Here is a 54,948-nt window from a genome sequence, read left to right as displayed (position 1 = left end):
CACGGCGTACATGTCCGAAATCGTCGGCAGCCCGCAGGCCGGCCCCGGTCCGGTACTGGCGCTCTTCGGTCACCTGACCCTGCAGTTTTTGGCGGTCGTTGTGGTCATCGCGGCGGCGATCGGGACCATTGATTTCGTCTGGCAGCGGCACGAGCACCTGCGCAAGAACCGCATGTCCCACAAGGAACTGCGCGACGAGTTCAAGAACACCGAAGGCGATCCGGAGATGAAGCACGAACGCCGGCAACGCGGACAGGAAATCGCGATGAACCGCATGATGGCGGATGTACCCAAGGCCAGCGTGATCATCGTCAATCCGACACACTACGCCGTCGCCCTGAAATGGGATCGCGGACAGGGCGGGGCGCCGGTTTGTCTGGCCAAGGGCGTCGATGCGGTGGCCGTGCGCATTCGCGAAGCGGCGCAGGAGGCCGGCATTCCGATCCACGAGGATCCGCCGACGGCGCGGTCGCTCTACGCGTCGGTCGACATCGGCCAGCAGATCGCGCCGGACCTCTACCGCCCCGTTGCCGCGGCCATCCGGTTTGCCGAGGACATGCGCCAGAAGGCCAAGCGGGGCGTCTGGAGGTGAGCCGGGCATTCTGCCAGTTGACTCAGGTCACCGAGATGCTCGAGGAGCGCGCCTTGCAGCACTACCGCGACGTCCTGGCCGAGGAAGGGCGCCTTCACCGCGAACTCGACGCTCTGGCCGACCTGCAGCGCGGCGCGGTGCAGGATGACGTCGGTATTCACGCGCGACGGATCTCCGGTGCAGAGGATCAGTGGAGCGCCTGGCTAGCGCAACGTCGGCTGAGCCTGAATCAGGCGTTGGTCAGCCTGCGGCTCCGCAAGGAACAGCTTCGGGACGCGGCGCGGCTCGCCCATGCGCGGCAGACTGTTACCCGGGAGTTGTCGGACAAGGCTGCAGCGAAAGAGGCCGCGCACCGTCGCGCCCGGACCGAAGAGGCGCTGCGCGCGCTGACACTGCTTCAGCGGGCAGACCGCTAGGTCTTCAAGCGTCCTGCCGCGCGATTTCGGTGATCAGCACGTCGCTCACGTCGTTTCCCAACGTCTTGCGGGCGGTTTCCAGAAGCGCCCGGCGCAGGATCGCCATTGTGTTGGCATCGGTGAAAGCGCCCTTGAAACCGCCGATATTGGCGTGATCGAACAACACCTGAAGGAACCCGTCCCGCAGCTTCGGCTCGTGGCGATAGGCAATCTCTGTCTGACCCGCAGACACTTCGAGACTGAGAGACAGCACGACAAGGCTGGATATCCGTTCGTCGCCCACGATCGGCACCACGAACTGGTTGCTCATCTTGACGTATTCTTTCGTGCTGTCTTCGGCATCGTGGGCGTCATCGGCGTGGTTGGGCAGGTCGTGCTCTGCCGCATTTTCGGGCGGGACGCAGCCTTCGGCCAGATCCGCCGGCGGCTCCGGCTCCGCGGGCTTGAGAAGAAATCCAGCGCCGACGCCGCCGCCGATGCCGACCAGAGCCAATAGAACGGGAAGAAGCTTGCGCATGGCGGGGTCCTTCAGAAAGGCAGAACGACGTCGAGGATCTGCTGACCGTATCGCGGCTGCTGCACATCGGTGATCTGCCCGCGCCCGCCGTAGGATATCCGGGCCGAGGCGATCTTGTCATAGGTGATCTCGTTCTGGCGCGAGATGTCGGCGGGCCGCACGAAGCCGCTGACCAGCAGCTCGCGCAGCTCGAAATTCACCCGCACCTCTTGGCTGCCCTGGATGGCGAGTACCCCGTTGGGCAGGACGTCCGTCACGGTCGCAGCCACGCGCAGGGTCAGTTTCTCGTTTCGGCGGACCGATCCGTTGCCGCCCGAAGAACTGGAGCTGTCCAGCGACACCGCTTCGTCCATGCTGGCGCCGGGCGGCAAATCCTCGTTGATCTGCTGCGGCAAACCGAAGAGCTGCGGCATCCCCAGTGCTTCGGAGCCGTTGCGCGATCGCGATGTGGCGTTGGAAATCTCCGCCCGCTCGTCGATCTCGATCACCACGGTCATGATGTCGCCCCGGGTCAACGCGCGGCGATCCCCCAGCAATGACTGCCGGCCGCCGTCCCAAAGCGACGCCCGGTCGACGTCGCCTTCGGACGGCAGCACCGTCGGCAGGCTGGCATAGACCATGGCATCGTGTTCACGGGTCTCTTCTTTCGGGGTAAAGGTCGGCGGCCGCCCAAGGTGGTCGAGCCGCGAACAGGCCGGGAGCGTCAGGCACAGGCAGGCGGCGGCGGTCAGGGGAAATCGGATCATGGCAGTCTCACTGTGACACGCGGATCGACCCGTCCGGCTGGACGGTGCCGAACAGGGTTGTTCGGGACGACAGGTTCATCACGCGCAGACGCTCGCCAACGGCGGCGCGCCCGAGCGCGCGACCTTCGGATGTGATGCGCAGCCCGGCTTGTTCGAAGACCAGTTCGACGACCTGGTTGCGTTCGACGGCGGCGGGGGGGCCGACATGCCCGAAGAGGATGGGCCGCCCCGGATAAAGCGCAACGCGCGCTTCCTGGCCGATGACCTCCGTCACGTCGGCATAGGCACCCTCGACTTGGCCGGGATCGAGCGACAGGGCGTCGGCGCCGATCACTTCGTGCGCGCGGATGGTTCGGAGCGCGACGACCGTGTCGGCCGGGCTTGCGCCCGGCAGCAGGATCACCGCGCAGAGCAGCCATAGGCGCATCAGCGTACCTGCGTCGTCGCGCCAAGCATCTGGTCGGCGGCGGAAATCACCTTGGAATTCAGTTCGTAGCCGCGCTGTGCCTCGATCAGTTCGGTGATCTCGCGCACCGGATCGACGGAACTGTCTTCGAGATATCCCTGCCGCAGGGTGCCCAGACCGTTCTGACCCGGTGTCGTGACCAGCGCCGGGCCGGAGGCTTCGGTCTCTGTGAAGAGGTTGCCGCCGATCGCCTCCAGCCCCTTGGCATTGCTGAAGCCGGTGAGCGAGAATTGCCCCAGAAGCTGCGCCTCGGTTGCCAGCGCGAAATAGGCGTAGACCTCGCCGTCGGCATTGATGGAAATGCTGCGCGCATCTTCGGGAATGACGATTTCCGGCGATACCGGAAATCCGTCCGAGGTGACGATCAGCCCTTCGCCGGTGCGTTTCAGCCCGCCGTCGCGGGTATAGGCGGTCTGGCCCGACGGCAGCGTGACCTCCAGATATCCCGACCCCTCGATCGCGAGGTCGAGATCGCCGCCAGTGGCCGAGAGCGAGCCCTGCTGTGGCTGCATCGACACCGCGGCGGGTCGGGCACCGAGGCCCAGCTGGATACCGGTCGGCAGCACCGTGCCGTCTGCGGCGTTGACCGTGCCGGCGCGTGCTAGCTGCTGGTAGTGCAGATCGGCGAATTCGGCCCGGCGGGCGTTGTAGCCGGTGGTGCTCATGTTGGCGAGGTTGTTGGAAATGACCTCCACCCGCATCTGCTGGGCGCTCATGCCGGTGGCGGCGATTTTCAGGGCACGCATGGGCGGCCTCCTTGGTTAGCGTATGAAAGTCTTGAGTGCATTGCGCACCCGGTCGTTCTCGGCATCGAGAAAGCTTTGGCCCATCTCGTAGGCGCGCTGGACCTCGATCATTCGGGCGATCTGGCCCACCGGATCGACGTTGGAGCCTTCGAGGAAACCCTGCCGCACGCGCGGCGCCTCGACCGGGTCGAACCCGGCGGGCGCCTGGAACATCACGCCGGCCTGCCGTTCAAGGTCGAGCGGGTCGAGCGGCTGCACCACGGCAATCTGTGCCAGCGGGCGGCCTTCGGTGCTGAGAGTGCCGTCCTGCGACACGGCAAGGTCGCTGGCGTCCGGCGGGATGAAGATCGGTGCGCCGCCCTGGTCCAGCACCGGGTAGCCGTCCAGGGTCACCAGATCGCCGTTGGCGGAGGGGCTGAAGGCGCCGTTGCGGGTCAGGGCTGGACCCTCCGGCGACTGCACGAGGAAAAACCCGCCGCCTTCGATGGCTAGGTCGAACTGGCCGCGAGTCTGCGTCATCGCGCCCTGCAGTTGCGACGTGTTCTGGATTCGCGCCGTGGCCATGGAGATGCTTTCGCCTTGGTCGACCGGCATGACGAATTCCGAGAAGATCAGAGCCTCTTGCCGGTATCCTGTGGTGGCGGCATTGGCGATGTTGTTGGCGATCACGCGCATCTCGCGCATCAGGCCGGACTGGCGGGTCAACGTGGTATATCCCGTGCTTTCCATCTCAGCCCCCCTGGATCATCGGAATCAGCCGGTCCTGAAAAAACGCCACCAGCGTCTGCGTCATGAAATTCATCGACATCCAGAAGGCGACGACGATGCATCCCAGCTTCGGCACGAAGGTCAGGGTCATTTCCTGGATCGAGGTCAGCGCCTGGAACAGCCCCACGGCGACACCCGCCACCAGCGCCGCCGCAAGAATCGGCACCGAGGTGATCGTGGCGACCCAAAGGCCCTGCCGCAGCGTGTCGAAAAAAATCGTCTCGGTGAGCATGATCAGACCGGCATCCGCAGGATTTCCTGGTAGGCCTCGACCACCTTGTTGCGCACGGCGACGACCGCTTCGACAGCCAGTTCGGACTGCGCCAGCGCCTGCACGAGAGCGTGCGGATCGGCGTCGCCCGTCATTGCGGCGCCGGACAGATCTTCGGCCTCCTGCAAGGTCTGGGCAAAGTCCCGGGTCGCCTTCACAGCCGGGTTGGCGGCCGTTCCCGTGCCCGGGGCGGGTTCCATGCCGGGCAGGGAGGCGGCGTATTTCTGCGCGGCGAAAAGCGAACGGACATCCATTCTGAATTCCTTTCCGTAGGGGTTAGCGGCGCAGCAGGTCCATCAGGCTCGATGACATCTGCCGGGTCTGGTCGAACATCTTGAGGTTGGCCTCGTAGCTGCGCTGGGCTTCGCGGGCGTCGGCAATCTCGACGATCAGGTTGACGTTTGAGCCTTCGTAAGTGCCGGCCTCGTCGGCCAGCGGATGCGAAGGATCGAAAATCCGGTCGAGATCGGCTTTGTCCAGGTTCACCCGCCCGGTTTCGACCAGGGGCGCCTCTGCGGCGCGGGGGCGCGCGACCTCGAACGGGATGGTCTTGCGGCGATAGCCGGGCGTATCGGCATTGGCGATGTTCTCGGACAGGATGCGAAGGCGCATCGACTGCGCCTTGAGCCCGCTTGCGGTGACGGAGAGCGCCTGGGAAAAATCGGTCATCTGGTCCTCTTCGATCGGTGGTCTTGGCTCGGCGGTTTTCAGCTGCGCCCGATACTGGCGCGCAGAATCGTCAGGCCCGACCGGTAGATGGCCAGCGCCCGGTCGCTTTGCCGCTTGGCCGCGACCGCCTCGACCATCTCGGTCTCGAGGGACACGGAATTGCCATTGGGCTCCGACAGGCTGCGGTCGTTGCGCAAGTCCACGCCCGCGGGCCCTTCGCGACCGTGCAGATGCCGCGCCCGGGTGGCGCGCTGGGTGCAGAAGCCGTCGGTGCCGCGCATCAGTTCTGCGAAATCGACGACCCGACGGGCCCGGTATCCCGGCGTGTCGGCATTGGCGATGTTCTGGGCCACTGCGGCCTGTTTGACCCCGGCGTGCCGGGCCATGGCCATGGCGGATTTGAAGATGGTCAGGTTCTGGAACATCGGGGCTTCTCCCTCGGACGACTTCAACAAGGCTTAACCCTGATTCCTTTAGAAACGGTTTGCATGGATCTGAGGGAGCATCGGATGGAGCATTCGGAACTGGACGGATTGCGCGCGCGGATCGCGGGGTTGCATCCGGTGCGCGCCGTGGGCCGCGTAAGGTCCGTCGACGGTGCGGTGATCTGGGTCGGCGGGCTGACGCACGGGGCCTGTATCGGCGATCGCCTGCGGCTCTTGCGTCAGCGACGCGGCCCGCTCGACGGGGAGGTCTTGCGCCTGACCGAGGACGCAGTGGCGATGTTGCCCGACGACGGTTTCGACGGCGTGTCGCGCGGCGACCGGGTGATGGTCCTTGGCCCGCCGACCCTCGCACCCTGGGACGGCTGGATCGGTCGGGTGATCGACCCCTATGGCCAGCCGCTGGACGGTGAGCCGCTGACCCAGGGCAGCCAGTCCCGCGCCTTTTCGGCGCCGCCGCCCCCGGCCGCGCGGCGGCACGGGTTGGGGCCGCGCCTGGAAACGGGGGTGGCAGCTTTCAACACGTTGCTGCCAATCGTGCAGGGCCAGCGGATCGGCCTGTTCGCGGGTTCCGGGATCGGCAAATCGCGTCTTCTGGCCCGGTTGGCGCGCGGGGTGCAGGCGGATGTGGTTGTCCTGGCTTTGATCGGGGAACGCGGCCGGGAAGTGCGCGACTTCGTCGCCAATGTCCTGGGACCCGAAGGGATGAAGCGGTCGGTGGTCGTCGCGGCGACCTCTGACCGCTCACCGGTGGAACGGCGCCGCTGCCCGCTGGCCGCCATGACCATTGCCGAGCATTTCCGCGACCGGGGGGCGCATGTGCTCTTTCTCGCCGATTCCATTACCCGCTTTGCCGAAGCGCATCGCGAGGTCGCCATCGCCAGCGGCGAATTGCCGGCGCTGCGCGGGTTCCCGGCTTCGATGGCGCACCAGATCATGCAACTGGCCGAACGCGCCGGGCCGGGGGTGGGCGACAGCGGCGATATCACCGGAATCTTCAGCGTGCTTGTCGCCGCCTCCGACATGGACGAACCCGTGGCCGACGTGCTGCGGGGCGTTCTGGACGGTCATGTGGTTCTCGACCGCCAGATTGCAGAGCGGGGGAGGTTCCCCGCGATCGACATTCTGCGGTCTGTATCCCGCAGCCTGCCCGAAGCGGCCAGTACCGACGAAAATGCCCTCATCAGCCAGACCAGGCAGCTTCTGGGCGCGTATTCCGGCGCGGAAACGATGATCCGCGCCGGGCTGTATCGCGAAGGCAGCGATCCTCTGATCGACCAGGCCATCCGGGCGTGGCCAGAGATCGAAGGCTTTATCGGTGAGGACGCCCATGCCGACATTGCCACGTGTTTTTCGCGGTTGCGGCTGATCCTGCGACGGGTCAGCGCCAGTCCGGGACGCGCCGCCGGACCCCGATCAAACGGTCAAAGCAGCCAGGTCGCCACACGGGCCCGGTCGTAATCGCAGATATTCCGGGCGAGGCCGGGCGTCCGATGCGGGAAACAGGTGCTCGCGGCGGATCCGGTCAGGACGCCGAAGCTGTCCGGCAGTGACACTGCCACGGCGCCGCGCGAAACGGGTCGGGTGGTTGTTCGAGAAATCGAGACGAGGAAAGTCGACCTGATCGCGGACGTCTACTTTTGCGCTGCGGCGAACAGGCGGTCTTCTCGGGGTATGAGACTGCGCAAGGCTTTGAGACATTGATAGAACTGGTCCTGCAAAAGCGCTTGGGTCGCGGTTGCCAGGAGCGCGCGGCTGTCGGGGTCGGTGAGGATGCGGCTCAGCTCCTCTATCCGCGTCAAGAGGTGTTGGCGTGTCTCTTCGGCGGCGGCGTCGCCGGTCAGCACGAGCTGCGCGGCATAGCAGACCCGGCGGACCGGGGTGACCGCTTCTTCGGGGTGGATCGCATCCTTGAGCCGCAGGATGTTTGCGTTCGGCGAGACGATCGAGAGCTTGCTGCGGCGGTCGCCGTTTTCGATGACCGCGCCGTTGATCAGCACGCGTTCCTTGGGGCTGAGCTTGAGAACCAGGCCGCTCATGTCGCCGCTCCTTGCGGGTTCAATCCCTTGAGAATCGCCATATTGACTTCGATGATGGGCTTGACGCCGGCCTTGCCGGCCAGAATCCGGCTTGTATGCGCCTGCGTGAACTCGGCCAGGTAGAAAATCTGCGCGCGCAATCCATCGGGAAGCCGGTTCTGCGAATCGCTGATATCGACCGCGAAGGCGGTCCAGAGACGCCGGTTGTCGTAGAGCGCCTCGACAAGCTGCGGGAAGCCCGGCTTGCCCTTCACCGCCGCCTTGCGCAAACGGTGCGTCACGCGGGCGATCATCTCGTATTCCTTCCGACGGTCCGTTTTGGTCGTCGTCGCGGTTTGTGAATAGGCGCGGTGCGCCATGGTGTGCGCGTTCACGTCACATCCTTCCAGGGTCTGAACTTCGTTTCAAAAGCTGCCGGTGGGTTCGGGGGGCCGCCCGCGGACGGCCCCCCGAGATCCGGTCTTAGCGGAAGAGCGACAGCAGGGACTGCGGCGCCTGGTTGGCAATCGACAGCGCCTGGACACCCAGCTGCTGCTGCACCTGGAGCGCCTGCAGACGGGCCGAAGCCTCTTCCATGTCGGCATCGACCAGCGTTCCGATCCCGGACTTCAGCGAATCGCTGAGGCTGGTGATGAAATCGGATTGCGTTTCGATCCGGCCCTGGGCGGAACCGAAGGCCGCGGCCGAGTCGATTGAGGTCTGGATCAGGGATTCGATCCCCGCCAGCGCCGCAGCCGCACCGTTGTCGGTGGTCACGTCAATGCCTTCGACCAGTTCGAGCCCGCCGCCCACAACGCCGTCCGCTTCATCGATGAACGCAGTGGAATCCGACTGGTTCACCTGGGCGGAATCGAGGTCGATCGCGCTGCTGGTGTTGTTGGTGATGTCGATCTGGCCTTCGGTATCCTCGTTGGCGGAGAAGGTCAGATCCAGTCCGGCATCGGCCGCGGCCACGTTGAGGCGGGCCACCACCTGCGCGGTCACATCCGACAGGGTGTCGCCGTCGCGCGCAACGTAGCCTCCGGCCGAGTCGAAATCGAGCGCATTGCCGTCGGCATCAAGCATACCAGCCGCCGCAAAGGCAAAGGAGTTGCCGGCCAGGATCGTGTTGCCGCCGTCGGTGAAGGTCGCGAAGGTTGCGGTCGCACCGATGGCGATGCCGGTTGCGGCGCCACCGACCTCTTCGCCGGTCGTGCCGACCGTCGATGCGCCATAGCCGAGGTCCTGTTTGGCGACGCTGATGCTGCTGGCCGCAACACCCGTCCCGGACCGGTCGAGCGACGACAGGATGTCCACGTTTCTCGAACCGGCGCTGGCCACCGCCGTCGCAGCGTTGGAGTCGGATTCGGTGTTGGACAGCAGATTCAGGCCATTGAACTGAGCGGCGCCAACCACGGATCCGATCTGGTCCTTGAGCGCATCGATATCGGTCTGGATCTTGTCGCGATCGACGTTCGATTCCTGCGCCGCGACGATCTTGCCCTTCATCTGGGTCAAAAGGTCGGCCACGGTTTCGGACGCCGAACGGGCAACCGCCACGGTCGATTCGCCCAGGTTGAGGCTGTCGGAGATGCCCTTGAAGCCTTTCACGTCCGATTCCATCACCTTGGAAATCGCCCAGACGGCGGCATTGTCCTTGGCGTTTGCCACGTTCTTGCCGGTCGAGATCTGGGTCTGGATCGTTCCGAGGTTCTTGTTGATGGATTTCAGGGTTTGCAGCGCCACCATGGCGCCGTTGTTTGTCAGAATGCTTGACATGTCTTGGTGATCCTTAAGGTCTTCTGGCGCTTTGCGCCGGGTTTCAAGATCGCCGCGTTGCAGCGGCAAAGGGTCATTCTGACATTTGCAGGTACGGGCCTTCCGCCACCGCGCCGCCCTTATCGGACGCACCGTCACCTTGAACCAACCGGTCCTAACGGAATGCTAATTTCGCCCGGTCCCGTACGTGGCATTTGACATAAATCGCATCAGGCGCGGCGCTCCAGCCGTTGCGCGGGCGGTTCCGCGATATCGGTCTTGCGGCCCATGCTGTCGTAGGTTTCCAGCGTCTTGCGCAACCGCCGCAGCGCGCTGAGCCGGGTCGAGACGCTGCGGATTCCCTCGAGCGCCCGGTCGTAAAGCTGCTGGTTTCGGCTCAGGCTGGCGTGCAATTGTTCAAGCGCGGGGCGGTCGTGCAGATCCTGCGCCGCCAGCGCGTCGATCAGCCGTTCCTTGCGCTCCAGGATGTCTGCGACGTCCTCGAGCGCGCCGGAAAGCAGCGCGTTGCGTTCCTCCTCCAGGAGGCTGGAAAGGGAATCGAGAAGGTTTTGCGGGTCGGTATCAGTCATTTTCGCGTTCCTTCAGCGAGTTAAACAGCGATTCGGCCAGCCCGATGCCGCCACGGTCGACCAGCGCGCGGGCGTGCTGGTCGACGAGAAAGGACGCAAATTGCTCTTCCCCGATACCGCCGCCGAAACTGCCCGACGGCTTGCCGAGCCCGGAAGCCTTCAGCATTTCCGACAGGAAACTGGCTTCAAGCTCCTTGGCAGCATCGAAAAGCGCGTGATCGCGCGGCGTCGCCGGAGTGCCGGGTTGGACCGGCAGGGAAATGGTCATCGAGTCGCTCCAATTCGAGTCACTTTCCGAAAGGTGCCATTCAGACGGTAAAGAACCGGTAAGGATCGGCGGGTTAGACAAGGCCAACGGAAGAATTCCCGGAGGCACCATGATCGAACAGCTTGGATCCGTCGTTCGCACACCACAGGCCCCCCGCCTGACGGTCGGCACCACGGACGCCCCGCGCACGGATTTTTCGGCGGTGATTGCATCGCTCGAGCCGAAGCGTGGGGCCGATTCAGACGGAACCGGCACGCATGACGCGGAGTCCGAGGCATCCCAAACCGAGACGTCGGGCCGTTCCACGAACACGGAAGCACACCCGCACCGCACCGAAGAGTCCGATCTGCCTGACGAAAAAACACCGTTCACGCACCGACCCGATGGCCCGTCTCCGAACATCGACGGATCGTCGGAGGACGCGATCGCTGTGATCTCTCGGCGTATACCGGAGCGCTCCGGCAATCAAAGCATGATACCGCCGGTTGCGGACGAAGCGGCCGGTCGGGCCGACACGTCTTTCGCCCCGTCGGCAGGGCAAGGCGAGCGGATATCGGCGGCGTTTGCCGAACCGGACCATGCATCGAAAACGCGCCGACCGGCGTCACCCGATGCCAAGCCACCTCTGCCAAGTGCGAGGACGCGCCAGGACGTGCCGAACAGGGCGGAGGCGTCAAGCCGCTCGCGTCCGCCCTCCATCCGGACGGACGATGATGCCGCTCTCCCGGTGCGACCGGAAACACCGGACTTTGCTGGCGGTGTCGCGCCTGTCGCGGAACGGTCGCACGGTCTGGATACAAAAGCCGAAGACGACAGGGCGGCCGGATCGTCGCGCACTGCGTCGGGTGCGACCGAAACGCCGCCGCTTGCCGCGCCTCCTGGACAGGCGACACGGCATGGCACTTCGGCTTTGCAGGAGTCGGCCGTCGTTGTCCGAAACCACCCGGCACCCAAGCCGCGCTTGGACGCAGCTACTGCCGCGCGTCTCGGCTCCGCAGCCGATCTGGAACCGCAGCGTGCTGTGCCCGGTACCCCCGGCGTTTCGGAGCCAATACCGGAATCCGGGCACCGCGAGGAAACGCCCGTTGAACTGCGTGTGGGCGCGGAATTCGTCGCGCCAACGGGCGAAACAGAGGCAAGATATCCCGAACCTACTGTCACCCGTAAAAACGGCACGTTCGGCGTTGAGGTCCAGGCGGGTAAGGCGTTCGAGACCTCCTTGCATGCAAAAGTTTCGGATTTTCCCGGGCAGCAGGAGCGGCAAAGCCGCAAAGTCACCGGTAACCACGATCCATCCGGCGACAGCGTCACAGACCCTGTCGTCGGTTCAAGGACCGCCCACACGATGGCGGCCGCGTACCCTGCGCGCGTGAGCAACCCGGACGTTCGTGACACATCCATCGGAAAACAGAGTGCGGTGTTTTTTTCAGTCGCGCGGCACGCATCAATCGCCCCTGCAACAGGCCCGGTGCATCCATCGCACGTTCAATCATCCGTTCCGGCACTGGCGGATCAACACTCCGGAGCGACCTTGAGCGCCGAAGGTGCGACGCGCGCTCCACGTAAGATCGCCGGCGACCGCGCGCCGGCAGGGCCCGGAGCGCAACAAATGTCCGCGATGCGGAGGGTGGAAAAGCGCAGCGACCCGCCGGAGATGCCGTTGCCCGCCGGACGGTCGTTGGTCACCGAAACGGTGACGACCGCACCAGTGCCTGACCTTCCGAAAGCGCAAGGACCGGCCGCCGGTTCGGGTCCGTCCGCCGGTGCGGAAATGCACCGCTGGCCCCCCTTGCCCCAAGCGCAACCGGCCAAGCCATCCGCAACGGCAAGCGATGCGCGTCCCGTGGCCGAACCGTCTCCTTCGACGACGCCCGGTGTGGTGAGTCGAGCGGAAGACTCGCGGATGCTTGTCCCGTCCGGTCGGCTTTTTGCACAGTCCGAAAATGGTAGAGCCGCACAGTCACTTCGGCCGCGTCCGGATCGGTCTGCCTCGGCGCCGCCTGTGCCCGGTGCCGCGCCGACACACGGTATAGACCCCCCGGATGCAGGGCCGGCGCGGCGGCGGGAGTCCGGTGTATACCCCTCGGCCCGGCGGGACGGTCCAACATCGCCAACAACACCCAGCGACCCGATGCGCGCTGTGCATCCGGGCGGTACAGAGAAGTTTCAACCTGGCTCCGCATCGGCCAAGGCGATCTCCGCGCCGTTGACCGTCTCCGGCCTGCCGGGCTCGGGTCATTCCGCCGCTCCGCCGGCCGAGGCGTTTTCCACCCCGCACACCCTGCGCGATCTGATCGAGCCGCGTCGTCCCGAGGCCGCGGATGCGGCACGCGCCACCGGTTTTCAAGGCCCAAAGATGTCGAGCCCGGTGCCGACACTCGGTGCCAAGAGGTTCGCCTCGGCCCAAACCGTGCCGGTTTCCTCGGACGTTCGCACATCGGAATCTGACCTCGATCCCGGGCCTTTTGCCGTCGCCGAATCGCGCAGCGCCGCCGCGCCGCCGATGCCGGTCCAGCAGGCCAGCGCGGCAGGCCCCCATGCCGGGGCAGTGATCCGGCAAGTGATGGACGTGATCGTGCAGGCTCGCGACGGGCAGATGGAGCTGCGTCTCAACCCCGAAGAGCTGGGCCGCGTGCGCCTGCATTTTCAACCGTCAGAGCAGGGGGCGATGATCCTCACCATTTCGGCAGAGCGGCCGGAAACGCTCGATCTGCTCCGCCGCAACATCGATCAGCTTGGCCGCGAGCTTGCGGCGATGGGCTACGAAAACACCAGCTTCAACTTCGGTGAAAACCGGCGTGGCACCGGACAATCGGTCGCCGACAGTCATGCCGACACCGTGGAAACCTCACCGGGCCCGGCCGCCGACATGCCGGCCGGCGATACACCGATATCCAGGCCGCAGGACGGCCTGGACCTGCGACTGTAAAGGACGCCGATGGACATCACCCAAGCCCCCCCGCCCGCCTTTGGCGCCGAGACAACCGTCGCCGCCGGCAAGCAAGCCGATCCGCTCAGTTCCGACTTCGAAACCTTCTTGCGGATGCTGACAGTACAGATGCAGAATCAGGATCCGTTGAACCCTGTGGACTCCGCCGATTACGCGGTCCAACTGGCGACCTTTTCTTCGGTCGAGCAGCAGGTCACGACAAATGACCTGCTGCGGGCTCTGACCGAACAGATCGGCGGCGGCTCCGTGCAGCAGCTGGCGGGATGGATCGGGATGGACGCGCTGGTGCGTGCCCCGGTGGCTTTCGACGGAACGCCCGTGGAACTGCGGCCTGAATTCGCCCCGACCTCCGATGCCGGCGTGCTGGTGGTCAGGGACGCCTCCGGTGCCGTGGTCCGCAAGGACACGCTAACGCCCGACGCCGACGCGGTGTCCTGGGCCGGTGTCGATGCAAACGGGTCGCCCCTGCCGACCGGCGCCTACCGGTTCGAGTTGGAAAGCTACCGGAACGGCACGCTGATCGATACGAAACTGGCACCCGCCTATAGCCGCATCTCTGAAGCGCGCATCGATGACGGTTCGATTCTCTTGCGTCTTTCGGATGGCAGCGAAATCGTTTCGACCCTGGTGACAGGCCTGCGTGCCCCGGATTGATTGCTGTCGATGGGGACGCAACCGGATCGACATCAGTCGGGCCGGCCAGTGTGATCGGCCTTTGCGCGGATATTGCGCGAAAATGGGGCGCTGGTCGTTTCGCGGCCTGTCAAAAATGACAGGTACTTGAAGTTATTTAATTAAAACAACAATATAAGGCCTCACGAAAGCATGCCTGCGACTGGCGCCCCAGGCTGAAAAGATAGGCGAAACGCGAATTTGTTGCCATTATGCCGCGCCTGCAAACAGGATATGCCGACGTCCCGGGCTTTGCCGAAATTGCCGTTTGATGGCCAGTGCCGGCTTCTATATGATGCCGTTGCAGAGGCACATTTGTGCCCGAGCCTGTACAGTCTGGAGAATATTATGAAAAAGCTTTCGATCATTGTTGCAGCAGCAGCAGTCGCAGCGTCGGCAGCCCTTCCTGTCGCAGCCGAAAAGGCAAGCAACGATCCGTTCGTGTCCACCCAGGGCGCAACGATCCCGCCGCTTGTCATCATCGGTGGCGCAGCGCTCGTGGTCGGTATCGCGGCAGCTTCTGAGGGCGATTCGTCCTCGGGCACCGATTGATTTCCGCCTGACGGCAAGAAATAGGAAAGCGGCGGCCTTCGGGTCGCCGTTTTTCATTTTAGGGGCCCCGCGTGGAACGGGGTGGCGTTTGACCGAGCTTTGAGCATTTGTCCCGGTCGGCAACCCCGGGAGGATGCAAGGATGAAAGAGCGCAGGCCCGATGCCGCGGTGGCCCGCATTGCCGGAACGGCCTCGGACACCGACTGAACAGAACAGCCCGAAACCGGCAGTCTGCGTGACCGCCAAATGGCCTGAAATCAGTTCAGAAGAAACGGCAACAATCCGGCCAGCACACCGATGGCCAGACCTCCGGCCATCCATGACAGGCGACCGATCCAAGGGTTGCGGCTGTCGCTTGGTGGCGGCTCTGCCTGCCGGATCAGCGCCGCCTCCACCAGTTGCGGCAGACGCGGACCGAAGCGGGACACCACCAGCGCGGTCTTGCTCAGATCGCGGAGCACGGCGCGGGGGCCGATGCTCTTCTTGATGTAGTCCTCGACCACCGGCTGCGCGACTTTCCAGATGTTCATGCGCGGGTTCAGCGACCGCGCCACGCCTTCAACGACGACCATCGTGCGTTGCAGCAGGATCAGCTCGGTCCGCGTTTCCATGCCGAAGCGTTCGGTGACTTCAAAGAGATAGGCCAGCAGGCGCCCCATCGAGATGCGCGTGGCATCCATGCCGAAAATCGGCTCGCCGACGGCGCGTAAAGCACGGGCGAACTCGTCCACATCGCGGTCCGAGGGCACGTAGCCCGCTTCGAAATGCACCTCCGCCACGCGCTTGTAGTCACGGCGGATGAAGCCGAATAGGATCTCGGCATAGACCCGCCGGGTGTATTCGTCGATGTGCCCCATGATGCCGAAATCGAAAGCGATGATATCGCCGTTGGGCGCAACCTTGAGGTTGCCCTGATGCATATCGGCGTGAAAGAACCCATCGCGCAGCGCATGGTTCAGGAACAGCTGCAGCACCCGTTCGCTCAGCGCGACGCGGTCATGGCCCGCCGCATCCAGCGCCGCGTTGTCGCCCAGCGCCGTACCCTCGGCCCAGCCCAGTGTCATGACACGGCGGCCGGAATGCATCCACTTGACCTCGGGCAGCTGGAACCCGGCATCGTCCTTTGTGTTGGCGGCGAATTCCGATGCGGAGGCGGATTCGAGCCGCAGGTCCAGTTCACCCGACACCACCCCTTCGAAATGGGTGATGACATCCATCGGCCGCAGGCGGCGGGACGACGGCGACAGCAATTCCGCCATGCGTGCAGCGAGATAGAAGGCGTCGATATCCTTGCGGAAGGCTTTTTCGACCCCGGGGCGCAGCACCTTGACCGCGACGACCTCGCCGGTGTCGCGCAGCCGGGCCTTGTGCACCTGCGCGATCGAGGCGGCAGCCACCGGTTCGCTGAACTCGCTGAAGAGATCGTCGGCGGGCACGTCCAACTCGCGCTCCACCGTTTCTTTCGCCAGCTCGATCGAGAACGGCGGCAGCTTGTCCTGCAGGATGCGCAGCTGCGCGGCCATCTCCTCGCCCACCACGTCGGGACGGGTGGACAGGACCTGACCGAACTTGATGTAGGCCGGGCCCAGCGCCGTCAGCGCCCGCGTCGCCGGCGGCACGTTCGGATCGCCCTCGTAGCCCAGCCACTTGAACGGCCAGCCCAGCACCCGCGCCGCCACGCGCAAGGGCGCCGGCGCGTCGAAGGCGTCAAGCACCGCGGCCATGGCGCCGGTCCGCTCCAGCGTCGCCCCGGTGCGCACCAGCCGCCAGATGTTGTGCGGTCCGCGCATGTCAGAGCTTCCAACCGGAATGCAGGCAGGCAATCCCCATGCTCAGGTTGCGGTACTTGGCGTTGCCGAATCCGGCGGCGCGCACCATGCCCAGGAACGTCTCCTGATCGGGGAACCTGCGAATCGATTCCACCAGATACTGATAGCTGTCGCGGTCGTTGGCGATCATCTGCCCCATGGTCGGAATGACCTTGAAGGAATACTGGTCATAGGCCCATTGCATCGCGGGGTTGGGGATCTGGCTGAACTCCAGCACCATCAGCCGCCCGCCGGGGCGCAGAACGCGATAGGCCTCGTTCAGCGCCTCTTGCGGGCGCGTCACGTTCCGGATGCCGAAGCTGATCGTATAGACGTCAAAGCTGTTGTCGGGGAACGGCAGCGCCATGGCGTCACCCACCACCCAGTCGAGGCTGTCCGCCATCGCTTCGGCCTCGGCACGTTTGCGGCCTTCGATCAGCATGGGCTCGGTCAAATCCAGCACCGTGGCGTGGCCCTGTCCGGCGCGCTTGAGGAACCGGAAGGCGATATCGCCGGTGCCGCCCGCCACATCGAGCAGCCGTTGCCCGGGCCGCGGCGCCAGCCAGTCCATCATCGCGTCTTTCCAGATGCGGTGGATCCCGAGGCTCATGGCGTCGTTCATCACGTCGTATTTCGACGCGACCGACCCGAAGACCCCGCGCACGCGACCTGCCTTTTCGCTTTCCGGGACGTCCTGAAAGCCGAAATGCGTTGTTTTTTCGTTGTCTTCCGTCATGGGTCTTGCCGTTCCTTGCGCTTGATCCTTCTTATAGGGTCCCGCCCCGCCGATACAATGCGCCCGCGCAAGAGGATAGCGCCCGATGCCCGAATTGCCCGAAGTCGAGACAGTCCGTCGCGGGCTTGCCCCGGTGATGGAGGGGCAGGTGATCGCCCGCGCCGACGTCAACCGCCCCGATCTGCGCTGGCCGTTTCCTCCGGACATGGCGGCGCGGCTGTCAGGACAACGCGTCGAACGGCTGCGACGACGGTCGAAATACATCCTCTGCGACCTGGGCAGCGGAGAGACCCTTCTGATCCACCTCGGCATGTCGGGCCGGATGCTGATCTCGGGCGATCCGCTGGGGCGGTTCGTGCACGATCACCCCGCGCCCGAGAAACACGACCATGTCGTGCTGCACATGGCCTCGGGCGCGCGGGTCACCTTCAACGATCCGCGCCGGTTCGGGGCGATGGACCTGTTGCCGACCGACGAGGCCGAGGCGCACCCGCTGCTGGCGGCCATCGGGCCGGAACCGCTGGGCAACGATTTCCATGAACAGCACCTCGTCTCCGCGTTGCGCGGGCGGGCCATGCCGATCAAGTCGGCGCTGCTCGACCAAAGGATCGTCGCTGGATTGGGCAATATCTACGTCTGCGAGTCGCTTTTCCGGGCAGGAATTCATCCCGCACGCAAGGCGGACCGTATCTCTGCCGTGCGCATCGCGTCGCTGGTGCCGATTATCCGCCAGGTGCTCCGAGACGCCATCGAGGCGGGCGGATCGTCCCTGCGCGACTTCCGCCAAGCCGATGGAGAGCTTGGATATTTCCAGCATGCCTTCGACGTCTACGGCCGCGAAGGCGCGCCCTGCCGCACCCCCGGCTGCAGCGGGAAAGTGCGCCGGATCGTGCAATCAGGACGGTCATCCTTCTACTGCCGACTATGTCAAAGATAACTTGAACCAAGCGCCGCAAATGGTAAGGCTCAGGCTCTGAGCGAAACAACCGAAGGCATGTTACATGGCCTATGAGACGATCATCGTCGAAGTAGAAGACCACGTCGCCACCATCAAACTCAACCGCCCCGACGCCCTGAACGCCCTGAACTCCCAGTTGATGAGAGAGCTGAGCGATGCGCTGCGCGATGCGGACGGGAACGAAAAGGTGCGCTGCATCATCCTGACCGGTTCGGCCAAGGCCTTTGCCGCGGGCGCCGACATCAAGGAAATGTCGGACAAGAGCTTTGTCGACATGTTCCTGTCGGATTACTTCGGCAAGGAGCATGACGCGGTGACCCGTGTGCGCAAGCCGATCATCGCCGCGGTCGCGGGCTACGCGCTGGGCGGGGGATGCGAACTGGCGATGATGTGCGATTTCATCATCGCCGCCGACAATGCCAAGTTCGGCCAGCCCGAGATCAACCTCGGCGTCGTGGCCGGCATCGGTGGCACGCAGCGGCTGACGCGGTTCGTCGGCAAGTCCAAGGCGATGGACATGCACCTGACCGGGCGCTTCATGGATGCCGAAGAGGCCGAGCGCTCCGGGCTGGTAAGCCGCGTCGTACCGGCGAAACAGCTCATGGCCGAGGCCGAGGCGGCGGCCAACAAGATCGCCGAGAAATCCCGCATGACCGCGATGGCGGTCAAGGAATCGGTCAATCGCGCCTTCGAGACGACGATGAGCGAAGGCATCCTGTTCGAACGACGGATGTTCCACGCCATGTTCGCCACCGAGGACCAGAACGAAGGCATGGAGGCCTTTCTGGAAAAGCGGACGGCGCAATTCCGCGACAAGTAGCGCATCCGGCGTTTTGGGTTTGCATCCGCACGTCAGTTTGCCTAAGAGGACTCCCTACATGCGCGTGATGCCCGCTCTGGCAAGAATCGATCCGGCCGTTTGGCTCCGGTCGTGTGGACGTTACGCTGCGCACAATTTGGAACCGAAGAACCGGGATAGATCACATGGCAAACACGCCGCAGTCCAAGAAACGCGCCCGTCAGAACGAGACGCGTTTCACCATCAACAAGGCGCGTCGGTCGCGAATCCGCACCTTCCTGCGCAAGGTCGAAGAGGCGATCGCCTCGGGCGACAAGGACGCCGCCACGACGGCCCTGCGCGCGGCTCAGCCCGAGCTGATGCGCGGTGTCTCCAAGGGTGTTTTCCACAAGAACACCGCATCGCGGAAGATTTCCCGCCTGGCCTCGCGGGTCAAGGCTCTGGGTTAAGTCTTCGTAATATATGGTATAAATCTAAAAAGGCACCACAATGTGTGGTGCCTTTTTTTGTGCGCTCGAATCCTCAATGTGGATTTTGTGGCACTTCCGTAGCGGAAACAGATTCTTTTCCACAGAATGCGAGTCAAGCTTTAAGAGTAGTTGATGCCGTTCGCGCGGGGCTGGTAACTTTAGCCTGCGAGTCACTCGCTGGGGGGACAGGCTGGAAGACGGCACACATCTTGGGACCGTGCCGAATTCCGACTCTCTGATACGGGGTCAACCCGAGCAGGAAACAAAGGCTCTGCCTTTGGCCAGTCCGTATATATGCGCGGTTGCGTAACAGTATCATGACCGGACTTGGGTAGCCGGGCATAACGTCTGTGTGCGCAAGCCGCCGGAATACCGCAAGGGTTCCGCACTCGTCCGGCTTTGCCGGGCCGAGAACGGTACATTTGTGTCTTGGCGTCGATGATTCCCACGGTGCGTTTCGGCAGGTGCGCACCGATGACAGGCTGCTAATTATGGGAATGGATCAGGGACCGATGACACAGGAACAATGGGGCGCGTTGCAGGATGGATTGTGCAAGACAGTGGGTCGCAACAACTATACGACTTGGATCAAACCCTTGAAGTACAAGGGATCGGACGACGGCGTCGCCGTGTTCAACGTTCCCAGCCACTTCATGGGCACCTATGTGTCGCAGAACTTTGGGGAGTTGCTGCTGTCCCAGGTGTCCTCGGTCAATTCCAACGTCCGCCGCATTCAGTTCAAGGTCGACGAAACCCCTGCCAAGGCGCCCGCCGCGCCCAAGGCGCAACCGGCGGCGTCCAACACCGATCTGCTGTCGAGCGCGCCGCTGGACAGCCGGTTCACCTTTGATAACTTCGTCGTCGGCAAACCAAACGAACTGGCCCACGCCGCGGCGCGCCGCGTGTCCGAAGGCGGGCCGGTGATCTTCAACCCGCTGTTCCTGCATGGCGGCGTCGGCCTCGGCAAGACCCACCTCATGCACGCGATTTCCTGGGAGCTGCGCCAGCGCAATCCCGAGATGAACGTGCTCTACCTCTCGGCCGAGCAATTCATGTACCGCTTCGTGCAGGCTCTGCGCGAGCGCAAGATGATGGACTTCAAAGAGATGTTCCGCTCGGTCGACGTGCTGATGGTCGATGACGTGCAGTTCATCGCTGGCAAGGACAGCACGCAGGAAGAGTTCTTTCACACCTTCAACGCGCTGGTGGACCAGAACAAGCAGATCATCATTTCCGCGGACCGCGCACCCGACGAGATCAAGGATCTCGAGAACCGCATCCGGTCGCGCCTTCAGTCCGGCCTTGTCGTCGACCTGCATCCGACCGACTACGAGCTGCGACTCGGCATCCTGCAGGCCAAGCTCGAACTGCATTCGGTGCATTACCCGGGTCTCGAGATCGACCATGGCATCCTGGAATTCCTCGCGCACCGCATCTCGACCAACGTCCGCGTGCTCGAAGGCGCGCTGACCCGGCTTTTTGCCTTCGCCTCCCTGATCGGAAAGCCGATCACCATGGAGTTGACGCAGGATTGTCTATCCGACGTGCTGCGCGCCTCCGAGCGCAAGGTCAGCATCGAGGAGATTCAGCGCAAGGTGGCGGATCACTACAACATCCGGCTGTCGGACCTGATCGGTCCGAAGCGCGTCCGGAATTTCGCGCGGCCCCGGCAGGTCGCGATGTACCTCTGCAAGCAGCTGACCAGCCGCTCGCTGCCCGAGATCGGGCGCCGCTTCGGCGGGCGCGACCACACCACGGTGATGCACGGCGTGAAGCGCATCGAGGAACTTCAGGTGCAGGACGGCCAGATCGCCGAGGACATCGAAATGCTGCGCCGGATGCTCGAAGCCTGAGGCATTTGCGGCACCTTTCTTGCAGCAGGGGCGCACGGGCGGGGTCGCGCCCTTGACGCCCCACGAAAACCGTCCGACAAAACGCATAAAACAGGTTGGAGGTGCGCGTGGCAAAGGCTACCGTGCCCCTCCGGCGTCGGAGGGATAGGCGATGAAATTCAGTATAGAACGCGGCGCGCTGCTCAAGGCCGTCAGCCAGGCACAATCCGTGGTCGAGCGCCGCAACACCATCCCGATCCTGGCGAACGTGCTGATCGAAGCCGAAGGCGACAGCGTCCAGTTCCGCGCCACCGACCTCGACATCGAGGTGCTCGACAAGGCCCCGGCCCAGGTCGAGCGCGCCGGTGCGACGACCGTATCCGCTGTGACCCTGCACGAGATCGTGAGAAAACTTCCCGACGGCGCTCTGGTCGCACTGTCCGAAGACGGTGCGTCGGGCCGGCTGACCGTGGCCGCGGGCCGGTCGAACTTTTCGCTGGCGACCCTGCCAAAGGAAGATTTCCCGGTCATGGCATCGTCGGAATATTCCGCCAATTTCTCGGCGCCCGCCCACGTGCTGCGCCGCCTGTTCGACAAGTCGAAATTCGCCATCTCGACCGAAGAGACGCGCTATTACCTCAATGGCGTCTACATGCATGTCTCCGAAGCCGACGGCGGCAAGGTCCTGCGCTGTGTCGCGACCGACGGCCACCGACTGGCGCGCATCGATGCCGATCTGCCGTCAGGCGCCGAGGACATGCCGGGCGTGATCGTCCCGCGCAAGACCGTGGGTGAGCTGCGCAAGCTGCTGGACGACGACGACATGTCCATCGCCGTGTCGGTGTCGGAAACCAAAGTGCGCTTCGCCACGCCCGACATCACCCTCATCTCCAAGGTGATCGACGGCACCTTCCCCGACTACACCCGCGTCATTCCGCAGGGCAACACCCGCCGGCTCGAGGTCGATGCCTCGGAATTCGCCAAGGCCGTGGACCGCGTGGCCACCGTGAGCTCCGAACGCTCGCGCGCGGTGAAACTGTCGCTCGACGAAGACCGCCTGGTGCTGAGCGTCAACGCGCCCGACTCAGGTGCCGCAGAGGAAGAGCTGGCCGTCGCCTACAACGACGAACGGCTCGATATCGGCTTCAACGCCAAGTACCTGCTTGAAATCGCGAGCCAGGTGGATCGCGAGAATGCGGTCTTCATGTTCAATTCCAGCGGCGATCCGACCCTGATGCGCGAAGGCAACGATACGACCGCGGTCTACGTGGTCATGCCGATGCGCGTGTGATCGGCGGCAGGAGCCTCCGGCGGGAGTTTACAGGGCAAGATGAAGCGGGGCGCGCGGCGGCATGTATCTGACGCAGCTGAGCCTTTCGCATTTCCGGTCGCATAAGCGCGCGCGTCTTGGCGTCGATGCGCGGCCCGTGGCGATCTACGGTCCCAATGGCGCGGGCAAGACCAACTTGATCGAGGCGGTGTCGCTGTTTTCGCCGGGGCGGGGGATGCGCCGTGCCTCGGCGCAGGACATGACCCGGCGGCCCGAGGCGCTGGGCTGGAAGGTCGGCGGCGCGCTGGTGTCGCCCGACGGCGCGCACGAGATCAGCTTCCTGTCCGAGGCGGGCGGCCCGCGGCAGGTGCGCATCGACGACAAGGCGGCGGCGCAGACGGCGCTGGGGCGGATCGCGCGGGTGCTCTGGCTTGTGCCCAGCATGGACCGGCTCTGGATCGAAGGCGCCGAGGGGCGGCGGCGGTTTCTGGACCGCATGACGCTGAGCTTTTTTCCCGGCCATGGCGACCTGTCGCTGGACTACGAAAAGGCCATGCGCGACCGCAACCGTCTGCTGAAGGACCAGGTGCGCGACGCGCATTGGTACGCGGCGCTGGAGGCGCAGATGGCCCGCGCCGGTGCAGCGATCCATGCGTCGCGGCAAAAGGCTCTGGAGTTGCTTGCCGCGGCGCAAGAGGGCGCGGAAACCGCCTTTCCTGCGGCCCGTCTGACGCTCGAGACGGCCGAGGGCGAGATGCCCGAGACAGAGGCCGACCTGCGCGCCGCGCTGGCCGAAAGCCGATCCCGCGACCTGATGGCGGGGCGCAGTCTGATCGGGCCGCACCGCGCCGACCTCGGCGCGATCTATGCCGCCAAGGACGTGCCGGCGCGCGATTGTTCCACCGGGGAACAGAAGGCGTTGCTGATTTCGCTGATCCTCGCCAACGCCCGGGCGCTCGCACCGCAGTTCGGCGCGCCGCCGCTCTTGCTGCTGGACGAGGTCGCGGCGCATCTGGATGCGGGCCGGCGGGCTGCGCTCTATGACGAGATCTGTGCGCTGGGGGCGCAGGCCTGGATGACCGGCACCGGGCCCGAGCTCTTTTCGGATCTGGGGAAGCGCGCGCAATATGTCGAAGTCACTGAAACCGACGCTGTGTCCGAGGTCCGACGAATCTAGAGTGCGTTACGCGTTTCACTGGAAACGAGACGCTTCACTTGCCGTGAAACGCTTCAGCTGTAGGCGTAGATCAGCAGGATCACGCCCAGGATCACCCGGTAGATCACGTAGGGCGTAAAGCTGACCGACCGCAGCAGCCGCATCATCAGGGAGAGCGCCAGCAGGGCAGAGACAAACGCCAGCGCGGCCGCGATTGCGCCGTCGCGCGCCGCTTGCAGGTCTGCGCTGCCCACCACTTCGGCGCCCAGCAGGACGCCGGAGGCCGCGATCGTCGGGATCGACATCAGCATCGCAAGCTTCGCCGCATCCGTCCGCTTGTAGCCCAGCTGCCGGGCGGCGGTGATGGTGATGCCGGACCGAGAGGTGCCCGGGATCAGCGCCACCGCCTGCCACAGCCCCATCACCAGCGCGTTGCGCAGCGTCCAGTCGGACGCCTCGCGGACCTCGGCCCCGGTGCGGTCGGCCCAGTACAGCACGAGCCCGAAGATCAGCATCGTCCATCCGATCACCGCAACCGAGCGCAGCATGTCATCAAGGCCGCTTAATTTCAGGGCAAGTCCCGCAAGAATGACTGGAAGCGTCGCGATGGCGAGGCAGAGCGCAAGGAACGCCCCTTGCGTATCGACGCGGCCCTGCATCAACCTGAGTGTCCCGGCGGCGGCAATCCGCACGTCGGTCCAGAAGTAGAGGATCACCGCCAGCAGCGTTCCGACATGCACGGCGACGTCGATGACCTGTCCCTGATCCTGCATGCCGGTCAGAGTCGGCAGAAGGATCAGGTGGCCGGAGGACGACACCGGCAGGAATTCGGTGAGACCCTGAACGAGTGCGAGAATAAAGAGGTGGAAGAGACTCATGCCGGGTGCATCTGGCTGTTACGTGACGCCGGTATAAGCCTTTGTATTCAAATAGACAGGGAAAATTTAGGTCCGCTTTGATGCCTAAAAATGCTGTGATGCAGCAAAGTTCGCGGCCGCGACCTCCAAAATAACACATTAAAGGTCAGTACTTTTGACTTTTCTTTGATCCTGTCTTTGCGTAAAGAGACGCAACCACGGAATATGCGGAGTTGAGCGCGCTATGGCGAACCAGCCGATGTTGAAGTTTGTGAAGGTCATGCGGGACATGCCCGAAAAGCGGGATGCCAATGTCCGTGCGAAGGACTTTCAGGAAATCTACGCCGAATATGCCGACGCCAAGGCCAAGGAGCAGTCGAGCCGCTGTTCGCAATGCGGCGTGCCCTATTGCCAGAGCCATTGCCCGCTCCACAACAACATTCCCGACTGGCTGCGACTGACCGCCGAAGGCCGTCTGCAAGAGGCCTACGAGGTCAGCCAGGCCACCAACACCTTCCCTGAGATCTGCGGCCGCATCTGTCCGCAGGACCGCCTGTGCGAGGGAAACTGCGTGATCGAACAGTCGGGCCACGGCACCGTGACAATCGGCGCGGTCGAGAAATACATCACCGACACCGCCTGGGACGAAGGCTGGGTGCAGCCGATCAAGCCGCATGCGGAACGCACCGAATCCGTCGGTATCATCGGTGCCGGCCCCGGCGGGCTCGCCGCGGCGGACGTGCTGCGCCGTCAGGGAATCCAGGTCACGATCTATGACCGGTACGACCGCGCGGGCGGGCTGCTGACCTATGGCATTCCGGGATTCAAGCTGGAAAAACCGGTGGTCATGCGCCGCAACGACCAACTCGAAGCGGGCGGCGTGCGGTTCAAGCTGAACTGCGATGTGGGCGGCGACATGTCGTTCCAGGAGATTCGCGACCAGCACGACGCGGTGATCATCGCAACCGGCGTCTACAAGACCCGCGACCTGCAGGGTCCCGGCTCGGGCGCCGAGGGCATCGTGCGCGCCATCGACTACCTGACCGCGTCGAACCGCAAGAGCTTTGGCGACGCCGTGCCGGAGTTCGAAAGCGGCGCGCTCAATGCGGAAGGCAAGAAGGTCGTCGTGATCGGCGGCGGCGACACGGCGATGGACTGCGTGCGCACGGCGATCCGGCAGGGCGCCACCTCGGTCAAGTGCCTCTACCGCCGCGACCGGGCGAACATGCCGGGCTCCCAGCGCGAGGTCCAGAACGCCGAGGAAGAGGGCGTCAAATTCGAATGGCTGACCGCGCCCAAGGGTTTCAAGGGCGATCCCGTCACCGGCGTCATCGTCGAGAAGATGCGCCTGGGCCTGCCCGACGCGACCGGCCGCCAAAGCCCCGAGGTGATCGAGGGTTCGGATTACGTCGAAGACGCCGACATCGTCATCAAGGCGCTGGGATTCGAGCCCGAGGATTTGCCGACGCTCTGGGGCCAGCCCGAGCTTCCGGTGACCCGCTGGGGCACGGTCAAGGCGGAATTCACCACCGGGGCCACAGACCTCGACGGCGTCTATGCGGTGGGCGACATCGTGCGCGGCGCGAGCCTCGTGGTCTGGGCGATCCGCGACGGGCGCGACTGTGCCGAGGCGATCCTCGACCGGTTCAACGGCGCGAAATCCGTGGCGGCGGAGTAGCGTGGCGATGGGTGCGATCACGGGACAGTGCCTCTGCGGCGCCGTCACGGTGACGGTGAACGATCCACCCGGCTGGGTCGGCATCTGTCATTGCGACATGTGCAAGCGCTGGTCGGGCGCGGTCTTTGCCGTCTTTCCGTCCCGCGACTTTGCGTTCAGCGGGCCGGTGGTCGAGCATGCCTCGTCGCCCGCGTCCTTTCGCGCCTTCTGCGGCACCTGCGGAAGCCACCTGTACATGCGCGATACGGATCGCGAGGAGCGCGACCTGATGCCGGGCCTGTTCCAAGAGACGCAGGACTGGCCGGTGGCCTCCGAGATCTATACCGACCGGGCGCTCTGCTGGGTGCAGCCGGCCGGCGACCACAAACGGGCGACCGAGGCGGAATACGAAGAAAATAACCCGTCGCCGATAGGACAACCGACATGACGGCGCGTGTCTTCCTCCGCGGCGTGGCGTTCGGCACGGCCCTGAGCCTTTCCGGTTCGGCGGCGATGGCCGAGGTGACCTATGGCCCGTTGCGCTGCGCATCCAAGGACGCCCGGCCCGATCTCCTGGTGATGGTGGTGTACCGGCTTGACGCGGCCACGGTGCCGACCTGGGCCGTTCAGGCAAAGGCGGACGGTGCGGATCAACCCGTGCTGCCCTTTCTGGCGATCACGCCCGAGGCGCTGGACGGCTGCCGTCCGGACACCTTCCCGGCCTTTGTCGATGGCGAGACGTTTCTGGCCAGCGAACTAGAATTCAACAGACTCGTCGGCGCGGGTCCGATCGCGGGCCTACCCGGCCCGATTGCCGAAACCTACTGGACCCTCGTGGACTGAAGCCGCTTTAGGAGAGAATGCATGACCCACTACTTTACCGAATGGGAACGTGAACAGGTCGAAGCGCGCAACCGCATGGCGCAGACCAGCCTCTATCACGAAGAGTCCGAACATTCCTCCTGCGGCGTCGGCCTTGTCGTCAGCCTTGATGGCAAGCCCAGCCGCAAGGTGGTGGAATCCGGTATCAACGCGCTGAAGGCGATCTGGCACCGCGGCGCGGTGGACGCCGACGGCAAGACTGGCGACGGCGCGGGTATTCACGTGCAGATCCCGGTCAGCTTTTTCTACGACCAGATCGACCGCACCGGCCACACGCCGCGGAAGAACGAATTCATCGCCGTGGGCCAGGTGTTCCTGCCGCGCACCAACTTCGGCGCGCAGGAAACCTGCCGGACCATCGTCGAGACCGAAGTGCTTCGCATGGGGCATTACATTTATGGCTGGCGCCACGTGCCGGTGAATGTCGAGTGCCTTGGCGAAAAGGCCAACTCGACGCGCCCCGAGATCGAGCAGATCCTGATTTCCAATGCCAAGGGCGTGGACGAGGAAACCTTTGAACGCGAGCTCTACGTCATTCGCCGCCGCATCGAAAAAGCCGCCGCCGGCGCCGGGATCAGCGGGCTCTACATCGCGTCGCTGTCCTGCCGGTCGATCATCTACAAGGGCATGATGCTGGCCGAGCAGGTGGCGGATTTCTATCCGGACCTGCAGGACGAACGGTTCGAGTCCGCCTTCGCGATCTATCACCAGCGCTATTCCACCAACACCTTCCCGCAGTGGTGGCTGGCGCAGCCGTTCCGCATGCTGGCGCATAACGGGGAGATCAACACGCTCAAGGGCAACGTCAACTGGATGAAGAGCCACGAGATCCGCATGGCCTCGGCGACCTTCGGGGACATGGCCGAAGACATCAAACCGATCATCGCAAACGGCGCGTCGGACTCTGCCGCGCTGGATGGCGTGTTCGAGGTGTTGGTGCGCGCAGGACGCTCGGCGCCCATGGCCAAGACCATGCTGGTGCCCGAATCGTGGTCGAAGCAGGCGATTGAGCTGCCGGAATCCTGGCGCGACATGTATTCCTACTGCAACTCGGTGATGGAGCCCTGGGACGGTCCTGCCGCGCTGGCCATGACCGACGGACGCTGGGTTTGCGGCGGGCTCGACCGCAACGGCCTGCGCCCGATGCGCTATGTGGTGACCGGCGACGGCCTGCTGATCGCGGGGTCCGAGGCCGGCATGGTTCCGGTGAACGAGGGATCGGTGCGCGAAAAGGGCGCGCTGGGTCCGGGCCAGATGATCGCCGTCGACATGAAAGAGGGCAAGCTCTACCACGATGTCGAGATCAAGGACCGGCTCGCCAGCGGCCAGCCCTTCGGCGAATGGGTCGGCAAGATCAACGAGCTGGACGAGGCGTTGTCCAAGGTGACCGAAAAGGCGATCTTCTCGGGGGCCGAGCTGCGCCGCCGCCAGATCGCGGCCGGTTACACCATCGAGGAACTCGAAGGCATCCTTGCGCCGATGGCCGAGGACGGCAAGGAAACGCTGGCATCGATGGGCGACGACACGCCGTCGGCGGTGCTTTCGAAGAAGTACCGCCCGCTGTCGCACTATTTCCGCCAGAACTTCAGCCAGGTGACCAACCCGCCGATCGACAGCTTGCGCGAATTCCGGGTGATGAGCCTCAAGACCCGGTTCGGCAACCTCAAGAACGTGCTGGACGAATCCAGCGCGCAGACCGAAATCCTCGTGCTCGACAGTCCCTTTGTCGGCAGTGCCCAGTTCGACGAGCTGTCCCGGCACTTCAACGCGGGTCTGGTGGAGATCGACTGCACCTTCCCCGTGGGCGCGGGCAAGGACGCGCTGCGCCAGGGCCTTGAGCGCATCCGCGCCGAGGCCGAGGATGCGGTGCGCTCGGGTGCCGGACATCTGACGCTGACCGACCAGCACCAGTCCGAGGACAAGGTTGCGATGCCGATGATCTTGGCCACGAGCGCCGTGCACAGCCACCTGACGCGCAAGGGCCTGCGGACCTTCACCTCGATCAACGTGCGGTCGGCCGAATGTATCGACCCGCATTACTTTGCCGTGCTGATCGGCGCCGGTGCGACGGTCGTGAACGCCTACCTGGCCGAGGACAGCCTCGCCGACCGCATCAATCGCGGCCTGCTGGACATGACCCTGACCGAAGCCGTGGCCAAGTACCGCGAGGCGGTGGACCAGGGCCTGCTCAAGATCATGTCCAAGATGGGCATTTCGGTGATCTCGTCCTATCGCGGCGGTCTCAACTTCGAGGCCGTGGGCCTCAGCCGTGCCATGTGTGCCGAGTATTTCCCCGGCATGATCTCCCGCATCAGCGGCATCGGCGTCAGCGGCATCCAGACCAAGGCGGAAGAGATCCACGAGCTGGGCTTCCGCGGCGGGCGCGACGTGCTGCCCATCGGCGGCTTCTACAAGGCCCGCAAGTCCGGAGAGACCCACGCCTGGGGTGCGCAGACCATGCACCTGATGCAGGCGGCCTGTAACAAGGCCTCTTACGAGATGTGGAAGAACTACTCCAAGGCGATGCAGGCCAACCCGCCGATCCACCTGCGCGACCTGCTGGCGATGAAGCCCATCGGCCCGGCGATTCCGCTGGAGGAGGTCGAATCGATCACCTCGATCCGCAAGCGCTTCGTCACGCCGGGGATGAGCCTTGGCGCCCTGTCGCCCGAGGCGCACAAGACGCTGAACGTCGCGATGAACCGCATCGGCGCCAAGTCCGACAGCGGCGAGGGCGGCGAGGATCCGGCACACTTCGTGCCCGAGGCCAACGGCGACAACCCGTCGGCCAAGATCAAGCAGGTGGCGTCGGGCCGCTTCGGCGTCACCGCCGAATACCTGAACCAGTGCGAAGAGCTTGAGATCAAGGTCGCTCAGGGCGCCAAGCCCGGCGAGGGCGGCCAGCTGCCGGGCATGAAGGTGACCGACCTCATCGCGCGGCTGCGTCATTCCACGAAGGGCGTGACGCTGATCTCGCCGCCGCCGCACCACGACATCTACTCGATCGAGGATCTGGCGCAGCTGATCTACGACCTCAAGCAGATCAACCCGCGCTGCAAGGTGACGGTCAAGCTGGTGGCGTCTTCGGGCGTCGGCACCATCGCGGCAGGCGTGGCCAAGGCCAAGGCGGACGTGATCCTGATCTCGGGTCACAACGGCGGCACGGGCGCGAGCCCTGCGACCTCGATCAAGTACGCCGGCCTTCCGTGGGAAATGGGCCTGACCGAGGCGCACCAGGTGCTGTCGATGAACAACCTGAGGTCGCGCGTGACCCTGCGCACCGATGGCGGCCTGCGCACCGGGCGCGACATCGTCATGGCGGCGATGATGGGGGCTGAGGAATACGGCATCGGCACGGCCGCGCTGATCGCGATGGGCTGCATCATGGTGCGCCAGTGCCAGTCCAACACCTGCCCGGTGGGGGTCTGCACACAGGACGAGGAGCTGCGCGCCAAGTTCACCGGCAATGCCGACAAGGTGGTCAACCTCATCACCTTCTACGCCACCGAAGTGCGCGAGATCCTCGCCTCCATCGGTGCGCGCAGCCTCGAGGACGTGATCGGCCGCGCCGACCTTCTGCGGCAGGTGAGCCGCGGGTCGGATCACCTCGACGATCTCGACCTGAACCCGCTGCTTATCAAGGTCGATGGGTCGGACGACGTGGTCTACAACCGCGACAAGCCGCGCAACGAGGTGCTGGACACGCTGGATGCGGAAATCGTGCGCGACGCCGCGCGGTTCCTAGAGGATGGCGAGAAGATGCAGCTCAGCTACGCGGTGCTGAACACGCACCGGTCGGTGGGCACCCGCACCTCGAGCCATATCGTGCGCAAGTTCGGCATGCGCAACGCGCTGCAGCCGAACCACCTGACCGTGAAGCTCACCGGATCGGCGGGCCAGTCGCTGGGCGCCTTCGCGGCACCGGGCCTGAAGCTCGAAGTGTCGGGCGATGCCAACGACTATGTCGGCAAGGGCCTGTCGGGGGGCACGATCGTGGTGCGTCCGCCGATGCACAGCCCGCTGACCGCGTCCGAGAACACGATCATCGGCAACACCGTTCTTTATGGTGCGACCGAAGGGTACCTGTTCGCCGCCGGCCGCGCGGGCGAACGCTTCGCCGTGCGCAACTCGGGCGCCAAGGTCGTGGTCGAAGGCTGCGGATCGAACGGCTGCGAATACATGACCGGCGGGGTTGCAGTCATCCTCGGATCGGTCGGCGCCAACTTCGGCGCCGGCATGACCGGCGGCATGGCCTACCTCTACGATCCCGAGGACAAGGCGCGCGACCTGCTCAACCTCGAAAGCATCGTGACCTGCCCGGTTTCCGAAGCGCACTGGTTGGCCGAGTTGAAAGGGCTGATCGAACGTCACGTGGCTGAAACCGGCAGCCGCAAGGCGCAGGACATCCTGCAGCACTGGGACCTCGAGCGCGGGCATTTCGTGCAGGTCTGCCCGAAAGAGATGCTGGACAAGATCCCGCATCCGCTGGGCATCGAGGACAAGGCGATCCCGGCAGAATGATCCCTGCATGATCGCCGCCACCGCGCAACCATACAGGGGCCGCCCGCAGGGGCGGCCCTTTTGCTTAACCGCGGCGTGCGGACCCTTGTCAGAGGCACGACACCGGAAGGGCGCCACGGGGTGCCAAAAGTCATCGTGTTGCCACGATTGATGCCCAATTCGGTCCAAATCCCGCGTTATGTCTGGATTGTTCGCAAAATGGCAATGATCCGCAGTGAGTTGCACACCTCATGTCGCATACGCTTCGCTGGACGAAGCGACGCCGGACCGGGACCGTTCCTGCCCAAGCGGAACGCCCGGCCCGGCCCGACATGCGGCTTTCTTGTCCTCTGACCGACCGCTATAGCTAGCAGATGGCCCGCGCCCGCAAATCCTCCTCCGCTCCGAAGAAAGCCGCGGCGCAGCCCGCGCGGCGGCGCATCCGGCCCCTGCGCTGGCTGCTGAAATGGGTGCTGCGCGCGGTCATGCTGGTGGCGGCGCTGACCGTGCTCTGGGTGCTGCTCTACAAGGTGGTGAACCCGCCCACGACGATCTTCATGATGCAGGAGGGCCGGCGTCTCGGCGAACCTGTCGAGCATAACTGGGTCCCTGCCGATAACATCGCGCCGGTGATGCTGCGGTCCGTGGTGGCAGCAGAGGATGCCAATTTCTGCACCCACTGGGGCTTTGACATGGATGCCATCCGCGACGCCATAGAAGACGGCGGCACACGCGGCGCCAGCACGATCAGCCAGCAGGTGGTCAAGAACACCTTCCTCTGGCACGGGCGCACCTACACCCGCAAGGCGATGGAGGCTCTGATTACCCCGGTGATGGAGGCGCTCTGGTCCAAGCGGCGGATCGTCGAGGTCTATCTCAACGTAGCTGAGTTCGACGAAGGCGTGTTCGGCGTGGACGCGGCGGCGCGGCACTATTTTGGCGTGGGGCCGGATCAGCTGAGCGCGACGCAGGCCGCGCGTCTGGCGGCGATCCTGCCCGATCCCAAGGACCGTTCGGCATCCCAGCCCACCCGCTTTGTCCAGCGCCGGGCAAACAGTATCCGCGACGGCGCCGCGACGATCCAGCGCGACGGCCGCGCCGCCTGTTTCGAGGCGGATTGACCGGAGCGCATGGGGTGGCGGGCCGCGATCAGCCGCGTGACAGCGCCGACCGGATCAGCCCGAAACCGGCAAGTGCGAAGAGTCCTGCCGCCGCCGCGTCGATCCAGCGGCGCGCCCGCTGGTATCCCGCGCGGACGCCGCCCACCGAAAAGGCCAGTCCGTAGACGGCATAGATTGCGCAGCCTGCGCCACTGCACAGGGAGGTGACGATGATCACCTGCGCGACGCCGCCCTGTGCGTCTAGCCCCAGCGACAGGGTTGCCATCCAGGCTAGAACGGCCTTGGGGTTCGACAGGTTCAGCAGCAAGCCCTGCCGGAACCAGGCGCTGCGTCCTGTCTGCGCCGCGCCACCGTCCGCCTCCTTCCAGGCGCTGCGGGCAGCCCCGACGGCAAGCCAGAGCAAATAGGCGCCGCCAAGAAGCTTCAGCATTGTGAGCGCCTGCGCCGAGGACTGGAGCAGCGCGCCCAGTCCCGCCGCCGCCACCAGCCCCCAGAACGCCAGGCCCGCCGACAGGCCCAGACCGAACCGCAGACCCGGGCCACGTCCGGTGCGCATCGCGACCGTGGCCAGCGCCAGTGTCGCCGGACCGGGGGCCGCAGCGACGACCACGAAGGCCGCGAGGGCGGCCCAGATGCTGATCATGTCCACCATTCCGCTCTTCCTCGTCCTGCCGCGTTCCGGGTGCGTCCGACTGTTCCGGCAGAGGCGGCGCAGGTCAAGCGGTCGGGCGCTGGCACCCGGCGCTTTCGGGCCGGACCCATGCGCGACCAGTTGAACTACCAGCCAATTCGCGGCAAGTAGGGTGGATACGCCGCAACCCCGGATATCCTCCACCATGGCCAAGCTCTACCACGTGCCGCTCTCCCCCTTCTGCCGCAAGGTGCGGTTGAGCCTCGCGGAGAAGAAGATCGAATGCGAGCTGGTGGAGGAGCGTTACTGGGAGAAGGACGCCGATTTCCTGCGCCGCAACCCGGCCGCCAAGGTCCCGGTGCTCAAGATCGACGGCAAAACCATGGCCGAGTCCTTTGCCATCTGCGAATACCTCGAAGAGGTGCATCCCGAACCGCCGCTGATGCCGCGCAATGCGGAAAACCGCTACGAGGTACGGCGGCTGGTGGGCTGGTTCGACGACAAGTTCCACAACGAGGTGACGTCGAAGCTGCTCTACGAGCGGGTGAACAAGAAGGTCATGGGCCAGGGCTACCCCGACAGTTCGAACGTCAAGGCCGGGGCCAAGGCGATCAAGTATCACCTCGATTACATGGCCTGGCTGCTGGATCACCGTCGCTGGCTGGCGGGGGATTCCATGAGCCTTGCCGATTTCGCCGCCGCGGCGCATCTGTCGGCGCTCGACTATATCTCGGACGTGGACTGGAACCGCAGCGACACGGTCAAGGACTGGTATGCCAAGATCAAGTCGCGCCCGGCCTTCCGCAGCATCCTTGCCGACCAGGTGCCGGGGTTCCCGCCGCCGGCGCATTATGCCGACCTCGATTTCTGAGTCCGACCGAGGGCAGGGGGCTCTGCCCCCGTCGCGGCAAGCCGCGACTCCCCCGGAGATTTATGGGCAAGATGAAGAATGGATCGTCTGACCGAGCTGTTGCGCGCTGAGGCCGGGGCGGTGGGGTTCGACCTGTGTCGCATCTGCCGGCCCTGGGATGTGGGGCATGTGCCGGCGCGGTTGGCGGCGTTTCTCGACCGTGGCTATCACGGGCAGATGTCGTGGCTTGAGGATCGCGCCGAATGGCGCGGCGCGCCCGACAGGCTCTGGCCCGAAGCGCGGTCGGTGATCGTGCTGGGCGAAAGCTATACGCCGGAGCATGATCCGCTGGCGGTATTGGAGCATCCCGAGCAGGCGGCGATCTCGGTCTATGCACAGAACCGCGACTATCACGACACGGTCAAGAAGCGGCTCAAGCGGCTGGCGCGCTGGCTGATCGCAGAGGCGGGGCCGGACACCGAGGTTAAGGTTTTCGTCGACACCGCCCCGGTGCCGGAAAAGCCGCTGGGGCAGGCGGCGGGTCTGGGCTGGCAGGGCAAGCACACCAACCTCGTGAGCCGCGACCTGGGATCGTGGTTCTTTATCGGCTCGATCTTCACCACGCTCGACCTGCCGGTGGACGCGGCCGAGACCGATCACTGCGGATCCTGCCGCGCCTGCCTCGACATCTGCCCGACCGACGCCTTTCCGGCGCCCTACCAGCTCGATGCGCGGCGCTGCATTTCCTACCTCACGATCGAGCACAAGGGTCCGGTGGACGAAGAGCTGCGCGCCAGGATGGGCAACCGTATCTACGGCTGCGACGATTGCCTGGCCGCCTGCCCCTGGAACAAGTTCGCCCGCGAGGCGCGCGAGGTGAAGTACCACGCCCGGCCGGACCTGGTGTCGCCGGACCTCGCGGAACTGGCACGGCTCGACGATGCGGGCTTTCGCGCGCGCTTTTCCGGCTCTCCGATCAAGCGGATCGGGCGTGACCGTTTCGTGCGCAACGTGCTCTATGCCATCGGCAATTCCGGCGCCGCGCGGTTGCGTCCGGTGGCGCAGGGGCTCTGCGAGGATGCGGACGAGACGGTGCGCGACGCGGCGCGCTGGGCGGTCTTGCGGTTGGAGGATGCGACGTGACGGCGATCCTGTTGGGTGTGGACACGGGCGGGACCTATACCGACGCGGTGCTGATCCGCGGCGAGGCGGTGCTGGCGAAGGCCAAGGCGCTGACCACGCGGCACGACCTGGCGGATGGCATCGGTGCGGCGGTGGCGCGGGTGCTGGAGGTGGCGAAGGTGTCGGCGGATCGGGTGGCGATGGCGTCGCTGTCGACGACGCTTGCGACCAACGCGCTGGTCGAAGGACAGGGCGGGCGCATCGGGCTGGTCTACATCGGCTTTGCCGCCGCCGATCTGGAGACACACGGCATTTCCGCCGCATTGGGCGGCGACCCGGTGCTGGTGCTGGGCGGCGGGCACACGCATGCCGGCGCCGAGGCGGCGCCGCTCGACCTCGATGCGCTGGAAGGCTGGGCGAAGAAGCAGGACGTGTCGGCCTTTGCCGTGGCGTCCAGTTTCGCGGTGCGCAACCCGGCGCATGAGTTGGCGGCGAAGGAGATGTTGCGACAGGTCACCGGACGCCCGGTGACCGCCAGCCATGAATTGTCGGCCAAGCTGGGCGGGCCGAAGCGGGCGCTGACCGCGCTTCTGAACGCGCGGCTGGTGGGGCTCACGCATCACCTGATTGCGCGGGCGGAGGAGACCCTGCGGGCGCAAGGCATCGACGCGCCGATGATGGTGGTGCGCGGCGATGGCGCGCTGATTTCCGCGGCACAGGCGATGGAGCGGCCGATCGAGACGATCCTCAGCGGACCCGCCGCAAGCATCGTCGGCGCGCGCTGGATGACCGGGGCGCGGGACGCGCTGGTGTCAGACATCGGCGGCACCACGACGGACATCGCTCTCCTGCGCGACGGCGTGCCGCAGATCGACCCCGAAGGCGCGCGGGTCGGCCCCTACCGCACGATGGTCGAGGCGGTGGCGATGCGCACCCACGGGCTGGGCGGCGATTCCGAGGTGCGAGTCATCACCGAGGGGCTCGCGGGCGGCGTCAGCCTCGGGCCGCGCCGGGTCGTTCCGGTGTCGCTGATCGCCATGGGCGCGCCGCAGGTCACCGAGGCGCTGGAGCGGCAGTTGCGCGCGCCGGTGGCCGGGGATCACGATGCGCAGTTCGTGCGCGCAGTGCCCGGGCAGGACGGCGCCGGGCTCGGCCCCCGGGATGCGGCGCTGCTGGGGCGGCTGGGGCCGGAGGCGCAGCCGCTGGACACGGTGCTGCGGAACCGGATCGAGACGCAGAGCCTGCAGCGGCTGGTGAGCCGCGGGCTGGTGCAGGTGGCGGGGGTGACGCCCACCGATGCGGTGCATGTCCTGGGGCGATTGACCGACTGGGATGCGGAGGCGGCACGGCTGGCGCTGGCGCTCGTGGCGCGCAAACGTCTGGGATCGGGCAACCGATTGGCCCCGGACGCCGAGACGCTGGCGGGGATCATCCTCGACCGGCTGACACTCCAGACCGGCCATGCACTGCTGGAAACCGCCTTTGCCGAAGAAGGCTGGGACCTGCCGCCGGGCGAACTCGCGCGGCATCCGCTGATGCAGGCGGGGTTGCAGCGGCGCGAAGGCATCCTCGGGTTTTCCGCCGGGCTGCGGCTGCCGGTGGTGGGTCTGGGGGCCTCGGCCCGCTGCCATTATCCGGCGGTGGGCGCGATGCTGAACGCCGAGGTGATCCTGCCCGACCATGCCGACGTGGCCAATGCCATCGGCGCGGTGGTGGGGCAGGTGACCATGCGCCGGCAGGGCACCGTGACGGCCCCGTCCGAAGGCGTGTTCCGCGTGCATCTCGACAGTGGCCCGCAGGACTTCGGTGCGTCCGAGGCCGCGATGGCGGCCATCGAGGCTGCGCTGGAGGCACGGGTGCGTGAAGACGCGGTCGCCGCAGGTGCGCAGGACCTGTCAGTCACGCGCGACCGCGCGGTCAAGACAGTGACCGCCGAGGCGCGCGAGGTCTTCATCGAGGCCGTGGTGACGGTGACCGCCTCGGGCCGACCGCGGATCGCGGTCTGACCCGACCTTTGAAAATCAGCCCCCGTTGCACGCCGTCCAACACCGCTCACGGGGTCCTGATCCGGCTGTAACAGGGCTTTGCATTTGCCCGCGTGGCCCCATCTAATGGGGCAGAGACACCGAAAGGGGACCGAATGACCCAGTATCGAAAAAATCCCGACGTGATCGCCACCCTGACGCCGGAACAGTTCCGCGTGACGCAGGAAAACGGCACCGAACGTCCCGGCACCGGCGCATACCTCGGCAACAAGGAACCCGGCATCTACGTCGACATCGTCAGCGGCGAGCCGCTCTTTGCCAGCGCCGACAAGTACGAGTCGGGCTGCGGCTGGCCCAGCTTCACCAAGCCCATCGAACCCGCGCACGTGAACGAGCTGCGCGACACGACGCATGGCATGATCCGCACCGAGGTTCGTTCGGCGCATGGCGACAGCCACCTGGGCCACGTCTTTCCGGACGGGCCGACCGACCGCGGCGGCCTGCGCTATTGCATCAATTCCGCCAGCCTTCGGTTCGTCCATCGCGACGACATGGAAGACGAAGGCTACGGCGCTTACCTGGATCAAGTGGAGGATGTGGCATGACGGAACGCGCTGTACTCGCCGGAGGATGTTTCTGGGGTATGCAGGACCTGATCCGCAAGCTGCCGGGCGTCGAAGGCACCCGCGTCGGTTACACCGGCGGCGACGTGCCCAATGCGACCTATCGCAACCACGGTACCCATGCCGAGGGCATCGAGATCCTGTTCGACCCGGAGCGCATCAGCTACCGGCAGATCCTCGAGGTCTTCTTTCAGATCCACGACCCGACCACGAAGAACCGCCAGGGCAACGACATCGGCCTGAGCTACCGGTCGGCGATCTACTACGTCGACGAGGATCAGAAGGCCGTCGCCGAAGACACCATCGCGGATGTGAACGCCAGCGGCCTCTGGCCCGGCAAGGTGGTGACCGAGGTGGAGCCCGTGGGCGATTTCTGGGAGGCCGAGGAAGAGCATCAGAACTACCTGGAAAAATTTCCCAACGGCTATACCTGCCACTTCCCGCGTCCGAACTGGGTCCTGCCCAAGCGTGACGCGGCCGAGTGATCTGACCTTCAACGCCCCGCCCGACCGGCGGGGCGTTTTCGCATGACCGCGCTGCGGCGCGTCCCGTGGCGCGGCATTGCGCTGGGCGCGCTGATCCTGCTGGCTGCGCCCTTTGCGTTCTACGCCTTTCGTTTCGGTCTGGAGGGCGCGGGCTTTGGCGCCCTGCGCGAGACCTACCTCATCCAGCCCGCCGCGCCTTTCGGCAATGGCGCGATTTCCCTACACATGATCCTCGGCGGCGCGCTGACGGTGCTTGTGCCGCTGCAACTCAGCCCGGGCCTGCGGCGCCGCTTTCCGCACTGGCACCGTGGCGCGGGCCGTCTGCTGGTCGCCGGGGCGCTGCTTACCGGGGCTGCGGGCTGCGCCTTCATTCTGATGCGCGGCACCATCGGGGGCATGTGGATGGACGCCGGGTTCCTGCTCTACGGCGCGCTGATGATGCTGGCGGCGGCGCAAGCATGGCGTTTTGCCCGCGCCGGGCGGTTCGTGCCGCACCGGGCCTGGGCGCTGCGGCTTTTCGTGCTGGTGCTCGGGTCGTGGCTCTACCGCGTGCATTACGGGCTGTGGTATCTGGCCACCGACGGGTTGGCCTCCAACCCGGAGTTCACCGGCACTTTCGATAGTGTCCAGAATTTCGCGTTCTACCTGCCCTACCTCGTCCTGCTCGAGATCTGGCTGCGCACCCGCCCCGTGCCGCCCGAGTTGCGCACGACGGCATGCGAAAAGGGGTAGCGCGCGCTACCCGACCTCAGGTCATGGCGGCTATTCGGCATTGTCCGTTCTCTGCGGCGCAGAAACAGCCATATTTGCTGCAATGCAGAAACGGCGCGGACGTCGCCGTTCTACCGACATCAGATTACGGAAAGAGAGACAGACATGACCTTTGCCGCAAAAATCGCCGCTCCCGTCCTTGCCGCCCTCAGCCTTGCCACGGTCGCGCAGGCCGAAGAGGTCGTCCTCGCTGCACCCGGCGCCGGTGCCACCTTGCACGAAGGCGGCATCGACATGAGCGTCTACACCCGCGAAACCGACGACAGCGCGCTCGAGCTGACAGCGATCTACACGCCGCGCATCAGCGCCTATGCCCCCGCCCACCTGCGTATGGCGCTGAACGAGGGCGACGCCGTGTCCTTCGGCCTGCCGGGCGCGCCGGGCGTCACCTACAGCTTTGCCCGCAGTGCCCAAGGCGTGACCGTCCGCGCCGATGAAACCGCGGTGCAACTGGCCAGCAACTAAGAGCTTCTTCCCCGCGCACTCCTCCTCCCTTGCGCGGGTCCTGCCCCGCCGCGGTCCTCCCCCGCGGCGGGTTTTTTCATGCGCAAAGGTCATGACGTGACGTAGACGATGACAGCGCCGCCGGAATCCTGTGTGCTGCGCGAAATTTCCGGGGAGGCTCCACATGACCGACTATCCGCACCTTCTGGCCCCGCTCGATCTGGGCTTCACCACGCTCAAGAACCGCGTGCTGATGGGGTCGATGCACACCAACCTCGAGGAAACCGGCGACTGGAACCGCGTGGCGGAATTCTACGCGACCCGGGCGCGGGCGGATGTGGCGCTGATGGTGACGGGCGGCATGGCGCCGAACCGCGAGGGCGGGGTGTTTCCCGGCGCGGCGGGGCTCTTCACCGAAAAGGACATCGCCAATCACCGCATGGTCACGGACCGCGTGCATGACGGCGGCGGCAAGATCGCCATGCAGATCTTGCACGCCGGACGCTATGCCTACGGGCCGGAATGCGTCTCGGCCAGCGTGGTGAAATCGCCGATCTCGCCCTTCGCGCCGAAGGAGCTGGACGAAGCGGGCATCGAAAAGCAGATCGCCGACATCGCCGAGGCCGCCCGCCGGGCGCAGGAGGCGGGCTATGACGGGGTCGAGGTCATGGGCTCCGAGGGATATTTCATCAACCAGTTTCTCGTCACCCATGTGAACAAGCGCACCGATCGCTGGGGCGGCTCCTACGAGAACCGGATGCGCCTGCCGATCGAGGTGGTCAAGCGAGTGCGCGACGCGGTGGGGCCGGAGTGCATCGTGATCTACCGCCTGTCGATGATCGACCTGGTGCCCAATGGTTCGACCCACGACGAGGTGGTGGAACTGGCGCAGCGGATCGAGGCGGCGGGGGCCACCATTCTCAACACCGGCATCGGCTGGCACGAGGCACGGGTGCCGACCATCGCCACGTCCGTGCCGCGCGCCGCCTTTGCCTGGGTTACGAAAAAGCTCATGGGCAAGGTCGGCATCCCGATCATCACCTCGAACCGGATCAACACGCCCGAGGTGGCGGAGCAGGTGCTGGCGGAAGGCTGCGCGGACATGGTCAGCATGGCGCGGCCCTTCCTCGCCGATCCCGAATTCGTGTCCAAGGCCGCATCGGGCCGGTCCGCGCAGATCGCGCCCTGCATTGCCTGCAACCAGGCCTGCCTCGACCATACTTTCCAGGGCAAGATCTCGTCCTGCCTCGTCAACCCGCGCGCCTGTTTCGAGACGGAACTGGTGGTGGAAAAGACCGACATGCCCAAGACCGTGGCGGTGGTCGGGGCAGGGCCCGCCGGTCTGTCGGCGGCGATCACGGCGGCAGAGCGCGGCCATGACGTCACGCTGTTCGACGCCGATAAAGAGATCGGCGGCCAGCTCAATATGGCCAAGCAGGTGCCGGGCAAGGAGGAATTTCACGGCCTCGTCGACTGGTTCCGCACGATGGTCGACCTGCACGGGATAGAGACGCGTCTGGGCCAGCGCGCCGGGGTCGACGACCTGCGCGGCTTCGATGCCGTGATTGTCGCCACGGGTGTGCTGCCGCGCGATCCGCAGATCCCCGGCCAGGATGGGCCGAATGTGCTGGGCTATGTGGACGTGCTGCGCGGTCGGGCCAAGCCTGGCAAACGCGTGGCGGTCGTGGGCGCAGGCGGCATCGGTTTCGACGTTTCGGAATTCCTGGTGCACGAGGGCGAAAGCCCGACCGAGAACTTGCCGGAATGGATGCGCGAATGGGGCGTCACCGATCCGGCCGAGGCGCGCGCGGGTCTCGCGCCCGACGGCCCGCAACCCGGGGTGCCGGCGCGCGAGGTGGTGCTCTTGCAGCGCAAGGCGGAAAAGCCGGGCAAGCGCCTGGGCAAGACGACCGGATGGATCCACCGCGCCGGGCTGCAGATGAAGGGCGTGAAAATGCAGGCGGGGGTCAATTACGAAGGCATCGACGCCGAGGGGCTGCATGTCTCCTACGGCGAGGCGCGCGAACGTCCGGGCGTCATCGCCTGCGACACGGTCGTGCTCTGCGCGGGGCAGGTGTCGGAACGGTCGCTGGCCGATGCGCTCGACGCCGAGGGCATCGCCTGCCACGTCATCGGCGGGGCGGATGTGGCGGCGGAACTGGATGCGAAGCGCGCCATCGACCAAGGGACGCGGCTGGCGGCGACTTTGTAGTTCGACGTTTCCGCGGTTCGATGCGTCGGAGCGAGGGGCCAGCCCCTCGCGCTCCCCGGAGGTTTATTGGCAAGATGAAGCTCGGGGCCGGTCTGGAACAGTCGGCGGCGGTGCGCGTTCTATCGGGGAAGACGCCGGTATGATCCGGCGCCACACTGAAAGGAGGACGTGATGCCGCGCATTACCGAATCGAAAATCCTGATCCTGGCCACCCATGGCTTTGAACAATCCGAGCTGGAAGTGCCGCGCGACAAGCTGCGCGACGCGGGCGCCACGGTGCATGTGGCCAGCCTCGACGGCAAGGCGATCAAGGGCTGGGACGGCGACGACTGGGGCCGCGAGGCCGAAGCCGATCTGTCTCTTGATGGCGTGAGCGTCGGTGACTACGACGCGCTGGTGCTGCCGGGCGGTCAGATCAACCCCGACCTCTTGCGCGTCGAGAAAACGGCGATCGACGTCATCACCGCGTTCCACGATCAGGGCAAGACGCTGGCCGCGATTTGCCACGCCCCGTGGCTGCTGGTCGAAGCTGGTGTCCTCAAGGGTCGCGACGCGACGTCCTACCCGTCGATCAAGACCGACGTGATCAATGCCGGTGCGCACTGGAGCGACGTCGAAGTCATCGCGGACAAGGGTATTGTCACAAGCCGCAACCCCGGCGACCTCGACGCCTTCGTCGGCAAGATCATCGAAGAGATCGAGGAAGGCACGCATACCCGCGCCGCCGCCTGATCGACCTGAATACCGAAAGGAAGGGCCGCAGTTTCCTGCGGCCCTTTTTTCATTCCACCGTCACCGTGATCTGGTCGGACGTGACCGGCGGATCGTGCGGGACGTGGTTGGCGTCGCCAAGCACCAGCTGCAGCGTGTGCGCGCCCGGTTCGAGCTCGACCGAGGTCTCGGTCTGGCCGCCGCCGAAGTGCCGGTGATTGTCGTCCGAGGGCAGCGCCGAGGTGAGTTCTTCCTCGCCCATCTCGCCCTGGCCCAGGGGCGCGCGGTCGATGAGAAGGTGATGGTGGCCGGTCATCTCCTTTTCGGTGCCGGCGGGGGCGACGCCCATGCCCGACAGGCCGAAGCGAACGATCACAGGCGAGCTGACCGTGTCGCCGTCTTCGAGACCGATGAAATAAAGCTGTGCATCGGCGGGGGCTTCGGTGCCCTGGGCGAAAGCGGTGGTTGCGAAGGCGGCAAACGTCAGTGCCGCGGCGGTTCTGAGATACATGAGATCCTCCCTTGATCGCGGCCGGGCGCGCGGTTCTGCGCCGTCCCGGCTCAATTTTCAAATAGCATCGTGTGGATGCCTCTCAAGGGGCGGGGTTGTTTCCCGGCACCGAACACTTGTGCGAATACCCTTGTATTGTCCGTCTCATGCCACGGTTGTGCCTGAATTGACCGTCATACCCGGCGTCGAACAGGATTACTTTGGGAGCGACGGATGGATCGTCTGACGGAAATGGAGGCTTTTGCCATGGTTGTGGACCAGGGCGGCTTTACCGATGCCGCTAAGAAAATGGGCATCTCGAAATCCGCCGTGTCGAAACACGTCTCCTCGCTCGAGGCGCGACTGGGCGCGCGGCTGTTGAACCGCACCACCCGCCGCGTCAGCCCGACCGAGATCGGTCTGGCCTATTACGACCGCGCCCGGCGCGTTCTGAACGACGCCGGCGAGGCCGACGCTCTGGTCACGTCGATGCAATCGGCGCCCTCGGGGCTTTTGCGGATCAGCGTCGCCACCGATTTCGGCGTCAATCATCTGAGCCCGGTGCTGGGCGAGTTCCTGGCCGAGTTCCCTGACATCACCGTCAACATGGTGCTGAACAACCGCTACGTGGAACTGATCTCCGAAGGCTTCGACATGGCCGTGCGCATCGGAGAGCTCGAGGACAGCACCCTGCGCGCCCGCAAGCTGACCGAGACCACCAAGCGGATGATCGCCTCGCCCGGCTATTTCGAGAAATTCGGCCGTCCGCAGAAGATCGACGATCTGAACGAACACAAGCTGCTGCACTATTCCAACCAGGCCAGCGGCAACGTCTGGAAGGTGACCGCGCCGTCCGGTGAAAAGCGCCAGGTGCGCACTGCCGGCTGGCTGTCTGTCAATGACGGTCAATCGCTGCTCAACGCCTGCGTCGCCGGGCTGGGCATCGCCTACCTGCCGTCCTTCCTTTATGCCGATGCGATGGAAAAGGGCCTGGTCGAGGATGCGATCCCCGATCTGCCGGCCGAAACGCAGGGCATCTACGCGGTCTATCCGCCGGGCCGTTTTACCCAACCGAAAGTCCGCGCCTTTATCGATTTCCTGGTCCATGCCTTTGCCGACAAAGGCCCGATCGACTGGTAACCGTTCATTCCCTGGCCTCTGCGGGCACACCTGCGCCCCGGCATCGTCCGGGGCGCTTTTTCTTTGGGCCGCTGATGCGCAGCGTCATTCGGTCGAGGACAGCACCGCCTCGATGCGGCGATTGCGGCGGCGGCCCTCGTCGCTGAGGTTGCTGGCCAGCGGTGCGAGGTAGCCGACGCCTTCGGCAGAGACACGTGACCCGTCCAGCCCGTGGCGCCGATCCAGATAACGCACCGCGGCTTCGGCACGGCGTCGTGACAGCGCGATGTTTGCATCCAGCGACCCGGTGGCATCGGTGTGCCCGACAAAGACGATCTGCCGTTGCGGATTGGCCTGCAGGTAGTCGGCGATCCGGTCGAGTGACGGCACCGCGCCGTCGCCCAGATCGGACGACCCGCTGGCGAAGTCGAGGTCGGGCAGAACCACGTGGCCCGCGCGTTCCAGTTCCCGCGCCAAGCTGCCGGGCTCCGGCGCGGGGTCGGTCGGCAGGGTGGCGGTGACCGGGTCGGGTGGCTCCTCACCCGTGCCGACGCGGATGATCTGGACGAAGCCCGCAGAGGATGTGCGGCTGACCAGCAGGCTGACCGCCTCGGCGTCCGCGCCGGTGCGGCGGGCCGACAGGAAGCGGTAGTCGGTGAGGTTCACGTACATCGCCGGGCCGGGCAGCACCTCGGTCTCGAAACGGAAATCGAAACCGCCACAGACCGACGCGGCGCATTCGAACACCACCTCGAAACCATCGGACAGCAGCTGTGCCCGCAGCGGCGCCAGCAGTTGCAGCGTCGTGGCGCTTTGTCCGTCGATGCGCCAGGCCTGCCGTGTCACGGCACCTTCGACGCGGGCTGAGGGAATGCCGCCCTCGTCCTGCCATGGGCCGGTGGGCAGGCGATAGCTGGACTGTTCCGACGTTGTTTCGGTCAGCATCCGCGCGCCCTGCGGCAGCTCCAGCGCCGCCGCGGGCCAGGCCAGGCACAGGATCAGCCCGGCGCTAGCGCGCCTGTGCGTGATAGTCGTCATTGGGGCGCATGTCGGTGGCGCTGGCAACGCGGTTGGTCATGTTGAAAAAACCCGCCACGTTGGCGATGTCCCAGATGTCGCGGTCGCCGAAGCCTGCGTCGCGCAGGGCGGCACGGTCGGCCTCGACGATCTCGGCAGAGGCCTTGGTGATTTTCTCTGCAAAGGTCAGCATCGCGGTCTGGCGGGCATCGAGGTCAGCGACACGCCAGTTCATCACCATCATCTCGCCCAGCTGAGGATCGCCCGACAGCTGCCGGACGGCGGCGCCATGGGCGGTGAGGCAGTAGAAGCACTTGTTTACCGACGAAACCACCACCGCGATCATCTCGCGCTCAAGCTTGCTCAGGCCCGACTCGGCCAGCATCAGGTCGTTGTAGAGCGCTGTGAAGGCATTCAGCTTGTCGATGTCGAAGGCATGGGCGCGCAGGACGTTGGGCACCATGCCAAGCTTCTCCTGGCAGATGTCGAAGTATTTCTGCGTCTCGGGCGGTAGCGGGTCCACCATCGGCAGGTTCAGCGCGGTCGGCAGGTCTTTGGTCACGGGTCAGTCGCCTTCGGAGTTGGGCAGCATGCGGTAGTGATACTGTCCCACAGCCTGCATCCCGAGGGAAGCATAGAGACCGTTGGCCGCGGCATTGGCATCGGTGCAGAGCGCGGTCATGTAGTCGGCGCCGTTCTCCGCCGCCCAGAAACTCGCGCAGCGCATCATCCACTTGCCCAGGCCCTTGCCGCGATGCGCGGCGGCGATTTCCAGCGCATGCACCATGGCGATGCCGTCATGAACGGCGCAGAAGCCGGTGCCGGCCGGTTTGTCGGTGACCCGGCCGAAGATCGCCGTCTTTGGACCTGCCGCCCGGTGCATCACGCGCAGGCGCGCGGGGCCGATGCCGCCCGCGTCCCAGATCTCGGTCATGATCGCCAGCGGTTCCCAGATGGCGAAGGCGGTGACGCGGGGCAGAGGCTGATCGGTGAGGTGCGCCACGGGGCAGAGCCACAAGGTCACGGGGTCGACCACCTCGTAGCCGCGCGCGGCCAGGGCTGCGTCCAACTCCGTTTCGCCTGCCCGCACCATGAACAGGGGCGTCTGCTGGAAGAGACGCATCGCCTGCTCCGCCGCCGGAAGGTCGTCTTCGGTCCATTCGGCTTCGGCGGTGGCGCAGGACACCCGCTTGCCGCCCCCCGCGCCGTCGCGCAGCATCCACGGCCCGGCCAGGGTGCGCGAGGCGGGCGGCCACGTGGCCTCGATCGCCGCGTAAAGCCTGTGCGCCTCGGGACTCATTCCGAGAAGATCCCGTGCAGCCGCGACATTGCCGCGTCGATCTGCGCGCCGTCGGTGCCGCGGATCACGATGTTCGCACCGAACGCGCCGTTCTTCTGGAACGGATAGGATCCGATGGAGAGGTCGGGATAGTCCGCGGCCAGCTCGGCCAGCGGTCCGGCAATGTCGCCCTCGCCCCGGTCGATGCGCAGCGTCTGGCTCAGCAGCGGCGCGCCGCCGACGAACGTAGGCAGCACCGAGGCCACCATCGCCTGGAAGACCGATGGCACCCCGGCCATCACGTGCACGTTGCCGATGATAAAGCCGGGCGCAACCGACACAGGGTTGTCGATCAGCGTGGCCCCCTCGGGGATGCGCGCCATGCGCAGCCGTGCGGCGTTCAATTCGGACCCTTGCCGGTCGTAATGGGCCTGCAACAGGTCCCGCGCGTCGTCGCGCACGTCGATGCCCACGCCAAAGGCCGCGGCGATGCAATCGGCGGTGATGTCGTCATGGGTCGGGCCGATCCCGCCCGAGGTCACCACGTAGTCATGCGCCGCGCGCAGGTCGTTCACCGCGGCGATGATGGCGTCGCGGTCGTCGGAGACGATCCGCACTTCGCGCAGGTCGACGCCGTGCTTGGTCAGCTCGCCGGCGAGGAAATGCATGTTGGCATCGCGGGTGCGGCCCGACAGGATCTCGTCTCCGATGACCAGCATCGCGGCAGTGGGGTTGGGCATCGAAGCGCTCCTTGCCTGACAGTGACCAGAGGTATAGGCGCGCCCCATGCGCTTTCAAACCCCCCTTGTCCCGGCCGTGCTGATCCGGCGATACAAACGCTTCCTGGCCGATGTGCGGCTGGACGACGGCCGCGAGGTGACGGCGCATTGCGCGAACCCCGGGTCGATGATGGGCCTTGCCGAGCCGGGGATGCGGGTCTGGCTGGAACCCAACGACGATCCGAAGAAGAAGCTGAAATTCGGCTGGCGGCTGGTCGAGGTGCAGGGCGGCATGGTCGGCGTCGACACGAGCCTGCCGAACCGGATGCTGCGCGCTTCGCTGGAGGCCGGGGCGGTCGCTGGTCTGGACGGTTACGACACCGTGCGGCCCGAACAGAAATACGGCACCGGCAGCCGCATCGACTTTCTGTTGCAAGGCGCAGGCCGCGCCGCTGCCTATGTCGAGGTCAAATCCGTCACCTTGTCGCGCGTATCCGGCCTTGCGGAGTTTCCCGACAGCGTCACCGCGCGCGGCGCCAAGCATCTGGCCGAACTGGCGCAGGTCGCGCAGGGCGGCGCGCGGGCAGTGATGCTCTACCTCGTGCAGCGCACCGATTGCGACCGCGTGAGCCTTGGCGGGGACATCGACCCCGCCTACCTCGCCGCGTTTGCCAAGGCCCGCGCCGCCGGGGTCGAGGTGCTGTGTTTCGGCTGCCGGATCACCCCCGAGGGTGTCTGGCTGGATGCGCCGCTGCCCTTCGCATCGCCCGCGCCGACTATCGGTTGACGCGGCTTGGCGTCGGGTCAGCGTGACGCGGCCTAACCACTGGTAAAATCCCGACATTCGGCTTAAATTGGGACCTGTGACATCATGGAGCCGCAGCCTGTGAACGAGGAAACGCGCGGCCGTCTGACGCGAGACGGCATCCGCCTGTATGAAAAAGCCGATTTCGTCGGCATGAAAGCCGCCGGCGAACTGGCTGCGCGCATCCTCGACGAGGTTGCCGAGCACATCGTCGTGGGCCAGACCACCGGCGCCATCGACGCGTTCATCGAACGCCGCGTGACCGAGGAAAACGCGATCTCGGCCACCATCGGCTACAAGGGCTACCAGCACGCCAGCTGCATCAGCGTCAATCACGTGGTCTGCCACGGCATCCCCGGCGACAAGAAGCTCAAGGATGGCGATATCCTGAATATCGACGTGACCGTGATCCTCGACGGCTGGTACGGCGACACCAGCCGCATGTATGTAGCCGGAAAGTTGCCGCGCAAGGCGGAACGGCTGATCCAGGTCACCCACGACAGCCTGATGAAGGGCATCGAGGCGGTGAAGCCCGGTAAAACCTTCGGCGACATCGGCCACGCCATCCAGAGCTTCGTCGAAAGCCACCGCATGTCCGTGGTGCGCGATTTTTGCGGGCACGGGCTGGGCCGCGTGTTCCACGCGCCGCCCAATGTCCTGCATTACGGGCGCCCCGGCACCGGCGCGATCCTCGAGGAAGGCATGTTTTTCACCATCGAACCGATGGTGAACCTCGGCCGTCCCGAGACCAAGGTGCTGGCCGACGACTGGACTGCCGTGACTCGCGACAAGTCGCTGTCGGCGCAGTTCGAGCATTCGGTCGGCGTGACCGCAGACGGCTGCGAGATCTTCACGCTGTCCCCCGGCGGCAAGTTCCACCCCACCTACTGACCCAATTGTGCGCCGGTGCACGGGCCGCTGCGCGCGCATGGCGTTTCGCCCTCCGCCGGTCGCAGGCTATGTAGACACGAAACCAAACCGGGGCGCGCGTCATGGCCGACGAAAACCGATTCCTGATTACCGTTCTCTCGGCCTGCAATTTCGTCATCGGCATGGGCGCCTTCGTCGTCATCGGGCTGCTGGCTCCGGTGGGCGAAGCGCTGGGCGTGACCACGGCGCAGGCCGGGTACCTGATGACGATCTACGCCATCGCCTACGCGATCCTGTCGCCGGTGCTCGTGTCCTGGACCGGCGGGCTGGGACGGCGCCGGGTTTTGGCGATCGGCATGGGACTGTTCGGTTTCGGCGCTTTATGCTCGGCGCTCGCGCCGGGGATAGGCTGGCTCTACGCCGCGCGGGTCGTGATGGCCGCCGGTGCGGGCATGTTCACACCCGTTTCCGCGGCGGTGGCCGCGGGCCTCAGCGCGCCGCAGGAGCGGGGGCGGGTTCTGGCGGCCGTCGTCTTCGGCCTGACGCTGGCGCAGGTCTTCGGCGTGCCGACGGGGTCCTGGGTCGCCTATACCTTCGGCTGGCGTTTCGCCTTTTGGCTGGTGCTGGCGCTGGCGGCCGTCGCGGGCTGGCTGGTCTGGACGCGGGTGCCGAAAGGGCTGCGGTTCCAGCCGGTCAGCCTGGGCGATCTGGGCGTGGTGCTGCGCGACGGCCTGGTGATGGGCGCGGTCCTCTTCACCGCTTCGTTCCTTGGCGCGATCTACGTGCTTTTCACCTTCTTCCAGCCGCTGCTGTCAGCGACCATGGGCTTCGAGCGCGACGGCATCACCCTGGCGCTGCTGGTCTTCGGCATCGGCGCGGTCGCAGGCAATATCCTCGGCGGTTTCCTGGCCGACCGGATCGGGCCGGTGCGCACGCTGGTGATCCTGAGCCTGTCGCAGATCGTGATTTTACCGTTCTTCTCGATCCTGCCGCTGCCGGTCTGGCTGCTGTTCGCGGTGATCTTCTTCTGGTCGGTCTTCGGCTGGTCCTTCATGGCGGCGCAGCAGTTGCGCCTGTTGAGCCTCGCGCCCGACAGCGCCTCGGTCGTGCTGGCGCTGAATGCGGCGGCGATCTACGTGGGCACCGCCGCAGGCTCTGCCGTGGGCGCGCAGGTACTGGCGGTCGGCGGGCTGAACCTGCTGGGCGTGGCCGCCAGTGTCGCCGCCTTGGGGACGCTGGGGCACATCCTCTGGTCGCACCGCGCCGCGACCCTGCGCACGACGGCTGTCTAGTCGTCGAAGCGCCAGAGCGCCGGGATGAAGCGGTAGGCCTCTCCCTCGCGCATCACATGGCCAACGCCGGGGAAGGGGAAGTGATAGCCGATCACCGCCATCCGGTCCGTCGCCGCCATGTCCAGCAGCCGCTGCCGCGTCGCCACGGTCTGCTCGCCGTCCATGTCGAATTCGTTGTACCAGCCCGGCTTGGCAAAGCTGATGTAGGCGTGGCTGAGCGCATCCCCCAATGCCACGATCTGCTGCCCGTCGCTTTCCACCACCACGGACATATGCCCCGGCGTGTGGCCCGGAGAGTCGATCACCCGGATGCCCGGTGCAATCTCGTCGCCATCGGCCACGGTCGTCCACTCGGCGCCATCGACCTCGATCGAATTGACCGCGCCGACGACGAATTGCTGCATTTCCGCGGGAACCGATGTGGCCAGCCCGTCCTGCATCCAGAATTCCCGCTCCGCTGCGCCGATGAACTTCTGCGCGTCGGGAAGGATGGCCTCGTCGAAGTCATCCCGGATGCCCCAGATGTGATCCGGATGGGCATGGGTGATGACGACGTGGGTGATGCTGGCAGGGTCGATGCCCGCTGAGTCGAGGTTGTCCATAAGTCGCCCGGCGGTGGGCAGGAACCGGTTGCCCGAACCCACGTCGACCAGCACCTTGGCCTCGCCCAGCTCGATCAGCAGGTGGTTGGTATGGGCATAGTTGGTCTCGGGCGACAGGAAATGCGCGGTGAGGAACGCCTGAACCTCGGCGGGGTCGGCGTTGACGCCCAGCCCCGAGGCCGGCAGCGACAGCGACCCGTCCGAGACCACGGTGAACTGCGCCTGCCCCAGCGAAAACCGGAAATGCGCGGGATTCGCGGCGACGGGTGCCGCCAGTTGCGCCGGCACGCGGGTGGCCGACAGCGTCAGCGCAGGCATGGCCGCGGCCATGGACAGCAACGCGCGGCGTGAAGGTTTGAAAACGGGCATCGGGCGGCTCCTTCTTATTCACAAAGCTGAATTTGAGGATAGGCGGTTTGCGCCTGAAAACCAGCGGATTCTTTGCGCGCCCGACGGTGGGGAGATCTGCCTTTGAATTCCCCGCCATTCGCCGAACACGCAGGGGTACGGGGCGGTTAAGCACAAAGTCTGTGCCGCGGCATTTGCGACCCGTTTGCAAGACGGCGCAAACCCGCCTAGCTATGTCATGTGCTGCGCCGCAGTACCTAGAGCCACGATCCTAACGGAGACTGCCGCGATGACGCTCGTGAAATCCGCAGCCCTCGCCGCCCTTCTGGGCCTGACCGCAACCGCTTCCCTCGCGCAGGAGGTCACGCTGCGCTTTCAGCATTTCGTGTCGCCCAATTCCGCGAACCCGAAGTATTTCATCGAACCCTGGGCCGAAAAGGTCGAGGAAGAGTCGAACGGACGCATCAAGGTCGAGATCTATCCCTTCATGCAGCTGGGCGGCAAGGCGCCCTCGCAATACGACCTGATCCGCGACGGCGCCATCGACGGCGGCTGGGTCATCCCCGGCTACCAGCCCGGACGCTTCCCCGAGGCCGAAGCGCTGGAACTGCCCTTCATGGTGCCCAAGTCGGGCGAACAGGCCAGCCGCGCCGCATGGATGTTCACCCAGGACCACCTGATGGACGATTTCGAGGATGTGCACCTTATTGCCGCGCACATGCACGGGCCGGGGCTGGTGCACAAGAAAGGCGCATCGATCAAGGACATCAGCGATTTCGCCGGTCTCAAGCTGCGCGGCCCGTCGCGGCCCGCGACGCTGCTGCTCAACAAGCTGGGCGCGGTGCCCATCGGCATGGCCGTCCCGGCCTTTCCCGAGGCGCTGTCCAAGGGTGTCGTCGACGGTGGCGTGATCACTTGGGAAATGGCCCCGTCCCTCAAGCTCGACGAGCTCACCGACAGCCACACGGACGTGGCCGGCGACATGTCTTTGTACAACCTCTATTTCATCTGGGCGATGAACAAGGACACCTACGAGGGCCTGCCTGACGACCTGCGCGCGATCATCGACGCCAATTCCGGGCTTGAAACCTCGGCCTGGGCCGGGCGTGCCCATGACACCGGCGACCAGGACGGTATCGCGGTGATGCGGGACGCGGGCAACGAGATCGCCGAGATCAGCCCCGAGGTCACCGAAGAGATCAAGGCGCTGGGCGCCGAGGTGACGGAGGAGTGGATCGCGGAGATGACCGCAAAAGGGCTGGATGCGCAGACGCTGGTGGACGACGCACGCGCAGCGGTCGCCGAGGCCCGCAACGCTCAGTCCTCGGGCGGCTGATCGTCCCAGCGGCGCCAGAGCGCGCAGAGAAGCGTGGTGTGATCGGCGGCGGTCGAACAGTCGCCGATGAACACCGGACCAGGGGTCGGACGCGCGGGGATCGTGCGTTCGGCCTTTTTCGTGCGGGGGGCCGGGGCGAAGAGGCGCTGGGTCAGGGAAAAGGCGGTCATCGGGCAAAGATAGCACTTTCGACCCAAAGTGCGAGGTTCGCCGGGTCGGGCCGGTGGCAGCCAGCGGGGTGCCGCTCCGACGTTGGGCCTAAGCACTTTATGTCGGCCACCTCCGAAAGACCTCGCGACTGTGCACCAAGCTTCGCCAAAGCGGCAGCCCGGGGGCTGACTGCCGCTGGCCCGGCACCTTCGGTGCTGTTCGGGCCGGCAACTGGTAAACCCTCAGTCCACCTTCTCCAAAAGCGTCACATGCGTGTCGCCGTACCGCCGCGTATCGAGCAGGTCGAACCCCGCGACCGCAGATTGCGGCGTGCTTTCCTCCCAGACCACCAGCGCGCCTTCCGCGATCCAGCCCTGCGCCAACGCCGCCTCCAGCGCCCGCGCACCGAGCGCCTTGCCATAGGGCGGGTCGAGGAACACCAACGCGCAGGGCGCCTCCGCCTGCGGCAGCCGCGTCGCATCGCAGCCCAGCAGCCGCGTGCGGTCGCCAGCCCCCAACAGGCCGATGTTCTTGCGGATCAGCGCCTGCGCCTTGCGCCCGTCGTCCACCAGCGTCACATGCGCCGCCCCGCGCGACAGCGCCTCGAGCCCAAGCGCGCCGGTCCCGGCGAAAAGGTCCAGCACCCGCGTGCCGTCGAAGGGGTCGCCGAACCTGCCGCCCGCGAGCATGTTGAACAGCGCTTCGCGCACGCGGTCGGTGGTGGGCCGCAGATGCGCGGCCGGATCGCCCTTTCCGACCGAGGCCAGCGGCCGCCCGCGGAACTCTCCGGCGACGATCCTCATGTTCGGGCGATGCCGGATGCGGCAGATGGCATGGCGGGCCTTGCGCTTTGCGATTGGTCTTTGCCGGACCGAGCCTATATGCCGGTGATCGGAAAACGCAAATCAAAGGAGGCTGCCGCATGGCCATTTCCAAGGGCACGACGCTGCCCGACGCAACGCTGGTCCGCATCGGGGACGAGGGACCGGAACAGGTGTCGCTGTCCGACACGCTCAAGGGCCGCAAGGTCGCGATCTTTGCGGTGCCGGGCGCCTACACGCCAACCTGTCACTCTGCCCATATGCCAAGCTTTGTCCGCAACATGGACGCCCTAGCAGCCAAGGGCGTGGACGAGGTTATCTGCATCGCCGTCAATGATCCCTTCGTCATGCAGGCTTGGGGCAACGACACCGGCGCCACCGCGGCGGGGATCACCTTGCTGTCGGATGCGGATGCGTCCTTCACCAAGGCGATCGGCATGGAGTTCAGCGTCGATGCGATCGGGCTTATCTCGCGGTCCATGCGCTACGCGATGCTGGTCGAGGACGGCGTGGTGACAGTCTGGCTGCCCGAGGAAGGCCGCGGCGTCTGCGAGACCTCGGCGGGAGAATCGCTGCTCGCCGCCATGTAATCCGGCAGCGGCACGGGGCTGGACCCCGCGCCGCGCCAAACATCAAAGGCTGTCGAGCTTGCGCGCCATCTTGGCGTCGAGCGACGACACGCCGCCCACGTCGTGGGTTGTCAGCGTCACCTCGACGGTCTTGTAGACGTTGAACCATTCGGGATGGTGGTCCCACTTCTCCGCCCAGATCGCGGCGCGGGTCATCCAGCTGAAAGCCTCGATGAAATTGCCGAATTCGAATGTCTTGTGGATCGCATCGCGGCCTTCGACCATCTCCCAGCCGCTGTCGAACAGCGGTTGCAGAACGGTTTTCCGGGCGGTGTCTGAGAGCAGCTCGGTCATTGGTGTTCCTCTCGATTGGCTTTTCTGAACGGGCCGAAGGCGGTCAGGATCTCGATGTCCTCATCGACCGCAGCACGCTCGGCTTCAAGATAACGCGCCACGGCGTCGGCGAAACCGGTGTCGGCGATCCAGTGCAGCGAATGGGTCTGCACCGGCAGGTATCCGCGGGCGAGCTTGTGTTCACCCTGCGCCCCGGCCTCGACCTGCGCCAGACCCATCTCTATGGCAAGGTCGATGGCCTGATAGTAACACGCCTCGAAGTGCAGGCAGGGGTGGTCCTCGATGCAGCCCCAGTAGCGACCGTAGAGCGTGTCTCGTCCGATGAAGTTGAGCGCGCCCGCGACGTAATCGCCCTCGCGCTCTGCCATGACCAACGCGATATCGTCGCGCAGGGTTTCCTGCGCGATCTCGAAAAACGCGCGGCGCAGGTAGGGGGTGCCCCATTTGCGCGCGCCGGTGTCCTGGTAGAAGGTCCAGAAGGCGTCCCAGTGTTCGGGCCGGATATCGTCGCCGCGCAGCATCCGGATCGTGCCGCCGAAGCCCTGTGCGACCCGACGCTCCTTGCGGATCGCCTTGCGCTTGCGCGAACTGAGCGTGGCGAGGAAGGCATCGAAATCCGCGTAGGCGCGATTGATCCAGTGGAACTGTTGCGTGGCGCGCCGCAGAAGACCCATCTTCTCGCCCGCGATGGCCTCCGCCTCGGTGCAGAAGGTCACATGCGCCGAAGAGAGGCCGTTGTCGGCGCCCAGCTGCACCATGCCCTGCACCAGCGCCGACATGCCGATGCTTTCGAACCCCGGCCGGGTCAGGAACCGGCGGCCCGTGGCGGGGGTGAAGGGCACGGCGATCTGCAGC

60 protein-coding genes (2 of these 60 cut by a window edge) are annotated in these 54,948 nt (G+C 65.5%); 32 read left to right on the top strand and 28 right to left on the bottom strand.

Translation table 11 applies throughout. The features are described 5' to 3' along the window. Together DU478_RS01700 and DU478_RS01695 are read left to right on the top strand one after the other, a co-directional pair. Nucleotides 1-592 carry the 3' portion of an EscU/YscU/HrcU family type III secretion system export apparatus switch protein gene (locus tag DU478_RS01700; RefSeq protein WP_114509189.1) on the top strand. 497 nt of this gene lie to the left of the window's left edge, so 592 of the gene's 1,089 nt are visible here — the last part of the coding sequence; its start codon lies off the left edge, out of view; the stop codon is at nt 590-592. Then, a complete protein-coding gene (locus DU478_RS01695; RefSeq protein ID WP_114509188.1) occupies nt 589-1,008 on the top strand; it encodes a hypothetical protein in 420 nt (139 codons plus the stop codon). The genes DU478_RS01700 and DU478_RS01695 overlap by 4 nt, the downstream gene beginning before the upstream one ends. Nucleotides 1,009-1,012: 4 nt before the next feature. Here the strand turns inward: DU478_RS01695 and DU478_RS01690 are convergent, their stop codons facing one another. The 9 genes from DU478_RS01690 to DU478_RS01650 are packed head-to-tail and all read right to left on the bottom strand — an operon-like array spanning nt 1,013 to nt 5,616. Continuing rightward, the gene (locus DU478_RS01690) at nt 1,013-1,525 is read right to left on the bottom strand and encodes a flagellar basal body-associated FliL family protein (RefSeq protein ID WP_114509187.1); all 513 of its coding nucleotides are present in this window, start codon (nt 1,523-1,525) and stop codon (nt 1,013-1,015) included. 11 nt (nt 1,526-1,536) lie between these two features. Beyond that, nucleotides 1,537-2,271, bottom strand: a complete 735-nt coding sequence (gene flgH / locus DU478_RS01685; RefSeq protein WP_114509186.1) for a flagellar basal body L-ring protein FlgH — start codon at nt 2,269-2,271, stop codon at nt 1,537-1,539. Between the two features lie 7 nt (nt 2,272-2,278). Then, the gene (flgA, locus tag DU478_RS01680) at nt 2,279-2,698 is read right to left on the bottom strand and encodes a flagellar basal body P-ring formation chaperone FlgA (protein ID WP_114509185.1); all 420 of its coding nucleotides are present in this window, start codon (nt 2,696-2,698) and stop codon (nt 2,279-2,281) included. Continuing rightward, on the bottom strand, nt 2,698-3,483 hold the full coding sequence (gene flgG / locus DU478_RS01675) for a flagellar basal-body rod protein FlgG (RefSeq protein ID WP_114509184.1): 786 nt from the start codon (nt 3,481-3,483) through the stop codon (nt 2,698-2,700). The genes flgA and flgG overlap by 1 nt, the downstream gene beginning before the upstream one ends. 15 nt (nt 3,484-3,498) lie before the next feature. Further along, a complete protein-coding gene (locus DU478_RS01670) occupies nt 3,499-4,212 on the bottom strand; it encodes a flagellar hook-basal body complex protein (protein WP_114509183.1) in 714 nt (237 codons plus the stop codon). A 1-nt stretch (nt 4,213) separates the two neighbouring features. Further along, nucleotides 4,214-4,483, bottom strand: a complete 270-nt coding sequence (locus DU478_RS01665) for a flagellar biosynthetic protein FliQ (RefSeq protein WP_114509182.1) — start codon at nt 4,481-4,483, stop codon at nt 4,214-4,216. Between the two features lie 2 nt (nt 4,484-4,485). After that, on the bottom strand, nt 4,486-4,776 hold the full coding sequence (gene fliE, locus DU478_RS01660) for a flagellar hook-basal body complex protein FliE (protein ID WP_114509181.1): 291 nt from the start codon (nt 4,774-4,776) through the stop codon (nt 4,486-4,488). A 22-nt stretch (nt 4,777-4,798) separates the two neighbouring features. Beyond that, nucleotides 4,799-5,191 (bottom strand): flagellar basal body rod protein FlgC, encoded by a 393-nt coding sequence (gene flgC / locus DU478_RS01655; protein WP_114509180.1) that lies wholly within the window; start codon nt 5,189-5,191, stop codon nt 4,799-4,801. A gap of 38 nt (nt 5,192-5,229) precedes the next feature. Next, nucleotides 5,230-5,616 (bottom strand): FlgB family protein, encoded by a 387-nt coding sequence (locus DU478_RS01650; RefSeq protein WP_199488273.1) that lies wholly within the window; start codon nt 5,614-5,616, stop codon nt 5,230-5,232. 84 nt (nt 5,617-5,700) lie between these two features. On the opposite strand from DU478_RS01650, the gene DU478_RS01645 reads away from it, so the two are divergent. Further along, a complete protein-coding gene (locus DU478_RS01645; RefSeq protein WP_114509178.1) occupies nt 5,701-7,095 on the top strand; it encodes a FliI/YscN family ATPase in 1,395 nt (464 codons plus the stop codon). Between the two features lie 173 nt (nt 7,096-7,268). Here the strand turns inward: DU478_RS01645 and flbT are convergent, their stop codons facing one another. The 5 genes from flbT to DU478_RS01620 form a co-directional block, all read right to left on the bottom strand. After that, nucleotides 7,269-7,673, bottom strand: a complete 405-nt coding sequence (gene flbT, locus DU478_RS01640) for a flagellar biosynthesis repressor FlbT (protein WP_114509177.1) — start codon at nt 7,671-7,673, stop codon at nt 7,269-7,271. Then, a complete protein-coding gene (flaF, locus tag DU478_RS01635) occupies nt 7,670-8,047 on the bottom strand; it encodes a flagellar biosynthesis regulator FlaF (protein ID WP_114509176.1) in 378 nt (125 codons plus the stop codon). The genes flbT and flaF overlap by 4 nt, the downstream gene beginning before the upstream one ends. A gap of 88 nt (nt 8,048-8,135) precedes the next feature. Further along, entirely contained in the window at nt 8,136-9,431 is a 1,296-nt protein-coding gene (locus DU478_RS01630) for a flagellin (RefSeq protein WP_114509175.1), read from the bottom strand. Nucleotides 9,432-9,640: 209 nt separating this feature from the next. Then, nucleotides 9,641-10,000 (bottom strand): hypothetical protein, encoded by a 360-nt coding sequence (locus DU478_RS01625; RefSeq protein WP_114509174.1) that lies wholly within the window; start codon nt 9,998-10,000, stop codon nt 9,641-9,643. Then, complete coding sequence (locus DU478_RS01620; protein ID WP_114509320.1) at nt 9,993-10,268, bottom strand: rod-binding protein; 276 nt, start codon at nt 10,266-10,268, stop codon at nt 9,993-9,995. The genes DU478_RS01625 and DU478_RS01620 overlap by 8 nt, the downstream gene beginning before the upstream one ends. 109 nt (nt 10,269-10,377) lie before the next feature. Between DU478_RS01620 and DU478_RS01615 the strand changes: the two genes are divergently transcribed. The 3 genes from DU478_RS01615 (at nt 10,378) to DU478_RS01605 (ending at nt 14,442) form a co-directional block, all read left to right on the top strand. After that, entirely contained in the window at nt 10,378-13,197 is a 2,820-nt protein-coding gene (locus DU478_RS01615) for a flagellar hook-length control protein FliK (RefSeq protein WP_158545724.1), read from the top strand. A 9-nt stretch (nt 13,198-13,206) separates the two neighbouring features. After that, nucleotides 13,207-13,872: a flagellar hook capping FlgD N-terminal domain-containing protein gene (locus DU478_RS01610; protein ID WP_114509172.1), complete on the top strand. Its 666-nt coding sequence runs from the start codon at nt 13,207-13,209 to the stop codon at nt 13,870-13,872. A 366-nt stretch (nt 13,873-14,238) separates the two neighbouring features. Beyond that, nucleotides 14,239-14,442 carry a hypothetical protein gene (locus tag DU478_RS01605; RefSeq protein WP_114509171.1) on the top strand — a complete coding sequence of 68 codons (204 nt, stop codon included), beginning with the start codon at nt 14,239-14,241 and terminating at the stop codon, nt 14,440-14,442. 257 nt (nt 14,443-14,699) lie between these two features. Here the strand turns inward: DU478_RS01605 and ubiB are convergent, their stop codons facing one another. Together ubiB and ubiE are read right to left on the bottom strand one after the other, a co-directional pair. After that, nucleotides 14,700-16,232 carry a 2-polyprenylphenol 6-hydroxylase gene (gene ubiB / locus DU478_RS01600; protein WP_114509170.1) on the bottom strand — a complete coding sequence of 511 codons (1,533 nt, stop codon included), beginning with the start codon at nt 16,230-16,232 and terminating at the stop codon, nt 14,700-14,702. A 1-nt stretch (nt 16,233) separates the two neighbouring features. Beyond that, nucleotides 16,234-16,986 carry a bifunctional demethylmenaquinone methyltransferase/2-methoxy-6-polyprenyl-1,4-benzoquinol methylase UbiE gene (gene ubiE, locus DU478_RS01595; protein WP_114509169.1) on the bottom strand — a complete coding sequence of 251 codons (753 nt, stop codon included), beginning with the start codon at nt 16,984-16,986 and terminating at the stop codon, nt 16,234-16,236. Between the two features lie 85 nt (nt 16,987-17,071). On the opposite strand from ubiE, the gene mutM reads away from it, so the two are divergent. From mutM to recF, 6 genes are all read left to right on the top strand, one after another. Next, nucleotides 17,072-17,923 (top strand): bifunctional DNA-formamidopyrimidine glycosylase/DNA-(apurinic or apyrimidinic site) lyase, encoded by an 852-nt coding sequence (gene mutM / locus DU478_RS01590; RefSeq protein WP_114509168.1) that lies wholly within the window; start codon nt 17,072-17,074, stop codon nt 17,921-17,923. Between the two features lie 64 nt (nt 17,924-17,987). Continuing rightward, entirely contained in the window at nt 17,988-18,764 is a 777-nt protein-coding gene (locus tag DU478_RS01585) for an enoyl-CoA hydratase (protein ID WP_114509167.1), read from the top strand. Nucleotides 18,765-18,928: 164 nt separating this feature from the next. Then, complete coding sequence (gene rpsT / locus DU478_RS01580) at nt 18,929-19,192, top strand: 30S ribosomal protein S20 (RefSeq protein ID WP_114509166.1); 264 nt, start codon at nt 18,929-18,931, stop codon at nt 19,190-19,192. Nucleotides 19,193-19,725: 533 nt separating this feature from the next. Beyond that, nucleotides 19,726-21,066, top strand: coding sequence for a chromosomal replication initiator protein DnaA (gene dnaA, locus DU478_RS01575; RefSeq protein ID WP_114509319.1), 1,341 nt, complete (start codon nt 19,726-19,728; stop codon nt 21,064-21,066). Nucleotides 21,067-21,217: 151 nt separating this feature from the next. Next, nucleotides 21,218-22,336 (top strand): DNA polymerase III subunit beta, encoded by a 1,119-nt coding sequence (gene dnaN / locus DU478_RS01570; RefSeq protein ID WP_114509165.1) that lies wholly within the window; start codon nt 21,218-21,220, stop codon nt 22,334-22,336. Between the two features lie 61 nt (nt 22,337-22,397). Then, entirely contained in the window at nt 22,398-23,492 is a 1,095-nt protein-coding gene (recF, locus tag DU478_RS01565) for a DNA replication/repair protein RecF (protein WP_114509164.1), read from the top strand. Between the two features lie 53 nt (nt 23,493-23,545). On the opposite strand, the gene DU478_RS01560 is transcribed toward recF, so the two are convergent. After that, complete coding sequence (locus DU478_RS01560) at nt 23,546-24,349, bottom strand: undecaprenyl-diphosphate phosphatase (RefSeq protein ID WP_114509163.1); 804 nt, start codon at nt 24,347-24,349, stop codon at nt 23,546-23,548. Nucleotides 24,350-24,572: 223 nt separating this feature from the next. Here DU478_RS01560 and DU478_RS01555 point away from each other — a divergent pair, with 223 nt between their 5' ends. The 5 genes from DU478_RS01555 (at nt 24,573) to mtgA (ending at nt 32,488) form a co-directional block, all read left to right on the top strand. After that, nucleotides 24,573-26,006: an NAD(P)-dependent oxidoreductase gene (locus DU478_RS01555; RefSeq protein WP_114509162.1), complete on the top strand. Its 1,434-nt coding sequence runs from the start codon at nt 24,573-24,575 to the stop codon at nt 26,004-26,006. A 7-nt stretch (nt 26,007-26,013) separates the two neighbouring features. Then, complete coding sequence (locus tag DU478_RS01550; protein ID WP_199488272.1) at nt 26,014-26,433, top strand: GFA family protein; 420 nt, start codon at nt 26,014-26,016, stop codon at nt 26,431-26,433. Further along, nucleotides 26,430-26,828, top strand: a complete 399-nt coding sequence (locus DU478_RS01545; RefSeq protein ID WP_114509160.1) for a hypothetical protein — start codon at nt 26,430-26,432, stop codon at nt 26,826-26,828. Before DU478_RS01550 ends, DU478_RS01545 begins: the two co-directional genes overlap by 4 nt. Nucleotides 26,829-26,849: 21 nt before the next feature. Then, nucleotides 26,850-31,388 carry a glutamate synthase large subunit gene (gene gltB, locus DU478_RS01540; RefSeq protein ID WP_114509159.1) on the top strand — a complete coding sequence of 1,513 codons (4,539 nt, stop codon included), beginning with the start codon at nt 26,850-26,852 and terminating at the stop codon, nt 31,386-31,388. A 353-nt stretch (nt 31,389-31,741) separates the two neighbouring features. Beyond that, nucleotides 31,742-32,488 carry a monofunctional biosynthetic peptidoglycan transglycosylase gene (gene mtgA / locus DU478_RS01535; protein ID WP_114509158.1) on the top strand — a complete coding sequence of 249 codons (747 nt, stop codon included), beginning with the start codon at nt 31,742-31,744 and terminating at the stop codon, nt 32,486-32,488. Between the two features lie 28 nt (nt 32,489-32,516). Here the strand turns inward: mtgA and DU478_RS01530 are convergent, their stop codons facing one another. Further along, complete coding sequence (locus tag DU478_RS01530; RefSeq protein ID WP_114509157.1) at nt 32,517-33,140, bottom strand: LysE family translocator; 624 nt, start codon at nt 33,138-33,140, stop codon at nt 32,517-32,519. A 184-nt stretch (nt 33,141-33,324) separates the two neighbouring features. On the opposite strand from DU478_RS01530, the gene fzlA reads away from it, so the two are divergent. From fzlA to DU478_RS01485, 9 genes are all read left to right on the top strand, one after another. After that, nucleotides 33,325-33,990, top strand: a complete 666-nt coding sequence (gene fzlA / locus DU478_RS01525; protein WP_114509156.1) for an FtsZ-binding protein FzlA — start codon at nt 33,325-33,327, stop codon at nt 33,988-33,990. Between the two features lie 78 nt (nt 33,991-34,068). Further along, on the top strand, nt 34,069-35,112 hold the full coding sequence (queG, locus tag DU478_RS01520; RefSeq protein WP_114509155.1) for a tRNA epoxyqueuosine(34) reductase QueG: 1,044 nt from the start codon (nt 34,069-34,071) through the stop codon (nt 35,110-35,112). Further along, the gene (locus DU478_RS01515) at nt 35,109-37,097 is read left to right on the top strand and encodes a hydantoinase/oxoprolinase N-terminal domain-containing protein (RefSeq protein ID WP_114509154.1); all 1,989 of its coding nucleotides are present in this window, start codon (nt 35,109-35,111) and stop codon (nt 37,095-37,097) included. Before queG ends, DU478_RS01515 begins: the two co-directional genes overlap by 4 nt. A 134-nt stretch (nt 37,098-37,231) precedes the next feature. After that, nucleotides 37,232-37,681: a peptide-methionine (R)-S-oxide reductase MsrB gene (msrB, locus tag DU478_RS01510; protein WP_114509153.1), complete on the top strand. Its 450-nt coding sequence runs from the start codon at nt 37,232-37,234 to the stop codon at nt 37,679-37,681. Continuing rightward, nucleotides 37,678-38,184 carry a peptide-methionine (S)-S-oxide reductase MsrA gene (gene msrA, locus DU478_RS01505; protein ID WP_114509152.1) on the top strand — a complete coding sequence of 169 codons (507 nt, stop codon included), beginning with the start codon at nt 37,678-37,680 and terminating at the stop codon, nt 38,182-38,184. Before msrB ends, msrA begins: the two co-directional genes overlap by 4 nt. A gap of 42 nt (nt 38,185-38,226) precedes the next feature. Continuing rightward, nucleotides 38,227-38,916: a DUF2306 domain-containing protein gene (locus DU478_RS01500; RefSeq protein ID WP_114509151.1), complete on the top strand. Its 690-nt coding sequence runs from the start codon at nt 38,227-38,229 to the stop codon at nt 38,914-38,916. Between the two features lie 144 nt (nt 38,917-39,060). Further along, on the top strand, nt 39,061-39,420 hold the full coding sequence (locus DU478_RS01495) for a hypothetical protein (RefSeq protein WP_114509150.1): 360 nt from the start codon (nt 39,061-39,063) through the stop codon (nt 39,418-39,420). 163 nt (nt 39,421-39,583) lie between these two features. Then, nucleotides 39,584-41,611 carry an NADPH-dependent 2,4-dienoyl-CoA reductase gene (locus tag DU478_RS01490; protein WP_114509149.1) on the top strand — a complete coding sequence of 676 codons (2,028 nt, stop codon included), beginning with the start codon at nt 39,584-39,586 and terminating at the stop codon, nt 41,609-41,611. Between the two features lie 171 nt (nt 41,612-41,782). Then, nucleotides 41,783-42,343: a type 1 glutamine amidotransferase domain-containing protein gene (locus tag DU478_RS01485; RefSeq protein ID WP_114509148.1), complete on the top strand. Its 561-nt coding sequence runs from the start codon at nt 41,783-41,785 to the stop codon at nt 42,341-42,343. Between the two features lie 49 nt (nt 42,344-42,392). On the opposite strand, the gene DU478_RS01480 is transcribed toward DU478_RS01485, so the two are convergent. Beyond that, nucleotides 42,393-42,833: a DUF4399 domain-containing protein gene (locus DU478_RS01480; protein WP_114509147.1), complete on the bottom strand. Its 441-nt coding sequence runs from the start codon at nt 42,831-42,833 to the stop codon at nt 42,393-42,395. Between the two features lie 213 nt (nt 42,834-43,046). Here DU478_RS01480 and DU478_RS01475 point away from each other — a divergent pair, with 213 nt between their 5' ends. Then, the gene (locus DU478_RS01475; RefSeq protein ID WP_114509146.1) at nt 43,047-43,952 is read left to right on the top strand and encodes a LysR family transcriptional regulator; all 906 of its coding nucleotides are present in this window, start codon (nt 43,047-43,049) and stop codon (nt 43,950-43,952) included. Between the two features lie 84 nt (nt 43,953-44,036). Here the strand turns inward: DU478_RS01475 and DU478_RS01470 are convergent, their stop codons facing one another. Genes DU478_RS01470 through DU478_RS01455 form a run of 4 tightly spaced genes read right to left on the bottom strand, consistent with a single transcriptional unit; the run spans nt 44,037 to nt 46,967 of the window. Further along, complete coding sequence (locus DU478_RS01470) at nt 44,037-44,969, bottom strand: OmpA family protein (protein WP_114509145.1); 933 nt, start codon at nt 44,967-44,969, stop codon at nt 44,037-44,039. Further along, a complete protein-coding gene (locus tag DU478_RS01465) occupies nt 44,941-45,510 on the bottom strand; it encodes a peroxidase-related enzyme (RefSeq protein WP_114509144.1) in 570 nt (189 codons plus the stop codon). The genes DU478_RS01470 and DU478_RS01465 overlap by 29 nt, the downstream gene beginning before the upstream one ends. A gap of 3 nt (nt 45,511-45,513) precedes the next feature. Further along, entirely contained in the window at nt 45,514-46,248 is a 735-nt protein-coding gene (locus DU478_RS01460; RefSeq protein ID WP_114509143.1) for a GNAT family N-acetyltransferase, read from the bottom strand. Continuing rightward, nucleotides 46,245-46,967, bottom strand: a complete 723-nt coding sequence (locus DU478_RS01455) for a competence/damage-inducible protein A (protein ID WP_114509142.1) — start codon at nt 46,965-46,967, stop codon at nt 46,245-46,247. Before DU478_RS01455 ends, DU478_RS01460 begins: the two co-directional genes overlap by 4 nt. 46 nt (nt 46,968-47,013) lie before the next feature. Here DU478_RS01455 and sfsA point away from each other — a divergent pair, with 46 nt between their 5' ends. From sfsA to DU478_RS01440, 3 genes are all read left to right on the top strand, one after another. Next, nucleotides 47,014-47,733 (top strand): DNA/RNA nuclease SfsA, encoded by a 720-nt coding sequence (sfsA, locus tag DU478_RS01450; protein ID WP_114509141.1) that lies wholly within the window; start codon nt 47,014-47,016, stop codon nt 47,731-47,733. Nucleotides 47,734-47,817: 84 nt separating this feature from the next. Beyond that, complete coding sequence (gene map / locus DU478_RS01445) at nt 47,818-48,642, top strand: type I methionyl aminopeptidase (protein WP_114509140.1); 825 nt, start codon at nt 47,818-47,820, stop codon at nt 48,640-48,642. Between the two features lie 101 nt (nt 48,643-48,743). Then, nucleotides 48,744-49,913, top strand: coding sequence for an MFS transporter (locus DU478_RS01440; protein ID WP_114509139.1), 1,170 nt, complete (start codon nt 48,744-48,746; stop codon nt 49,911-49,913). Here DU478_RS01440 and DU478_RS01435 read toward each other — a convergent pair. Further along, a complete protein-coding gene (locus DU478_RS01435) occupies nt 49,910-50,884 on the bottom strand; it encodes an MBL fold metallo-hydrolase (RefSeq protein WP_114509138.1) in 975 nt (324 codons plus the stop codon). The two genes, DU478_RS01440 and DU478_RS01435, sit on opposite strands and share 4 nt — an antisense overlap. 268 nt (nt 50,885-51,152) lie before the next feature. Between DU478_RS01435 and DU478_RS01430 the strand changes: the two genes are divergently transcribed. Continuing rightward, nucleotides 51,153-52,199 (top strand): TRAP transporter substrate-binding protein, encoded by a 1,047-nt coding sequence (locus tag DU478_RS01430; protein WP_114509137.1) that lies wholly within the window; start codon nt 51,153-51,155, stop codon nt 52,197-52,199. Here DU478_RS01430 and DU478_RS01425 read toward each other — a convergent pair. Further along, nucleotides 52,181-52,369, bottom strand: coding sequence for a hypothetical protein (locus tag DU478_RS01425; protein ID WP_114509136.1), 189 nt, complete (start codon nt 52,367-52,369; stop codon nt 52,181-52,183). The two genes, DU478_RS01430 and DU478_RS01425, sit on opposite strands and share 19 nt — an antisense overlap. A gap of 222 nt (nt 52,370-52,591) precedes the next feature. Next, on the bottom strand, nt 52,592-53,152 hold the full coding sequence (gene rsmD, locus DU478_RS01420) for a 16S rRNA (guanine(966)-N(2))-methyltransferase RsmD (protein ID WP_114509135.1): 561 nt from the start codon (nt 53,150-53,152) through the stop codon (nt 52,592-52,594). Between the two features lie 119 nt (nt 53,153-53,271). Between rsmD and DU478_RS01415 the strand changes: the two genes are divergently transcribed. Then, nucleotides 53,272-53,760 (top strand): peroxiredoxin, encoded by a 489-nt coding sequence (locus DU478_RS01415; protein WP_114509134.1) that lies wholly within the window; start codon nt 53,272-53,274, stop codon nt 53,758-53,760. Between the two features lie 42 nt (nt 53,761-53,802). Here DU478_RS01415 and DU478_RS01410 read toward each other — a convergent pair whose 3' ends face one another. Continuing rightward, nucleotides 53,803-54,093 (bottom strand): 4a-hydroxytetrahydrobiopterin dehydratase, encoded by a 291-nt coding sequence (locus DU478_RS01410; RefSeq protein ID WP_114509133.1) that lies wholly within the window; start codon nt 54,091-54,093, stop codon nt 53,803-53,805. Further along, nucleotides 54,090-54,948: the 3' portion of a GNAT family N-acetyltransferase gene (locus DU478_RS01405; RefSeq protein WP_114509132.1), read on the bottom strand. The gene runs 341 nt beyond the window's last position; the window shows 859 of its 1,200 coding nt (coding positions 342-1,200); the start codon falls outside the window, past its right edge — the gene reads right to left on this strand; it ends in the stop codon at nt 54,090-54,092. Before DU478_RS01405 ends, DU478_RS01410 begins: the two co-directional genes overlap by 4 nt.

The sequence above is a fragment of the Thalassococcus profundi genome, from assembly GCF_003344785.1.
GTDB lineage: Bacteria > Pseudomonadota > Alphaproteobacteria > Rhodobacterales > Rhodobacteraceae > Puniceibacterium > Puniceibacterium profundi.
Note: the sequence above shows the minus strand (reverse complement) of the source record. Positions and strands in the feature narration are given on the sequence as shown.

Coding starts and splice junctions, on each gene's coding strand:
- fzlA (WP_114509156.1), top strand. CDS start 33,325: ATGGCCAAGCTCTACCACGTGCCGCTCTCCCCCTTCTGCCGCAAGGTG.
- DU478_RS01650 (WP_199488273.1), bottom strand. CDS start 5,616: ATGTTCCAGAACCTGACCATCTTCAAATCCGCCATGGCCATGGCCCGG.
- DU478_RS01585 (WP_114509167.1), top strand. CDS start 17,988: ATGGCCTATGAGACGATCATCGTCGAAGTAGAAGACCACGTCGCCACC.
- mtgA (WP_114509158.1), top strand. CDS start 31,742: ATGGCCCGCGCCCGCAAATCCTCCTCCGCTCCGAAGAAAGCCGCGGCG.
- msrB (WP_114509153.1), top strand. CDS start 37,232: ATGACCCAGTATCGAAAAAATCCCGACGTGATCGCCACCCTGACGCCG.
- DU478_RS01555 (WP_114509162.1), top strand. CDS start 24,573: ATGGCGAACCAGCCGATGTTGAAGTTTGTGAAGGTCATGCGGGACATG.
- flgC (WP_114509180.1), bottom strand. CDS start 5,191: ATGACCGATTTTTCCCAGGCGCTCTCCGTCACCGCAAGCGGGCTCAAG.
- rsmD (WP_114509135.1), bottom strand. CDS start 53,152: ATGAGGATCGTCGCCGGAGAGTTCCGCGGGCGGCCGCTGGCCTCGGTC.
- DU478_RS01415 (WP_114509134.1), top strand. CDS start 53,272: ATGGCCATTTCCAAGGGCACGACGCTGCCCGACGCAACGCTGGTCCGC.
- DU478_RS01425 (WP_114509136.1), bottom strand. CDS start 52,369: ATGACCGCCTTTTCCCTGACCCAGCGCCTCTTCGCCCCGGCCCCCCGC.
- DU478_RS01625 (WP_114509174.1), bottom strand. CDS start 10,000: ATGACTGATACCGACCCGCAAAACCTTCTCGATTCCCTTTCCAGCCTC.
- dnaN (WP_114509165.1), top strand. CDS start 21,218: ATGAAATTCAGTATAGAACGCGGCGCGCTGCTCAAGGCCGTCAGCCAG.
- DU478_RS01670 (WP_114509183.1), bottom strand. CDS start 4,212: ATGGAAAGCACGGGATATACCACGTTGACCCGCCAGTCCGGCCTGATG.
- DU478_RS01545 (WP_114509160.1), top strand. CDS start 26,430: ATGACGGCGCGTGTCTTCCTCCGCGGCGTGGCGTTCGGCACGGCCCTG.
- flgG (WP_114509184.1), bottom strand. CDS start 3,483: ATGCGTGCCCTGAAAATCGCCGCCACCGGCATGAGCGCCCAGCAGATG.
- DU478_RS01490 (WP_114509149.1), top strand. CDS start 39,584: ATGACCGACTATCCGCACCTTCTGGCCCCGCTCGATCTGGGCTTCACC.
- DU478_RS01620 (WP_114509320.1), bottom strand. CDS start 10,268: ATGACCATTTCCCTGCCGGTCCAACCCGGCACTCCGGCGACGCCGCGC.
- DU478_RS01645 (WP_114509178.1), top strand. CDS start 5,701: ATGGAGCATTCGGAACTGGACGGATTGCGCGCGCGGATCGCGGGGTTG.
- DU478_RS01430 (WP_114509137.1), top strand. CDS start 51,153: ATGACGCTCGTGAAATCCGCAGCCCTCGCCGCCCTTCTGGGCCTGACC.
- dnaA (WP_114509319.1), top strand. CDS start 19,726: ATGACACAGGAACAATGGGGCGCGTTGCAGGATGGATTGTGCAAGACA.
- DU478_RS01470 (WP_114509145.1), bottom strand. CDS start 44,969: ATGACGACTATCACGCACAGGCGCGCTAGCGCCGGGCTGATCCTGTGC.
- fliE (WP_114509181.1), bottom strand. CDS start 4,776: ATGGATGTCCGTTCGCTTTTCGCCGCGCAGAAATACGCCGCCTCCCTG.
- DU478_RS01440 (WP_114509139.1), top strand. CDS start 48,744: ATGGCCGACGAAAACCGATTCCTGATTACCGTTCTCTCGGCCTGCAAT.
- DU478_RS01495 (WP_114509150.1), top strand. CDS start 39,061: ATGACCTTTGCCGCAAAAATCGCCGCTCCCGTCCTTGCCGCCCTCAGC.
- DU478_RS01485 (WP_114509148.1), top strand. CDS start 41,783: ATGCCGCGCATTACCGAATCGAAAATCCTGATCCTGGCCACCCATGGC.
- mutM (WP_114509168.1), top strand. CDS start 17,072: ATGCCCGAATTGCCCGAAGTCGAGACAGTCCGTCGCGGGCTTGCCCCG.
- gltB (WP_114509159.1), top strand. CDS start 26,850: ATGACCCACTACTTTACCGAATGGGAACGTGAACAGGTCGAAGCGCGC.
- flgA (WP_114509185.1), bottom strand. CDS start 2,698: ATGCGCCTATGGCTGCTCTGCGCGGTGATCCTGCTGCCGGGCGCAAGC.
- DU478_RS01410 (WP_114509133.1), bottom strand. CDS start 54,093: ATGACCGAGCTGCTCTCAGACACCGCCCGGAAAACCGTTCTGCAACCG.
- ubiE (WP_114509169.1), bottom strand. CDS start 16,986: ATGACGGAAGACAACGAAAAAACAACGCATTTCGGCTTTCAGGACGTC.
- DU478_RS01475 (WP_114509146.1), top strand. CDS start 43,047: ATGGATCGTCTGACGGAAATGGAGGCTTTTGCCATGGTTGTGGACCAG.
- DU478_RS01550 (WP_199488272.1), top strand. CDS start 26,014: ATGGGTGCGATCACGGGACAGTGCCTCTGCGGCGCCGTCACGGTGACG.
- msrA (WP_114509152.1), top strand. CDS start 37,678: ATGACGGAACGCGCTGTACTCGCCGGAGGATGTTTCTGGGGTATGCAG.
- DU478_RS01690 (WP_114509187.1), bottom strand. CDS start 1,525: ATGCGCAAGCTTCTTCCCGTTCTATTGGCTCTGGTCGGCATCGGCGGC.
- DU478_RS01615 (WP_158545724.1), top strand. CDS start 10,378: ATGATCGAACAGCTTGGATCCGTCGTTCGCACACCACAGGCCCCCCGC.
- flgH (WP_114509186.1), bottom strand. CDS start 2,271: ATGATCCGATTTCCCCTGACCGCCGCCGCCTGCCTGTGCCTGACGCTC.
- sfsA (WP_114509141.1), top strand. CDS start 47,014: ATGCGCTTTCAAACCCCCCTTGTCCCGGCCGTGCTGATCCGGCGATAC.
- DU478_RS01605 (WP_114509171.1), top strand. CDS start 14,239: ATGAAAAAGCTTTCGATCATTGTTGCAGCAGCAGCAGTCGCAGCGTCG.
- flbT (WP_114509177.1), bottom strand. CDS start 7,673: ATGAGCGGCCTGGTTCTCAAGCTCAGCCCCAAGGAACGCGTGCTGATC.
- DU478_RS01435 (WP_114509138.1), bottom strand. CDS start 50,884: ATGCCCGTTTTCAAACCTTCACGCCGCGCGTTGCTGTCCATGGCCGCG.
- DU478_RS01560 (WP_114509163.1), bottom strand. CDS start 24,349: ATGAGTCTCTTCCACCTCTTTATTCTCGCACTCGTTCAGGGTCTCACC.
- map (WP_114509140.1), top strand. CDS start 47,818: ATGGAGCCGCAGCCTGTGAACGAGGAAACGCGCGGCCGTCTGACGCGA.
- recF (WP_114509164.1), top strand. CDS start 22,398: ATGTATCTGACGCAGCTGAGCCTTTCGCATTTCCGGTCGCATAAGCGC.
- DU478_RS01610 (WP_114509172.1), top strand. CDS start 13,207: ATGGACATCACCCAAGCCCCCCCGCCCGCCTTTGGCGCCGAGACAACC.
- DU478_RS01480 (WP_114509147.1), bottom strand. CDS start 42,833: ATGTATCTCAGAACCGCCGCGGCACTGACGTTTGCCGCCTTCGCAACC.
- queG (WP_114509155.1), top strand. CDS start 34,069: ATGGATCGTCTGACCGAGCTGTTGCGCGCTGAGGCCGGGGCGGTGGGG.
- ubiB (WP_114509170.1), bottom strand. CDS start 16,232: ATGCGCGGACCGCACAACATCTGGCGGCTGGTGCGCACCGGGGCGACG.
- DU478_RS01665 (WP_114509182.1), bottom strand. CDS start 4,483: ATGCTCACCGAGACGATTTTTTTCGACACGCTGCGGCAGGGCCTTTGG.
- DU478_RS01455 (WP_114509142.1), bottom strand. CDS start 46,967: ATGCCCAACCCCACTGCCGCGATGCTGGTCATCGGAGACGAGATCCTG.
- rpsT (WP_114509166.1), top strand. CDS start 18,929: ATGGCAAACACGCCGCAGTCCAAGAAACGCGCCCGTCAGAACGAGACG.
- DU478_RS01460 (WP_114509143.1), bottom strand. CDS start 46,248: ATGAGTCCCGAGGCGCACAGGCTTTACGCGGCGATCGAGGCCACGTGG.
- DU478_RS01500 (WP_114509151.1), top strand. CDS start 38,227: ATGACCGCGCTGCGGCGCGTCCCGTGGCGCGGCATTGCGCTGGGCGCG.
- DU478_RS01630 (WP_114509175.1), bottom strand. CDS start 9,431: ATGTCAAGCATTCTGACAAACAACGGCGCCATGGTGGCGCTGCAAACC.
- DU478_RS01530 (WP_114509157.1), bottom strand. CDS start 33,140: ATGGTGGACATGATCAGCATCTGGGCCGCCCTCGCGGCCTTCGTGGTC.